The organism is Achromobacter sp. FW305-C-30-7 (genome assembly GCF_058783105.1).
In genome coordinates this window covers 358035-414273 of the sequence record NZ_JBYSYI010000004.1, presented here as the reverse complement: position 1 = coordinate 414273, position 56239 = coordinate 358035, and the positions used below count along the sequence as shown (strand labels likewise).

Genomic DNA, 56239 nt, shown 5'->3' with positions numbered 1-56239 from the left:
GCGTCCTGCACGTGACGCAGTCGGCCCTGAGTCACAGCATGAAGAAGCTGGAGCAGCAACTGGGCACCGACATCTGGCTGCGTGAAGGCCGCAGCCTGAGACTCACCCAAGCCGGTCAGTACCTGCTGGCGGTGGCCAATCGGGTGTTGCCGCAACTGGCCTTGGCCGAAGAACGCCTGCGCCAGTTCGCCCAGGGAGAGCGCGGATCGCTGCGGATCGGCATGGAATGCCATCCCTGCTACCAATGGCTGCTGAAGATCGTCTCCCCGTATCTGGCGGCCTGGCCGGATGTGGACGTGGATGTGAAGCAGAAATTCCAGTTCGGGGGCATCGGGGCGCTGTTCGGCTACGAAATCGACCTGCTGGTCACACCTGATCCGCTGAATAAGCCCGGGCTCGTGTTCGAGCCCGTGTTCGACTACGAACAGGTGCTGGTCGTCGCTGGCAACCATCCTCTTGCCAAGGAGGAGTATGTCACCCCCAAACAACTCTCCAACGAAGTGCTGGTGGCCTATCCGGTGCCGGTCGACCGGCTCGACATCTACAACATGTTCCTGACGCCCGCCGGCATCACGCCCAAGCGGCACAAGGCCATCGAGACCACCGACATCATGCTGCAGATGGTCGCCAGCGGCCGTGGAGTAGCGGCGTTGCCACGCTGGCTGGTGCTGGAGTATGCGGACACGATGAATGTGGTGCCGGTCCGGCTGGGCAAGAAAGGCATTGCCAAACACATCTATCTGGGCGCGCGCGAGGCAGATGTCGGTATCGACTACATGCGCGCATTCATTGAACAAGCGAAAAAGCCCGCCACGGCTTGATTCACGGCGGCGTCTGCTCGCCAGGCGGTCAGATCTGCGGGCAGATCGGCCGCTCGCCTATCCATGAGCCAATCTAATTGATCCATGAGATCAATTCACTTTTATTCATGGATAGCGCGACATAAACTACGCCCCCTGTACCGCCAAAGTCAAGACTGCTGAATAAAAAAGAAAACAAGCAGCGCTGAAAAAGCAGGACATAGACGCGGGATTTATCTCAGGATTCAGGGCAGCAGAGCACAATGAGCAACGAGTTTGAATTTGCCATCAAGAGCATTTGTTTCGATGAAGACTATCGTCCTTCAGACAATACGCGGATCACAACCAACTTCGCCAATCTTGCCCGGGGCACGAGTCGCCAGGAGAACCTGCGCAACACCCTCAGGATGATAGACAATCGCTTCAATGCCTTGGCGCATTGGGACAATCCCAAGGGCGACCGCTATGCCGTCAACCTTGAGATCATTTCCGTCGAGATGAGCATAGCCGGCGCGAGCAGCGGCAATGCCCTCCCCTTGATCGAAATACTGAAGACGAGCATCGTCGACAACAAAACCAACGAACGCATCGAAGGCATCGTAGGGAATAACTTCTCCTCGTACGTGCGGGATTATGACTTCAGCGTGCTGCTGCTGGAACACACCAAGAATCAGCCGGGATTCAGCACTCCGGAGAATTTTGGAGACCTGCATGGGAAGCTGTTCAAGTGCTTCGTGAATTCAAGCACTTACAAGGAGCACTTCAGCAAGCCGCCCGTCATATGCCTGAGCGTATCAAGCAGCAAGACCTATCACCGGACCGAGAACCAGCACCCTGTGCTGGGCGTTGAATACCAGCAGGACGAATATTCCCTGACTGACGAGTACTTCAAGAAGATGGGGATGAAGGTTCGCTACTTCATGCCGCCGAACAGTGCTGCGCCTTTGGCTTTTTATTTTTCCGGCGATTTGCTGAGCGACTACACCAATCTTGAGCTCATCAGCACCATCAGCACGATGGATACCTTCCAGAAGATCTACCGGCCGGAGATCTACAACGCGAATTCCGCAGCGGGAAAATCCTATCAGCCCAGCCTGAAGCACCAGGATTATTCACTGACCCGGATTGTCTACGATCGAGAGGAACGTAGCCAGTTGGCGATCGAGCAGGGACGGTTTGTCGAGGAACACTTCATCAAACCCTACCAGGCGATTCTTCAGCAGTGGTCCGCCAACTACCCTCTTTGACCCATCAAAAGCACCAAGGCATCTATTGTGAAAAAATTGCTACCCACTTCCACCGCCGGCAGCCTGCCCAAACCCTCCTGGCTGGCAGAGCCCGAAAAACTCTGGTCGCCCTGGAAATTGCAGGATGAAGGCCTGAGCGAGGGCAAGCAGGATGCGCTGCGTTTGTCTCTGCAAGAACAGCAGCACGCAGGCATCGATATCGTCAGCGATGGCGAACAAACGCGTCAGCATTTCGTGACGACGTTCATCGAACATCTGGAAGGCGTGGACTTCGAGAACCGCAAGACCGTCAGGATTCGTGATCGCTACGATGCGAGCGTGCCGACGGTCGTGGGCGCCGTGGCGCGCCGCAAGCCGGTATTTGTCGAAGATGCCAAGTTCTTGCGCCAGCAGACCAAGCAACCGATCAAATGGGCCTTGCCGGGCCCCATGACGATGATCGATACGCTGTATGACGGCCACTATCAAAGCCGCGAAAAACTGGCGTGGGAATTCGCCAAGATTCTCAATCAGGAAGCCAGGGAATTGGAGGCCGCGGGCGTCGATATCATCCAGTTTGACGAGCCCGCCTTCAACGTGTTCTTTGACGAAGTAAATGATTGGGGCGTAGCCACGCTGGAAAAAGCCATTGAAGGGCTCAAGTGTGAAACCGCCGTCCACATCTGCTATGGCTATGGCATCAAGGCCAATACGGATTGGAAGAAGACGCTGGGATCGGAGTGGCGGCAATACGAAGAGGCTTTTCCCAAGCTGCAAAAATCCAGCATCGACATCGTCTCGCTGGAATGCCACAACTCGCGCGTTCCCATGGACCTGATCGAACTCATCCGGGGCAAGAAAGTGATGGTAGGCGCCATTGACGTGGCAACCGACACCATTGAAACCCCCGAGGAAGTCGCCAACACGCTGCGCAAAGCGCTTCAGTTTGTGGATGCCGACAAGCTCTATCCTTGCACCAACTGCGGCATGGCTCCCTTGTCTCGCGCCGTCGCAAGAGGCAAGCTGAGCGCTTTGAGCGCCGGCGCGGAAATCGTCCGCAAGGAACTCTCGAACTGATCCCAAGGCGGAAAATGGTCGTCGCGAACGGCTCGCGACGACCCCGCATGAGCTGCACCCAGTATCCAACCCCCACCATGTCACTTTCCAGTACGGCGATCGAGCCCAGGCGCTTTCGCGAAGCGCTCGGGCACTACGCGTCCGGCATCACGGTAATTACATCGCATATCGAAGGCGAGCCGATAGGCTTCACCTGCCAGTCGTTCCATAGCGTTTCAATGAGTCCGCCGCTGGTGTCGTTCAGTGTGATGTGCAGTTCCGCCAGCTATCCAAAAATCCGCCGGGCGGGCCGATTCGTGGTCAATATCCTGTCGGATGAGCAGGTCAGGATATCCAACCAATTCGCTCAGCGAGGCACGGACAAGTGGCACGACGTGGACTGGCGGGAATCGCCTCTCGGCAATCCGATCATTGCCGGCAGCCTGCACTGGCTTGATTGCGAGATCCATGCCGAACACGCCGCGGGCGACCATCTGATCGTGATTGGCGAAGTGAAGGCGTTGGACCTGCAAGAAGCTGCTTCTACGCAGCCATTGCTGTATTTCAAGGGACAGTATCGCAACATCGCCGCGCATGGCGCGGTTTAAGGGTAGACCTCCGCTGCCCTCTTTGCCGCTTCGATAGATCAGGCACACGGCCGACCGGCGGCCGTCGATCCGCCGCTACACACCATCTGACGCATTCGCAGCGCGGCCGACCTTCCTGCTCGGCCGCGTCACGCTCCAGCCTGTGGCTCGCCACGCAACCCCATAGCCGCCAACGCAGGCATGACGCAAGGAACGACGATCCTATACAATTAGCAATCATTCCTATTAGCGTTTGGATGGAAGCCCCTTGCCCCCCGCCGACTTTGCATCCTCCGACGATTTCGTCAGCCTGTATCGCGAGCATCACGGCTGGCTCGTGCAGATGCTGCGCCGCCGGCTCAGCGGCAACACCGAAAACGCCGCGGATCTGGCGCACGACACCTTTGAACGCGTCATGCGCAGCGAGTCGCGCGCGGCCTTCGCCGAGCCGCGCGGTTTTCTCACCACCGTCGCCAAGCGCCTCCTGATCGACCAGTCGCGCCGCCGCGCCGTGGAACAGGCCTATCTGGAAACGCTGGCCTCGCGCAGCGACGCCTTGGAACCCAGCCCCGAAACGCACGCGCTGGTGGTGGAGGCGCTGAACGCCGTATGCCGCATGCTGGAGCAGTTGCCGCCGCGCGCGCGCCGGGTCTTCGTGCTGGCGCAGGTGGAAGGCATGCCCTATCGGGACATCGCCCGGCAGCTCGACATTTCGGTGGCGGCCGTGCAGCGGGACATCGTCAAGGCCTGGGAACATTGCTACGCGGTGCTCTACGCATGAACGCCGCCCAGGGCGAACGGCTGCATCCGGACATCATCAAACAGGCTGCGCGATGGATGATGCGGACCGGAGATGCACCCGACGCGGCCACTCAGGCCGCCTGTGCGGCATGGCGCCAGGCCGATGCGCGCCATGAGCTGGCGTGGCAACGTTTACGGGGCATCGGACGCGACGTCGACGCCGTCAGCGCGGGCAACGCGCCCGAGGCTGCCGCCAGCCAGACCATCCTGCGCTACTGCGAGCAGCGTTCGCGCCGCAACGTCATGAAATGGGCAGCCGGCGGCATCTGCCTGGGTACGCTGGCATGGGCAGGCGCGCGCGAAGGCTGGGGGGACGGCAGCACCGTCTATCGCACCGCCACCGGCGAACAGCGGACCATGACCCTGCCCGACGGCACCGTCCTGACGTTGAACACCGATACCGCGGTGGTGCTGCACTACGACACGCAGCAGCGCCGCATCAAGCTGCGCAGCGGAGAGATCCTGATCGCGACGGCGGCGGATGCCGCCGGACGCCCCTTCAGCGTGCAGACCCGGCACGGAGTCCTAAACCCGCTCGGAACGCGTTTTGCCGTGCGCCAGCTGGACGACGGCCTCGGCTCCGCGCAGCTCGCCGTCTTTGAAGGCGCCGTGCGCGTGGATCCCGCCGGGCGGGTGGTCCGTGCCGGCGAACAGGCAGAGTTCAACGACCGCGCGCTGTCGCCCTCGTCCCGGGTCGACGGCAAGGGACCGGCGTGGGCTGCCGGCATGCTGGTCGCAAACCGCATGCGGCTGGACCGCTTCCTGGCGGAACTGGGCCGCTACCGCGTCGGCATCCTGCGCTGCGACCCCAGCGTGGCAAACCTGGAAGTCACCGGGGCCTTCCGCATCGACGACACCGACAAGGCGCTGGAGGTGGCGGCCGGCGTGCTGGACCTCAGGCTGCGATACCGCACGCGTTACTGGGTCAGCGTCGATCGCGCCTGACGCCGCGCGGCCGCGGCCCCCGGTCCGCGCTGCCGCGCGGGAAATTTGTAACGACGGCGAAGATTTTCGGATGTGGTTCGTTAGACATAGAGACAGACCCGAGGCGCCCGCGGTCTGGCCCTACCCATCGACGAACCAGGAAGCTCTCATGGCAGCACGCCATACATCCTTTACTCTTGCCGCGCCCCAGACGCCCGGGGCAGGTCCGGCGCGCTTGCGCCTTGTCGTCCATCTTGCATTGGCAGCAATGGTCCCGCTTGCCGCGCCCGCCGTGTCCTGGGCCCAGCCCGCCGCGGTGCAGGGGATCGCCTTCGCCATCGCGCCCACCACGCTGGACGAGGCGCTGGGCCAGTTCGGAGTCGCCGCCAACGTCACCGTGGCCGCGTCGCCAACGCTGACCCGCGGCGTGACGACGCAAGGGCTTAGCGGCCGCTACACCGCCGAGCAAGGCCTCACACGCCTGCTGGCCGGCACGGGCCTGCAAGCCGTGGCCAACGCCAATGGAGAGGGTTACCACCTGCGCCGCATTCCCCAGGGAGATGCGACCACCCTCGCGCCGGTCACGGTAACGGGCATGGCCGACCCGGCCGTCACCGAAGGCACGGGCAGCTATACCAGCGGGATCGTGACCATAGGCAAGGGCGAGCAGACCCTGAAAGAGATTCCGCAGTCGGTCACGGTGGTAACGCGCCAGCGCATGGACGACCAGAACGCCAACACCCTGGACGACGTGCTGGCCAACAGCACCGGCATGACGCTCTACAAGAGCCCGATGGGCGGCAACTACGTGTTCTCGCGCGGCTTCCGTGTCGACAGCTACCAGTTCGACGGCGTCAACCGCGCCTTCTACTACCCCCAGGCCAACAGTTTCACCAGCAGCACCGTGATCCTGGACCGCGTGGAAATCATCCGCGGCGCCACCGGCCTGCTGCAAGGCGCCGGTTCGCCCAGCGCCGCGGTCAATCTGGTGCGCAAGCGCCCGCTGGCCGAAAACCAGGTGCAGCTCTTGGCCAGCGGCGGCTCCTGGAACAACTACCGGGCCGATATCGATGCGACCGGTCCCTTGAATGCATCGGGTTCCCTGCGCGGACGCGCCGTGGCCAGCTACAACGACCGGGACTACTTCTACGACAATGCCGACAGCCGCACCGGCGTGCTGTATGGCGTGCTGAGCTACGACCTGGGCCCCGCCACCACCCTGACCGGCGGCGTCAGCTACGAAGAACTGCGATCCACGCCGTTCTTCCATGGCCTGCCCCACTACACCAACGGCGACGACATCGGGCTGAAACGCTCGACCTCGCTCTCGCAAGACTGGAACCGCTGGAACGGCAAGCAGACCACCGTGTTCGCCGAACTCGCGCACCGCTTCAACCAGGACTGGTCGCTGAAACTCACCGGGACTTCCACCCAAGAGTCCAACGATTCCAAATACGCCTTCACCGAAGGCGCGGTCAACCCGGCCACCGGACTCGGGCCGACGATGTACGCCGGCATCTTCGATTTCTCCACGCACAACAAGGCGCTCAACCTGGACGTTGACGGCGCCTTCGAGGCCCTGGGCCGCAAACATTCGATCAGCGTGGGCGCCAGCATCAACGAACTGACCAGCAAGAACGATTTCGCGACCGCGCGCCTGAACCGCGCCGTGAACGTCTGGGACCCGGATCACCACGTGCCCGAACCCACGGATGAATGGCTGCGCGAAAACGCCTACCGCGGCGCGGCGACCATCATCAAGATGAAACAGACCGGCGTCTACGGCGTGGGCCGCTTCAAGCTGGCGGACCCCTTGACGCTGGTGGCAGGCGCCCGCGTCAGCTGGTACGAGAACACCGGCAACTACCGCGATGGCGGCCAGCAGTACACCGACCCCTACAAGGAAAATGGCGTCGTCACGCCCTACGGCGGTCTGATCTATGCCTTCAATCCCCAGTGGTCCGGCTACGTCAGCTTTGCGGAGATCTTCGAGCCGCAGAACGCCGTGGACGCGTCGGGCCAGATACTGGACCCCATCCTGGGGAAGAACTACGAAGCAGGCATCAAGGGCGAACTGCTCGACGGCCGCGTCAACGCCTCCGTCGCGCTCTTCCGCGTCGACCAGAAGAACCGCGCCCAGCAAGACCTGGTCAGCGCGTGCACCGTCGGCGACATCTGCTATCTGTCCAGCGGCAAGGTGCGCAGCCAGGGCGTGGACGCCGAAATCAGCGGCGAGGTCGCCCCGGGCTGGCAACTGTTTGCCGGCTACACCTTCAATACCCTGAAGTTCCTGGACGACACCGAGGTATCCAGCACCAACTTCGGCCGCACGGTAACGCCCAAGCACATCCTACGCCTGTGGTCCGACTACCGCCTGCCTGGGCAATGGTCGGCGTGGACCCTGGGCGGCGGCGTGAACTACCAGACCGGCAGCTACACCGAGACGCGGTCGGTGCGGGTATCGCAAGCGCCCTACGCCGTCTGGAATGCGCGCATCGGCTACAAGATCAACAAGAACTGGTCGGCGGCGTTGAACGTGAACAACCTGTTCGACAAGTCCTACTACCAGACGATAGGCGCGCCGGGCTGGGGCAGCTTCTACGGCGAGCCCCGCAACGCGACGCTGACGGTGCGCGGAACGTTCTGAGGACGCGGCATCCCTACCTGGCCGGATCGAAGGGGAGCCACACCGGCTCCTTGCGGTCCGGCCTCTTGTCGGCGCGTCGCGACTCACTTTAGAATGCGGATGATTCTCATTTTTCACGGGCGCCGGTTTCCTCCAGGCCCGCGACGAGCCGGAGGGCCGCATGTCCGCGACCGAGTTTGCAGTGCCGTCCCAGGGCATCGACGTCCTGTACGCGAATCACCACGGCTGGCTGAAGGGATGGCTGCGGCGTCGCTTGGGCAATTCCTCGGACGCGGCCGATCTCGCGCATGACACGTTCATGCGCCTGCTGGTCCGCGGCGAGACTGTCGCGGTGCGCGAACCGCGCGCGCTGCTGACCACGGTGGCGCAGGGCGTGGTGTCCAATTTCATGCGACGCCGCAGGATCGAAGAGGCTTATCTGGCCAGCCTGGCCGACCTGCCCGAACGCGAAGCGCCCGGCCCTGAAACACGCGCCATCCTGCTGGAAACACTGATCGAACTGGACCGGCGTCTGGATACGCTGACCGCTCCGGTGCGCCAGGCATTCTTGCTCTCCCAGCTAGAAGGCATGAAGCAAGCGGACATTGCCGCGACGCTGAAGGTCTCGCTCGCCACCGTGCAGCGCTATATCGCCAAGGCGGCGCACCTCTGCTTTTTCGGCGCCTGATGACCGCCCCCGTCCAGCCGCCGCGACCGACACCGCCATGCCCATCTCGCCCGCGGACCCGAGCCTGACGGCGTTCCCCCAACTGAACGGCGCGCCGCTGCCCGCAAGCGTCAGCCTGCGCGCCGTGGAGTGGCTGGTCGCCTTGCAAGCGGCCGATGCCAGCGACTCCACGCATGCAGCCTGCCAGCGCTGGCGGGCGGAACATCCCGACCATGAGCGCGCCTGGCGCCACATCGAGTCCTTCGGCCAGCAACTGCGCGGGCTGAACACGCCGCTGGTGCGCGGCACGCTGACACATGAAGACCGCAACGGCCGGACACGCCGCCGGGCCATCAAGACCCTGGCCCTGGCCTTGTTCGCCGGCGGTGGCGCCTGGCTGGCGCGCGACAGCCTGTGGCGCGGCTGGCAGGACTGGCAATCCGACCACCACACGGACGCCGGCCAGCGCCTGGGCGTCACGCTGGCCGACGCCAGCCGCATCGACCTGGACACGGGAAGCGCCATCGATGTGCGCTTCGACGGCGCGCAGCGCCTGGTCCGGCTGCTGCGCGGCCGGATCCTCGTCACCACCGCGCCCGACCCGGCCTCCCCGATCGGACGCCCTTTCCTGGTCGAAACGGCCCAAGGCCGCGTGCGCGCGCTGGGCACCCGCTACAGCGTGCGCCAGTTCCCAGACCGCAGCCACGTCGCGGTGTTCGAGGGTGCAACAGAAATCCGTCCCGATCTCCAGGCGGACGCGCCGCGGCTTATCCACGCGGGCGAACAGGCCTCGTTCACCCGCGACGCGGTTGATCAGCCCCGGCCCGCCGAGCCGGGCGATGCCTCATGGTCGGTGGGCATGCTGGTCGCGCAGGACATGCCGCTCTCCGACTTCATCGAGGAACTTGCGCGCTACGTGCCTGGCCGCCTGGCCTGCGCCCCCGATGCCAGCCACCTGAAGGTTTCTGGCATCTATCCATTGGACGACGCCGATCGGGTGCTGGACATGCTGCGCCGGACGCATCCGGTCGAAGTCGACCGGATGACGCGCTATTGGATCACCGTGCGCCTGCGCGGCGCCTAGCGCGACGGCGCGCACACCATCCGCCTGTTTTTTTCGGACAAACGTGAGGGGTTTCCGGTTTTCAAGTGGCAAACCTAATAGAAGCCACATTTTTCCACCGAAAACCGGACCCCTCATGGACTACCGCCTGCCTCGGCGCGCCACGCGCCTCATCACATGCAACACCCTGGCGCTGGCCGCAAGCCGCGCCTTCTGGCTCACGGCGACGGGCATAGCCTTGAGCGCCGGCGTGAACGCCGTCCAGGCCCAGGCCGCTGCCAGGACCTACGCCATCCCCGCCGGCATGCTGGAGAGCGCGCTGACCCGCTATGCGCTCGAAAGCGGACTGATGCTGTCCTATTCCGCCAGCGACGTCGCAGGCAAGCGCAGTGCCGGCCTGCAAGGCAGCTTCGAGGCGTCCGAAGCCCTGGCCAGGCTGCTGGCCGGCACGGGGCTGGCGGCCCGGCTGCAGCCCAACGGCGGCTACGTGCTGCGGCCGTTGCCCGGCGAACAGCCGGGCCAGGAGTCCGCGCAGACCTTGCCCGCGGTCACGGTCACGGGCCTCCATGAATCCGCCTCCGGCCCGGTGCAAGGCTTCGTCGCCCACCGCAGCGCAACCGCGACCAAGACCGACACGCCGCTGCACGAAACGCCCCAATCCGTCTCGGTGATTCCGCGCGACCAGGTGGTCGCGCAGGCGGCCGACTCGCTGGACCAGGCACTGGGCTACACCGCCAGCGTCATGTCGCTGGAAGGCGGGGCGCTCAGGCACATCGGCACCCGCTTCACGGTCCGCGGCTTCAACATCACGGGCGCGGCCCCGCTGTATCTGAACGGCACCAAGTTCCCCATCAACTCGCTCAGCGGCGCCATCGAGCCCTACAACTTCGAGCGCATCGAACTGCTCAAGGGGCCGGCCTCGATCCTGTACGGCCAGGCCGCGCCGGGCGGGATCATCAACCTGGTCAGCAAGCGCCCCACGGCGGAGCCTCTGCGCGAGCTCGAACTGCAGACAGGCAGCTGGAACAAGAAGCAGATCGCCATGGACCTGGGCGGCCCGGTGACGGAGGACGGGAATGTGCGCTACCGCCTCACCGGCCTGGCGCGCGACAGCGACACCATGATCGATTACATCAACAATGACCGCCAGTCGCTGGCCGGCGCGCTGGAGTGGCAGATCAGCGATGCCACCCTGATCACCCTGCTGGCCAGCTACAGCCGGACCGACAGTCCCTACGATTCAGGCAAACCCCTGGAGGGCACGCTGCTACCCAATCCCAATGGCCGCATATCGCGCTCCCGCTTCGTCGGCGAACCCGGCTTCGACCGTTATGTTGTAAAGGGCACCACCCTGGGCTACCTGCTCGAACACAGGCTGAACGACGATTGGCAGGTGAGGCAGAACCTGCTGGCATACGAGCACAAGGCCGACAACCAGTACGCCGCGGTGAATGCGCGCGTGAGCTCGTCGAACCCTGCCTTGGGCACGCGCTATGCCATCACCCGGTACGACACCGACAAGGGACTCGCCGTGGACAACCAGCTGCTGGGCAAGCTGCGCCATGGCGGGGTCGAACACACGCTGTTGTTCGGCATCGACTGGAGCAAGAGCGAATTCACGCGTTCCCAGGAATTCGGCAGCATTGCGCCGATAAATCTGTACAAGCCTGTCTATGGCGCCCGGCCCAATCTCGGCGCCCCCAACTATTCCGAAAACGCCGTGCGCCAGCTGGGCTTCTACGGGCAAGACCAGATCAAGTTCAACGACCGCTGGATCGTGCTGCTGGGCGGCCGCTACGATTCCGTCCGCACCGACTCGACGCCGGGCTCGGGAGGCCAGAACTCCCATGCCTTCACGCCGCGCGCCGGCCTGATGTACCTGTTCGACAACGGCCTTGCCCCCTACTACAGCTACAGCAAGTCCTTCCAGCCCACCCCTGGTTTGGACTTCAGCGCCAATCCCTTCAAGCCCACCACCGGCGTACAGCACGAGATCGGCTTGAAGTACGAACCCAAGGGCGTGGACGCGTCGATCACCGTGGCGCTCTACGAAATCACGCAACGCAATGTCCTCACCAGCGATCCCGCCCACGTGGGCTACCTGGTCCAGACCGGCGAAGTGCGCTCGAAAGGCGCCGAGATCGAGGCCCGGGCCAGCCTGAACCGGCAACTGGACCTGGTGGCCGCCCTGGCGACGACGGATGCGCGTGTCACCAAAAGCAATCTGGGCAATGAAGGCTCGCGGCCCGCATCGGTCCCGCGCAACATGGCTTCGCTCTGGATGGACTACCGGTTTTCGTCCGTGCCGGGCCTGAGCGCGGGCGTCGGCGTGCGCTACGTGGGGCGCCAGGAGATCTATGACCTGCCGGTGCCCTCGTACACCACGTACGACGCCGCGCTGCGCTATCAATGGGACAAGTGGCAATTCGCCCTGAACGTGAAGAACCTGGCCAACAAGACCTATGTGGCTGCGTGCCCGGGCACCTGCTTCTATGGCGACGAGCGCAATATCACGCTGACGGCGCGCATCAACTGGTAAGCAGCGATTCGTGAGCCGATGGCGCGACGGCAATCGCGATCTTGCCCTGGATGCCGTTGTTGGGGCTCTCCAGCCGCGCATGAGCGAGCGCAATATCGGCAAGCGCATAGACCGCGCCCACGTGCGGCCGCAACTGGCCGTGCTCCACCAACGCGCTCAGGTCATCGAGCTTGCCGCGGTTTTGCCGCGTGAACACGAAGTGGTAACTCGCGTTCTTGCCCCAGGCCTGGATCAGGTTTTGCGGCTGGGCGATATCCACGATCGAGACGACCCGCCCCAGCTGCGCAAGCGCATCGGGGCTGCGCGCCAGGGTGTTGCCGCCGATGGTGTCGAACACGACGTCGACACCGCGCCCGCCCGTCTCCCGCATGACGGCTTCGACGTAGTCTTCCTTTTCATAGTCGATGGTCACATCGGCGCCCATGCTGCGCGCGAATTCGGCGTTGGCTGCGCGCACGGTCGTGTACACCCGTGCTCCGATGGCCTTGGCCAACTGGATCGCCACATGGCCGACGCCGCCCGCGCCGCCGTGCACCAGGACGCTTTCCCCGACTCTCAGTCCCGCACGCACCACCAGCGCTTCCCACGCCGTTCCACCCACCAAGGTCAGGCTGGCCGCCTCGAGATGGCTCAGCGAGGGCGGCTTCCTCCCGATGATGCTCTCCGCCGCGACGTGATACTCCGCGTAGCTGCCCGGCCCGTCGAATATCTGCGGGGTGTACCAGACCTCGTCGCCAGGAGCGAAGGCCGTCACGCCCGGCCCCACGGCTTCCACCACGCCGGAGACATCATGTCCGGTAATGGCCGGCAGCGGCACCAGTTCGGGATAGTCGCCGCGCCGGACTTGATAGTCCAGGGGATTGATCGAGGTTGCATGTACCCGGACCAGGACTTGTCCCGCCTGCGGCACAGGCACGGGCAGGTCGCGGAGTTCGAACGATTCCGGGCCGCCAAATGATTTGAGTGTCATCGCCTTCATAGCTTTCTCTCGCTTCGAAAAATAGGGATATCGGGAAATACCGATATTTACCAGTAAAAAAATTACAGCTCTTTCCCGATGATCTTGGCAAGAGCACTGATGGTCGCTTCGTTCCGCTTGTAGTAGGTCCACTGACCGATGCGCCTGACTTCGACCAAGCCGGCCCGTTGCAGCGTTGCAAGGTAATCAGACACCGTGGACTGCGATAGCCCGACGCCTTCCTGGATGCTGCTGACGCAGACGCCCACCGTATGAACGTCGCCTTCGTCCTGCGGCGGAAAGTTCTTTGCGGGGTCCTTCAAGCCTTGCAAGATTTCAAGGCGGGTGCGGTTGGACAGGGCTTTGAAGATGTCGAGCAATTCCATGACCGCATTGTATCGGCATTTCCCGATATGTCAATGAATCACGCTCCCGCCCTACTTGTCGACCGACCGCATATCGCAAGTCGTCTCCGAAGACGAGCAGACGCCGCGAAACCACGCCCGCCCTCGCGTGCGATCCTTGGGCGCCAGTGGCTCGAACGTCTCGGTGTTGCGCATCTCGTAGTCCAGCAACAGCCATTCGCCCTCGCAGGCGACGATGCCGCGCAGCGAGGCTCTCTCGGTCAGCCAGTCGCCTCCCAGATCCAGCAGCCGTTCGCTGCTGGCGTCCGGACGGGCGTAGCCCCGCGCCGACTGGATGCCGACCTGCGCATCGCTGGCCTCGATCCAGCCCTCGCCCCGATACACGGGCCGCGGCTTGCTCTGTTCGTCGCCGGTCTTGTCGTCGCTGGCGTTCCTGATCTTGAGCCAGCCGTCGCGTGCCTCGATCACGTCGAAGGTGACGCTGTAGTAGTCGATATTGGGATCGGCGCCTTCGCCGCGAGTGGTCGGCAGGCTGCCCGCCACCGCTGCCTGGGCGGTGGCCGCCGCGCGCACCTGGATGGCTGGCTTCTCGTCGGTCGTCCATCCCGAGAAGCTGCACGTCGTCGGGCCCGCCGGGGTCCAGGCGGCGAGCTTGGACGCAGCCTCGGCATGGAGCGCGGGCGATAAGGTCAGCGCGGTTAGCAGCAAGAGAATCCGTCGAACAGTCATGGAGTTGATCGCTTCGTCGATTGCGGGCCGGCAAAGCGTAGCATGGCGAGCCACGTCGATCAGCCCCCCATCAATTGCTGTTGATCCATTCCTGTGTATCCCGGACGAACCAGGGCAGATTCAGGCGTTCCCCTTCGCCGGACTGTATGGTCAAGCGCTGATCCGAGGAGCCTGGGGTCGTGTTCTTGCCCTGCCCCGTGGAAGGAGACCGGCTGCGATAGTCCAGTTCGGTTTGCTGAGGAGGCTTGTCCGCGCAGGCGGCGATCAACACACATACGAGCGCAGCGAGGACAGGCCGCAGTGCCAGACGAAAGGTCTTCATGATGTTCTGGTTCCTGCTGAAGGCACAGGCCAAAGTGCCGGAAAATCGAGGCCTACAGCCCATACCTTACTCGCAATGCAAGGCCTGCGTGGCCTGTCACAGCGGCATATTGAAATAGACGACCCGCTGAGTCTCTTTGAACCCCAGGCGCGAGTGGACGGCCTGGCTTACCACGTTGTCCAGGCCGGTATCCGAGGCCAGCTCCTTGCATCCCCTTTCCAGCGCCCACTCCCGCACGGCGGCGACCAGGGCCCTGGCCGCACCCCGCTGCCTGGCTTCGGGAATGACGTACAACCCTTCCAGGAACGCCACGGGGCTGGAGTCCGTACCATTGACGTAGTCCGTTCTGATGGAAGCTTCGGCAAGACCCAAGGCCTGCCCGCCATCGGAACTCACCAGAAACTGGGCGTACCTGTCCGGCGAAGACACCTGGTCGTCCATGTCTTGCTGGTGCTCGGCGGCCGACGCATCGGGCCAGAGCGCCATGCGCAATTGGAGCCAGGCGGCATTCCGGGAAGAAGTGATTGCGGTGGTTTTCATGGGCAGGATTGGTTCTCCAGGTGACGCGAAAAATTTATCACCTTGCCCTGCCCGCTGTCGAAGCGCATCCGCGCTGCGGCATGCGCCGCCCTACTCCTGCACTGGCACCGTATAGTTCAGCGCCAGCCGGCCGCCGTCCGCATACACCGTCTGCCCGGTCACGTAGCTGGCGTCGTCGCTGGCCAGGAACAACGCCACCTTGGCGACTTCATCCGTCGATCCCAGCCGCTGCATGGGAATGCGCGACAACACGGTCCTGCGGGCTTCGGGATTGCTGGTGATCGTGGCCAGGATCTCGGTATCGATGCTGCCGGGGCCGATGGCGTTGACGCGTATGCCATGCGGCGCCAGGGACAGCGCCATCGATTTGGTCATCTGCCGCACCGCTCCCTTGCTGGCGCCGTAGGCCAGCTGGTCCGGCATGGCCAGCTCCGCCGTCATCGAGGACAGGGTCACGATGGCGCCGTTGCCGCGTCCGCCCGCCACCATGGCGCGCGCGGCGGCCTGCGCCACCAGGAAGGTGCCGCGCACGTTGACGTTCATGACCGCGTCCAGGTCTTCCAGCTTCAGGTCCAGGAAATCCGCGGCGCGGATCACGCCGGCGTTGCAGACGCAGATATCCAGGCCGCCCCAGCGCCGCACGCACTCGTCGGCCAGCCGCTGGGCGTCGGCTGGATCGGTCACGTCCGCCAGCGCCGCGGCGGCGCGTGCTCCCAGCGAGCGGGCCGCCGCCATCAGTTCGGCCTCCTTGCGGTCGGCCAGCAGCACGTATGCGCCCTCGGCCACGAAGCGACGCGCGATCGCCAGTCCGATGCCCCCGGCCGCGCCGGTGACCAGCGCCACTTTGTCCTGCAATCTCATGTCAGACTCCCACGTAGGCGGCCACCAGGTCGGGCCGCTCGGACAATTCCGCCGAGCTGCCGCGCCACACCGTCACCCCCTTGTCGAGGATGACGTTGCGGTCCGACAGGCGCAGCAAGGCCGTGGTGTTCTTGTCCACCACGATCATCGACAAACCTTCGGCCTTCAATTGGGCCAGCACGCGCCAGATTTCGGCGCGCACCACCGGCGCCAGCCCTTCGGTCGCTTCGTCCAGCACCAGCAGGCTGGGATTGGTCATCAGCGCGCGGCCCAGCGCCAGCATCTGCTGCTCGCCGCCGGACAGCTGGGTGCCCAGGTTGGCGCGCCGTTCGCGCAGGCGCGGAAACAGTTCATACACGCGTTCCAGCGTCCAGCTGCGGGCGCCGCCGCGGACGATGGCCGTGGCAACCAGGTTCTCTTCCACCGTCAGGGTCGGGAAAATCTGGCGCCCCTCGGGCACCAGCGACAGCCCCATCCGGCCGATGCGGTAAGGCGCCAGCCCGCGCAGGGAACGTTCGCCATAGCGGATGCTGCCCTGGCTGGCCGGCAGCAGGCCGAACAGGCACTTGATGACGGTGCTGCGGCCCATGCCGTTGCGCCCGATCAGGCCGAGAACCTCGCCCTGGCCCACGTCCAGGTCTACGCCGAACAGCGCCTGGCAATGCCCATAGGCCGCCGTCAATCCGTTGATGCTCAACATGGCGGCTCCTTATGCGTCGGCGTCGTCGCCCAGATAGGCGCGGCGCACGTCGGGATGGTTGCGTATCTGGTCCGCGCTGCCGGTGGCAATGATCTTGCCGTAGACCAGCACGCTGATGCGGTCGGCCAGCGCGAACACGGCGTTCATGTCGTGTTCGACCAGCACGATGGTGTAGCGGCCCTTCAGGCTTTGCAGCAAGGCGATCACGCCCGCGCTTTCGGCCGCGCTCATGCCGGCCATGGGTTCGTCCAGCAGCAGCACCGACGGCTCGCCCGCCAGCGCCATGGCGATCTCCAGCTGGCGCCGCTGGCCGTAGGCCAGGCTGTCCACCTGCGCCTCGGCCACGTCCTCCAGCTTGCAGGCCCGCAGGGCTTGCCTGGCGGCGTCCACCACGTCGGCGCAATCGCGCAAGGCGGTCCAGGCCGACAGGCGCCGGCGGCGTTTGCGCAAGGCGGCCAGGCAGGCGTTGTCCAGCACCGTGTAGCTGTCGAATACCGAAGTCACCTGATAGGAGCGCAGCATGCCCTGGGCCACGCGTTCCTGCACCGTGGCGCGGGACACGTCGGCGGCGCCCAGGCGCACCGCGCCGCCATCGGGGCGCAATTCGCCGGACAGCAGGTTGATCAGGGTGGTCTTGCCCGCGCCGTTGGGGCCGATCAGCGCGTGCAGTTCGCCCGGGGCCACGTCCAGCGACACGCCGTCGGTCGCCTTCAGGCCGCCGAAGCGGCGCACCAGGTCCTGCGTGCACAGCCCCACGGGCGCGGCAGCGGTTTGCAGGTTCATGCCGAGGCCTCCTTGGCGATCGCGTCCGGCGGACGACGGTCCTTTTGTTCGCCAGCGGCTGGCGGCTGGGCCGTCGGCGCGGCGGGTGGCGGACGGCGCAGCCAGGCCAGGGAATTGGCATAGCCGCCCTTGGCCACCATGGCGATGATCACCACCGCGGGTCCCATCAGCAGCATCCAGTGCTGCGTCATGCTCTTGAAGGCTTCCTCCATCAGCAGATAGGCGACGGCGCCGACGATCGGACCCAGCACATTGCCCAGGCCGCCTATCACCACCATGACGATGAGCTCGCCCGACACCGGCCAGGACATGTAGCTGGGCGAGGCGAAAGCGGTCAGGTTGGCCAGCAGCAGCCCGGCCACGCCGGTCAGCACGCCGGAGGCCACATAGGCCGTCAGGCGCACGCCGAACACCGAATAGCCCAGTGCGTCCACGCGCCGCGGGTTGGCGTGGGTGGCGCGCAGGATCATGCCGAAGGGCGAACGGCGCAGGCGCACCATCGCCAGGCTGGAGACGAGCAGCACGGCCCAGGCCGCCCAGTAGACAGGCTGGCTGCCATCCAGGTCGAACAGGCCGAAGGAACTGGCTTCATAGATGTTCAGGCCGTCGTCGCCGCCGTATTCGCGCAGGCTGACCGCCAGGAAATAGAACATCTGCGCGAAGGCCAGCGTGATCATGATGAAGCCTATGCCCGAGGTGCGCAGGCAGACCGTGCCGACGATCAGCGCCACCAGCGCGCACACAGCGATGCAAACGGCCAGCTGCAGCCAGCCGTTGCCGAAGCCGTAGTAGCTGAGTATGCCCACGGCATAGCAGCCCAGGCCCAGGAACATGGCGTGGCCGAAGCTCACCAGCCCGGCAAAGCCCAGTACCAGGTTCAGCGCCAGCGCGGCCAGCGCGTAGATCAGGATACGCGCGCCCAGCGTCACGTAGAACGGTTCGCCCAGCCATTGCGCCACGAAGGGCACGGCGGCCAGGACCAGGAACAGCAAGGGCAGCGCCCAGCGCCGGTGTTTGTGTTCTTGCATGATGATCGAATCCCAGGACAGGCGCGCGTCAACGCCGCGCCGAGAAGACCAGGCCTTGCGGCCGGAACGCCAGCACCACGGCCATCAGCACGTAGATGAGCATGGAGGCCAGCGCGGGCCCGACCGCGTTGGCGACGGACGCGTCGAACACGGCGCGCAGCATGTCGGGCAGGAAGGCGCGGCCCAGCGTGTCTATCATGGCGATCAGCAGCGCCGCGGCCAGTGTGCCGCGCACCGAGCCTATGCCGCCCACCACGATCACCACCAGCGCCAGGATCAGCACGGGCTCGCCCATGCCGGACTGCACCGAGAGGATCGGCCCCGCCAGCGCGCCGGCCACGCCGGCCAGCACCGCCCCCAACAGGAACAGCAGGGTCTTCTGCAGGTCCACGTTGGCGCCCAGCACGCTGGCCATGGGCGCATTGCTGGCGCCGGCGCGGATCAGCATGCCGAAGCGGGTGCGCTGGATCAGGAACCAGGCGCCCAGCGCCACCAGCGCGCCCACGCCGATGATCATCAGCCGGTACACCGGATAGTCATTGCCGAACAAGCTGACTGCGCCCTCCAGCCCCTGCGGCACGGCGGCGTAATACGGCCGGCTGCCCCAGATGACGGAGGCCAGTTCGTTGAAGAACATCATCAGCCCGAAGGTGGCCAGTACCTGATAGAGGTGGTCGTGCTTGTACAGGGGCCGGGCGATCAGGCGTTCCAGCGCCACGCCCACCAGGCCGCTGCCCGCCACCGCCGCCAGGATGGCGAAGGCGAACGAGCCGCTGGCGTTGTAGGCGGTGGCGCCCAGGAAGGCGCCGATCATGTACAGCGACCCGTGCGCCAGATTGATGAAGTTCATGATGCCGAAGATCAGGGTCAGCCCCGAGGACAACAGGAACAGCAAGGCGCCGAGCTGCAGGCCATTGAGCATCTGCGACAACAGCAAGGATCCGTTCATGGGGCGTCTCCCGGGACGGTTACTTCAGCGGGCAGTCCGCCACGTAGGCGTCCTGGTGGTCGGTGAACACCTTGGCCAGCTGCTTCAGGCCCACGCCGTCGCCTTCCTTCACGACCTGGTAGGCATACAGGTCCTGCACCGGCATGTTGTTGCTGTTGAAGCGGAACTTGCCGCGCACCGTGGGAAAGTTGGCGCCGGCCGCCTTGACCGCCGCGGCCAGAGCCTTGCTGTCGCCGACCTTGCCGCCCTGCTGCTTGATGGCGGTATCCAGCAGAAAGGCCGCGTCGTAGCCGCCCACCGCGTACTCGGACGGCAGGCGCCCGTACTTGGCCTTGAAGGCTTCGACGAATTTGCGGTTCGGCGGGTTGTCCAGCGTGGTGGCCCAGGGCGTGCCGTAGATCGCGCCCACCGCCTGCTCCTTCAGCGCCGTCAGCGTGTTGGAGTCGATCAGGCTTTCCGAGAAGAACGGCAGCTTTTCCATCAAGCCGGCCTGGCGCAATTGGCGTACGAAGTTCACGCCCACCCCGCCGGTGTAGAACACGAACAGCGCGTCGGGCGAGGCCGACTGCATGCGCGAGATCTCGGCCGAGTAGTCCAGCTGTCCCAGCTGGGTATAGATTTCGTCGGACGGCGCTGCGCCATAGAAGCGCTTGAAGCCCGCCAGCTTGTCCTTGCCGGCCTGGTAGTTGGACGACATCAGGTAGGCGCGCTTGTAGCCCTGGTCCTTGACGTACTTGCCCATGGCTTCCGACATGCTGTCGTTCTGCCAGCCCAGCACGAACAGATTGGGCAGGCACATGCGGCCGGCAATCGGCGCGGGCCCGGCGTTGGTGGACAGCGCCACCACGCCGGATTCCTTGATGCGCCGCAGTTCCGCCATCAGCACATTGGAGAAGCCCAGGCCGACGATCACGTCAACCTTGTCCTTCTCGATGAACTTTTGCACGATCTGCGCGCCCACGTCGGGCTTGAGCTGGTCGTCGTCGCGGATCACCACGGCCTTCTGGCCGCCCAGGCTGCCGCCCAGTTGCTCGATGCCCAGCATCAGGCCGTCGTACTGGTCCTGGCCCAATGCCGCCTGGGGTCCGGACAGCACCCCGGTAAAGCCGATGCGGATGTCCGCCATTGCGGCGTTGGCCGCGGTCAGGGCCGCGACCGCGGCCAGCGCGGACAGCCCGCGTGCGTATGCTTGCATGCTTAGTCTCCTTGGGGGATGGGCGGCGGCGCCGTTCTGTGCGGCGCCTGCCGTATTGACGTCAGAGCTTTACGCAGACATTGCGCAGCTCCGTGTAGAACTCGAGCGAATGCACGCCGCCTTCGCGGCCGATGCCGGACTGCTTGGATCCGCCGAAAGCCGTGCGCAGATCGCGCAGGAACCAGGAATTGATCCAGCAGATGCCCACTTCCAGGGCCTGCCCCATGCGATGGGCCGTGCCCACGTTGCTGGTCCAGACCGAAGCCGCCAGGCCGTAGGGGGTGGCGTTGGCCAGGGCCACGGCTTCTTCTTCCGTATCGAAGGGCGCGATATGGCAGCAGGGACCGAAGATCTCCTGCTGGATCACGGCCGAGCTTTCCGGCAGGCCGGTCCATACCGTGGGCTGGATCCACGCGCCGCCGGCCAGATCGTCCGGCATGTCCGGCACGCCGCCGCCCGCCACCACCGTGGCGCCCTCTTCGCGGGCGCGGGCGTAGTAGCCCAGCACCTTGTCGCGGTGGCGCTGCGAGATCAGCGGCCCCAGGTTGACGCCGGGATCCTTCGGGCGGCCCAGCTTGAAGCCACGGGCGCGCTCGCCCAGCGCCGCCACGAAGCGGTCGAAGATCGGCCGCTGCACGTAAACGCGTTCGGTGCCCAGGCAGACCTGCCCGGTGTTGTCGAAGGCGGCGCGGGCGATGCCGGCCACCGCCTTGTCGAAATCCGCATCGGCGAACACGATGCCAGCGTTCTTGCCGCCCAGTTCGAAGGACACCGGCCGCACGCCCACCGCCGCCGCCTGCATGATGGCTTCGCCGGTGCGGGTCTCGCCGGTGAACGTGATACCGTCGACCAGCGGATGGCGCGTGAGTTTTTCGCCGGCCGAACCGGGGCCGCGGCCATGCACCACGTTGTAGACGCCGGGCGGCACGCCGACCTCGTTCATGACCTCGCCCAGCAGCGTGGCCGTGGCCGGGGTGTCTTCGGAAGGTTTGACCACCACCGTATTGCCGCAGGCCAGGGCCGGCCCCACCTTCCAGGTCATCAGCAGCAGCGGCAGGTTCCAGGGGCAGATCACGCCGATCACGCCGCGCGGCACGCGCACGCCGTAGTTCAGGGCATGGCCGCCGTCAGGCGTTTCCAGGTCGAAGGTCTCGTTGGGGATATTGCGCACCAGGTCGGCGAAGATCTTGAAGTTCGCCGCACCGCGCGGAATGTCCAGATGGCTGGCCAGGTCATAAGGCTTGCCGGTGTCCGCGATCTCGGCGTCGACGAAGTCGTCGAAGCGCCGGATGATGCCGTCGGCCACCGCGTGCAGCAGTTCCACGCGCTGCTGCGTCTTGAGCTTGGCCCAGGGGCCGCGCAACGCCGCCTTGGCGGCCCGCACCGCGGCGTCGACCTCGGCGTCGCCGGCCTCGTGGATGCGCCCGATCAGGCGGTTGTCGACGGGATCGCGGTTGTCGAACGTCTTGCCCGTGGCAACCCATTCGCCGTTGATGAAATTGCGGAAATCGGTCATTGCGTCCTCGGTAGTGACAGGTCTGCCAGCGCCGCTTCAGGGTCGCCGGCGGTCAGGTATTCCCACATGCGCTCGTAGATGCGGCCCGTGCCCACGGCGCGGGTCGCCGCCTCGTCGGGCGAGAGCGTGGGCGCGCCTTCGGCCAGGCCGGCCGAACGCAGTTGCCATTCGATGCGCGCGGCGTCTTCCAGATACCAGGTCAGCACCACGGCATGCATCAGGGACTCGGCGGCCACCACCGCGCCGTTGCCGCGCATGGCCACCGCGCGCGCAGCGCCCAGGGCCTGCGCCACGCCGCGCGCCTGGGCGTCGCTGCGCACCAGCTGCGGATCGTCCCAAAGCGGCACCACCGGAGAAAAATACGAGCCCATGCCATGGCGCGGCTGCGGCGTCACGCGGGCCGAGGACAGCGTCATGACCGTAGGCGGCATGGACCGCACCACCCCGCCCACTTCGGGACGCATGCGGTAGATGTGCTGGTGGATGCGGACTTCGCCCAACACGCCTTCCGGCAGTTCGCCGTGCACCGGCACCACCGTGCCCGCTTCGCCCGGCTCGATCAGGCCCATGGGCCGCGCCGCGCACACCAGGAAGTGGTCGGCGTCGAGCCGGCTGCTGCAATGGCCGTAGGCGTGGACCAGTCCGGCGCGGGCCAGGCCGCGCGCCGCCACCCGCACCAGGGCTTCCTGGCCGGCGTCAACCTTCATCGGCGCGGCGCTCACGTCTTGAACTCCGGGATGTCAGGCTTGGCGCCCCACATGCAGAACGAGGATGGCACCGCGGGGAAGCTGCGCGGGCGATAGTTTTTTTCGTCTTCGGCGGTGATCAGGCGCACGCCGGTGGAGTATTCGTAGATCATTCCGTCGGGTCCGTCGAAGTACAGGAACATCGCCCCCGAGGTCGGATGCCGCCCCGGGCCGAAGCGGATCGGCACGTTCCATTCCTTCAGCTGATACCAGGCGCGCATGATGTCGTCGATGCTTTCGACCTGGTGGTTGATGTGCTGCACGCCCGGATAGCTGGACGGGAACAGCGCGATCTTGTGGTGCACTTCGTCGATGCGCAGCAGCGGCGCTTCGCCGATGCGGTCGCTGACCCGGGCCGACAGCAAGCCGGTCCAGAAAGCCTCGTCGCGACGCGCGTCCAGCGTGCGCAGGCCAATGTGCGAAAAACCCGTCACGCCGGCGTCGCGGCTGGGAAAATAGCGGCGGCCGCTGTGGTGCGGCGCGTGCACCAGTTCGATGCGGTTGCCGGACGGGTCGATGAAGCTGAGGAAATCGCGCACGTAGCGCTGCTCGGCGTCCTCGCGCTTGCCCGCGGCGACCTGATAGCCGCTACGCTCCAACACCGCGCCGGCATGTTCCAGTTCCTCGGGCGTGTCCACCTCGAACGCCGTGGTGTGGTCGCGCGGATCGCCTTCGAAGTAGCACAGGGTGTGGTCGCGGGAGTCGGACTTGAAATAGACCGCGCCGTGCTCCTTGCGCGCCACTTCCAGCCCCAGCACCGCGGTCGCGTAGCGGACCGCGGATTCCAGGTCGCGGGTACCCAGCCGGACGTACCGGATGTCGTGTAGCCGTATCACTGCTTGTCTCCAGGTTGCGCCTGCCGCCAGCTGCATGCCGGTCGTAATCGCGACGCTTTTTTCTACGATAAGCAGCATAAATCTCGGCGTCAATAATTTTTATCGAGATTTTTTGAGCGCGGTGATAAAGTAGCTTCCATGTCAGACGGCGCCACCCTCCCCCCGCTCGCCCATTCCGCCTCGGCCAATACCCTGGTCGGCGCGGCCTACGTCAATCTGCGTCGCGACATCATCCAGGGCGTGCACCCGCCAGGCTCGCGGCTTCGGGTCGAACACCTGAAGGACGATTACGGCGTGGGCGCGGGCACGCTGCGCGAAGCGCTGGCGCTGCTGGTGTCGGATGCTTTGGTCATCGCGCAGGGACAGCGCGGCTTCCACGTCACGCCGATTTCGCTGGAAGACTTCCGCGACATCACCGAAAACCGCGTGCTGCTGGAAACCCAGGCCTTGCGCCAGTCCATTGCCCTGGGCGACGACGACTGGGAAAGCGCCGTGCTCGCCGCCTTCCACCGCTTGAGCAAGGCCGAACAGCGCCTGGCCGCCGACCCCGACACCCGCTTTGAAGAGTGGGAACAGCGCAACCGCGAGTTCCACCGCGAACTGATCCGCGCCTGTCCCTCGCGCTGGCTGCATCATTTTCTGGGCATCCTGTACCAGCAGGCCGAGCGCTACCGCCGCCTGACCGTCACGCGCAAACCCATCGAACGCGACCTGGACGACGAACACAAGAGCATTCTGGACGCCACGCTGGCGCGCGATGCGGACCGCGCCTGTGAGCTGCTGGCCTCCCACATCCGGCTGACCTACGACGCCGTGGCCCGCCTGCCGCCGAACCTGTTCACGCCGGATTGAAAGCCACGTCAGTTGAAAAAAACCCACACTGGCGCGCGCTTACCCGTTGATTCGCCTACACCACTTCTATAGAATCTTCAATTCGGGCCTCTGCCCATTCCTTTTTCCCCACATCTCACACCACTGGGAGGCGCAAGATGATGAATCCGCATACCGCCATCCCGCGCGTGTCTCCGCGACGCCATTAAGTCGTCGCCCGCGCGGACCCATCGCTGGATGCCTATCTAGCGACTGGTCCTCCGTGCCCGCCCCAAAAACCTAAACGCAATCGCCCGCGCCTACCTGCGCAGGCCGTTCCTTCCTCTTTCCACACAAGGACACCCGGCGTCCTGGTGCCGCCGGGCCATTGCAATGGCCAGAAAAAAAATCGATCTACGAGGACAGACCTTCAAGGAAGTCCTGGGCTTTACCTTCCGCCATTGGCGCGCGCAACCCTGGCGCACCACCGGCATCATCGTGCTCGCCCTGCTGTCGGCGGTGACCGACGTGCTGACGCCGCTGTACGCCGGCAAACTGGTTGACGCAGTGGCCTCGGGCGCCGCCGGCGACGAAATCGTCTGGAGCGCGGCCCTCACCGCCTTCTGGCTGCTGCTCGCGCTGGGCATCGGCGGCACGCTGCTGCGCCAGGCCGTGTTCCAGAACATCATCACCTTCACGCTGAAGATGATGAACGGCATCGTGTCCAGCGCGTTCTACCGCGTTCAGCGTTTCTCCACGGACTGGCACGCCAACAGCTTTGCCGGCTCCACGGTGCGCAAGATCACGCGCGGCATGTGGGCGGTGGACATCCTGAACGACACGCTGCTGATCGCGCTGCTGCCCTCGGTCGTGATGCTGGTGGGCGCTACCGCCCTGTTGGGCGTGCACTGGCCCATCATGGGCCTGGTGGTGGGCCTGGGCTCGGTGTTGTACATCGCCGTGACCGCGGCGCTGTCGCTGGGCTATGTGGCGCCGGCGGCGCGGCTGGGCAACGCCTGGGACACCCGCATGGGCGGCGCCCTGGCCGACGCCGTCAGCTGCAATGCGGTCGTCAAGGCCTTCGGCGCCGAAGAACGCGAAGAAGTCAGGCTGGACCGCGTCGTCGACAAATGGCGCCGCCGCACCCGCCGCACCTGGATCCGCGGCACCATCAACGGCGGTATCCAGGGCGCCATGCTGGTCGCCATGCAGGCGGGCATCCTGGGCGCGTCGCTGCTGCTGTGGTCGCGCGGACAGGCCAGCGTGGGCGACATCACTTTCGCCCTGACGATGTTCTTCATGCTGCAGGGCTACCTGCGCGACGTGGGCATGCACATCCGCAACCTGCAACGCTCGGTCAACGACATGGAAGAACTGGTCGCGCTGGAAAAGCAGCCGCTGGGCGTGGACGACCGACCCGGCGCCGGCGAGCTGCGCGTCACGGCCGGCGAGATCCGTTTCGAGGACGTGACGTTCCGCTATGGCGCGCACGACAAGGCGCTGTATGACCAGTTCTCGGTGCGTATCGCGCCGGGCGAGCGGGTCGGCCTGGTCGGCCATTCGGGCTCGGGCAAGACCACGTTCATCAAGCTGATCCAGCGCCTGTATGACGTGAACGACGGCCGCATCACAATCGACGGGCAGGACATCGCCCAGGCGCGGCAGGCGTCCTTGCGCAGCCAGATCGCCATCGTGCAGCAGGAACCCGTACTGTTCCACCGCACCCTGGCGGAAAATATCGCCTATGCCCGTCCCGGCGCCACGCAGGCCGAGATCGAGCAGGCGGCGCGGCTGGCCAGCGCCCATGACTTCATCATGGCGCTGCCCAAGGGCTACGACACGCTGGTCGGCGAACGCGGCGTCAAGCTGTCGGGTGGCGAGCGCCAGCGCGTGGCCCTGGCGCGCGCCTTCCTGGCCGATGCGCCCATCCTGATCCTGGACGAGGCCACGTCCAGCCTGGACAGCGAAAGCGAGGTGCTGATCCAGCAGGCCATGGACCGCCTGATGGTGGGCCGCACCACGCTGGTGGTGGCGCACCGCCTGTCCACGGTGCGGGCGCTGGACCGCCTGCTGGTGATGGACCGCGGCCGCGTCATCGAGGAAGGCAGCCACGACACGCTGATCCGCCTGAAGGGCGGCCTGTACCGGCGCCTGTTCGAACGCCAGGCCCTGGAACTGACCAAGGGCCTGACGCAGTCGGAGCTGCTGGAGGACGGCGCCGTCCCGCCGCGGCCGAAGGACGAGGAGACCGACGAGTCCTCGTACGCCTACGCCAAGTAAGCGTGACCACCGGCCTCGCGGCGCAAGCCGCGGAGGCCGGCGCTTCAGGCCGGACGCTGGGCGACGGTCAGGCGCAGGCCGAAACCGATCAGCGTCAGGCCGAACACCCGGCTCTGGATCTTCTGCGCCCGGGGGCTGGCCGACATCCAGCGCCCCACCACCCCGCCCACCAGCGCGCACAGCACGTCCAGGACGAGGCCCAGGCTGACCAGGATCACGCCCAGCACGGCGAATTGCTGGCCTATCGGACCCTGGGCGGGTGACACGAACTGGGGCAGCAGCACCGAGCAGAACAACAAGGCCTTGGGATTGAGCACATTGGTCAGCACGCCGCTCAGGAGCGCCGGCCCCAACCCTGTCCGGCCCGCCACCGGCTGCCCGGCGGCGTCGTAGGTAACGGGTCCCGCCCGCAGCAGCTTCACACCGAGCCAGACCAGATAGCAGCCGCCTACCGTGCGCGCCACATCGAACGCCCAGGGATGTGTCTTGAACAGCGCCGCCAATCCCAGCGCGGCCAATGTCACGTGCGCCGCCCGCGCGATGGCCAGCCCCACGGCCACCGCCAGCGCCTGCCCCCTGCCGCGCAGCACGCCAGTCTCCAACAGCAGAATCATGTCGGGTCCTGGCACCACATAGACAATCAGCAAAGCCCCTAGAAACATCGCCATATCCGCCATCATTCCACCTGATTTGCTCGATCACAGGCGATCATTCTAGGAAAACCGGGCTGGCATGTGCATCCTATTCATGCCAGTAGATTTATGATGATTGGCATATTCCGCCAATCCATAAATCCTGAATTCAATTCCATGCCAAAACGCGAACTGGACGCCTACGACCGCCGGATCCTGGAGGCCTTGCAGCAGAACGGCCGGCTGACCAATGTCGAACTCGCCGAGCAGATCGGCCTGTCCCCTTCGCCCTGCCTGCGGCGGGTGCGGCTGCTGGAAGAGGCCGGCGTCATCCAGGGATACGAAGCCCGCCTGGCGCCGGACGAGGTCGGCCTGGGCCTGACCGTCTTCGTCGGCATCAAGGTGGAACGGCACCACGAAAAGGACTCGGCTTTGTTCCGTAAGGAAGTCAGCACCTTGCCGGAAGTCATCGCCGCCCACTTGGTGTCCGGCGAATCCGACTTCCTGCTGCAGGTCGTTGTGCCGGACCTGCGCGCCTACGAGCGCTTCCTATTGGGCACGCTGTTGAAGCTGCCCGGCGTGAAGGACATCCGCAGCAATTTCGCCATCCAGACCGTCAAGCCGCAAAGCCCGCTGCCGCTGGATCATCTGGCGAAATAACCACGCGGCGCGGCCAGGCGCGATGGCAGGTTCAAGCCATTGCCGCCGCGGCCCGGTCCACCGCCTGCGAGCGGCGCTCGAAGCGAGTCTGCGACATCTCCAGGTAACGCTGCACCACGGCCGGCTCCGAGGTCTTCGGCGTGCCCCCGGGAAACGGCGGCTGGGGGTCGTATTCGATCTGCAGCTGGATCAGTTTGGCCACGTCCTCGCCACACAGCAACGCCACCACCTTCAGCCCCATGTCGATGCCCGAGGTCACGCCGCCGGCGGTGAACAGATTGCCGTCCACGCACATGCGCTCGTCGCTGGGGATGGCGCCGAAGCGCGATAGCAATTCACGCGCGCGCCAATGGCTGGAGGCGCGCTTGCCGCGCAGCAGCCCCGCCGCGCCCAGCAGCAGCGAACCGGTGCAGATGCCGAACACATAGCGCGCCGCCAGCCCCTGCGCGCGTGTGAACGCTACCCAGTCGGCGTCGACAATGGCATCATCCGTGCCCGGCCCGCCCGGCACCACCAGCAGATCGCAGGGCGGCGCGGATGCGATGGTTTGCGTGGGCACGAAACACAGGCCGCGATCGCTACGCACCGGGTCGCGCGTTTTTGCGACAAAATCCACGGTGAAGCCCGGCGCGCCCGCCAGCACTTCGTACGGCCCGGTCATATCCAACTGGGTCAGCCCCTCGAACAAGAGAAAATTCACATGCATGACGATGCTCCGTTAGAAACGATGACTTCCAGCATAGGCGGACGCGCCAGGACGCGCGCGCCAAATTCAACGCCGGATGCGCCATTGCGCGTACTGTTCGTCCTGTACGACGGTTTCCAGCCGCTGGACCTGGCCGGTCCCTGGCAAGCCTTCAGTTCGGCCAACGAAGAGGCCGGCCGCAAGCTCTACCGCCTGGGCACCATCGCCGCCACGCCGCTGGTCGCCACCTGGGAACAGGGCCTGCGCATGCAGGTGGACGGCACCTTTGCCGACGATGGCGACGAGCGCCTGGACATGCTGTTCGTGCCCGGCGGCCCCGGCGCGGATTTCGCGGGCGCCCATGGCGAAACGCGGGCCTGGCTGCGCCGCCGCGACGCGGATGCCAAGCGCACTTGCAGCGTCTGCACCGGCGCCTTCGTGCTGGCCGCGGCCGGCCTGCTGGACGGCCGCGCCGTCACCACCCACTGGCGCTCCGCCGACCGGCTGCGCCAGCTCCACCCCGCCCTGCGCGTCGAGGACGACCGCATCTATATCGAAAGCGGCAAGTACTGGACTTCGGCCGGCGTCACCGCCGGCATCGACCTGGCGCTGGCGCTGATCGAACGCGACTTCGGCGCGGACTTGTCGCAGCGGGTCGCGCGCCGGCTGGTCGTTTTCATGCGCCGCAACGGCGACCAGCGCCAATACAGCCAGGCGCTGCGCTTGCAGGACCGCGTCGCCGCGCCGTTCCGGGAGCTGGTGGAAAGAATCGAGGCGCAACTGTCGGCGCGCTGGTCGGTCGACGATATGGCCGACGCCTGCCAGATGTCGCGCCGCACCTTCCAGCGCAAGTTCGCCGCGCATTTCGGCGTGGCGCCCACGGAAGTGCTCAAGCGCCTGCGCCTGGAACGGGCGCAGGCGCTGGCGGCGTCCGGCAAGCTGTCCAGGAAGGAAATGGCGCGCGAGTTCGCGATACACGCGACGCCACCAGGGGCGGTGCCGGAAGCCTGAGCCACTTCACAAAACAGTGAGCGGCTAGCCGGCAAGCCCCACCGACACGCCCCCGCACACATACAGCATCTGCCCCGTCATGAAACCCGCGCGCGGGTCCATGAACATGGAAACCGCATGCGCGACCTCTTCGGGCCGGCCCACACGCCCCACCGGAATGGCAGCCTCCAGCGCCAAGGTCTGCGGCGCTCTGGGCGGATTGGACTGGTTGAACAGCTCCGTCGCGATGGGTCCGGGCGCCACGGTGTTCACTGTGATGCCGCTGCCCGCCAGCTCCAGCGCCCAGGTCCGGGTCATGCCCGCAAGCGCCGCCTTGGACGCGCCGTAGACGGTGCGCCCGTCCTTACCCAGGGCGGCGCGGCTGCCGATGTTCACCACCCGCCCATGGCCCGCCGCCCGCATGCCGGGCAGCAAGGCCTGCAGCAGCAGGACCGGCGCCGTGACGTTAAGCGCCATGATCCGCGCCATCTGCTCCTGGGTCACGTCGCCGATGCGCGCAACCTGGATCATGCCGGCGTTGTTGACCAGGTGCAGGACCTGGCGCTGCGCCGCCAGCTCCTGCGCGGCTGCGATGGTGGCCGACGCGTCGCCCAGGTCGACCGACTGGAACGTCTCACCGCGCAGCAGCGTCTCCGGCGCGCCGCGGCTGAAATTGACGACTTCAAAGCCGTCCTCGATCAGGCGCGCGATGATGGCGCGGCCTATGCCCCGGCTGCCGCCGGTGACCAATGCGGTGGGTGTGTTCATTGCGCGGTGATTCCCTTGTCCTTGATGAGTCCGCCCCACTTCTTGCGCTCGCCGGCCTCGAAGGCCGCCAGGTCCGCGCCGAAGAGCGTCCCCGGCTTGGCGCCCATGCCAGCGAAGTTGGCCGCGACGGCCGGACTCTTCAGGCCGCTGCGCGCCGCTTCGATCAATTGCTGGACCACCGGCTCAGGCGTGTTGCGCGGGGCGTAGAGCGCAAACCAGGCGGTGACGTCGAAGCCCGGCAGTCCCGATTCGGCCACGGTAGGCAGGTTGGGCACCGAGGCGTCGCGCGCGGCTGACGTGACCGCGACGCCCCGCACCAGATTGCCGTCCTTGATCTGCGCCAGCGCGCCAGGCAGGTTGTCGAACAGCAGGTCGACCTGCCCGCCCGCCACCGCCGGCAACGATGCCGACGTGCCCTTGAACGGCACGTGCAGCATGGTCACGCCGGCCATGGCTTCGAAGTAGGCGCCGGTCAGGTGCACCGAGGAACCGATGCCGGGCGACGCATAGGTCAGCTTCTTGTCCTTGGACTGCTGGGCCGCCTTGATCACGTCGGCCACCGTCTTGTAGAGCGATTTGGCGCTGACGGCAATGACGTTGGGCGTGGTGGAAACCAGCGCGATGGGCACCAGATCGCGCTCGGGGTCGAACGCCATGTTGCTGTAGAGGAACTGGTTGATGGTCTGGGTGCCGATGGTGCCCAGGCCCAGCGTGTAGCCGTCGGGCTTGGCGCGCGCCACGTAGGCCATGCCGATATTGCCGCCCGCGCCCGGCTTGTTCTCGACCAGCACGGTCTGCTTCAGGCCCGGCTCCAGCGCGTGGGCGATGGCGCGGCCGAAGATGTCCGCGCCGCCGCCTGGCGGGTAAGGCACGACGACGGTGACGGGATGGTCGGGGTAGCCGGCGGCGTGCGCCGCAGGATACGTCAGGAAGGCCAGCGCGGCCAGGGCCGGCGCAGTGAGCGCCAACCTGCGATGCAGGAATTGCGTCATGGGCTTGTCTCCTCTCGAACCCGCTGATTGCGGATTTCTTTTTAAAGTACGTAAATACGTACTATATTCATAAGAACATAGAAAACCGCCAGGAGACAAGCAGATGAAACGCTGGACCCAACGCCCCGAAGGCTCCACCTGGGGCGACTTCGGCCCGGATGACGAAATCGGCCGCCTGAACCTGCTGACCGAGGAAAAAGTGCTGCAGGCGGTGCGGGAAGTGCGCGCGGGCAAGGTGTTCTGCCTGTCCTTGCCGCTGGACCTGCCGGGCGGCAATGTGCTGAATCCGCGCCGCCACGCGCCCGTGCTCAAGCCCACCTTCCGCGAAGGCACGCCCTACCTGAACTTCCAGATGTCCCAGGTCCAACCCGAAGCCGTGGACGTGCTGTCCGACGACCAGGTCACGCTGTCCATGCAGTACTCCACCCAATGGGACGGCCTCTGCCATGTGGGCGCAATGTTCGACATCCAGGGCGATGGCGAGGCGCGCCGCGTCTACTACAACGGCTACGCGGCCGGCGTGGACGTGTTTGGCGGCGCGGATCCAGACAACTCGGACCACGCCTGCTGCCCGCCCGGCGGCTCTTACGCGCGCAAGCTCGGCATCAGCCGCTACGCCGAGAAAGGCATGCAGGGCCGCGGCGTGCTGGTGGACCTGGCACGAGCCTTCGGCCCCGGCCGCACCGTCGTGGACCTGGCCGGCCTGCAAAACGCCATGCAGGCGCAGAACGTCACGGTCGAAAGCGGCGACATGCTGGTGCTGCGCACCGGCTTCGCCGAAGAGATCGTGGCCATGAACGGCCAGCCCGACCCGCACAAGCTGGAGCAGACCGGCGCCGTGCTGGACGGCTCCGACCCGGCGCTGCTGGAATGGATCACGCAGTCCGGCATCGCCGCGATCTGCGCCGACAACTACGCGGTCGAAACCTACCCGGCGCGCACGTCCGGCCCCGGCCACTCGATCCTGCCGCTGCACCACCATTGCCTCTTCAAGCTGGGCCTGCCGCTGGCCGAACTCTGGTATCTGAAGGACCTGGCCGACTGGCTGCACGCGCAAGGCCGCAACCGCTTCCTGCTGACCGCCCCGCCCTTGCGCATGCCCGGCGCGGTCGGATCTCCCGTGACCCCCATCGCCACGGTGTAAGCCATGAACCTGCCGTACTCGACTTTCTCCGAACACCTGGACGCGCTGGCCACCCGCCAACCGGGCGCGCCGCTGCTGATCGACCAGGACCAGCCCATCAGCGCCGCGCAACTGCGGGCACAGAGCCGCGCGCTGGCCGCCGGTCTCGCGCGCCTGGGCGTGCGCCCCGGCCAGCGCGTAGCGGTCTGGCTGCCCAATTGCGCCGCCTGGGTGCAATCCTTCCTGGCCTGCGCGCACCTGGGCGCGCTGGTGCTGGCCGTCAACACGCGCTTCCGGGCGCTGGAGCTGGCCGACATCCTGGGCCGCGGCAAGGCGGATTGGCTGGTGTTCTGGCCGGGGTTCAAGGGCATAGACTTCCAGGGCATCCTGGGCGAGGTCGCGCCGCAGCATCTGTCGCGCCTGCAAGGCGTGGTCGCGCTGGCCGACGCCGATGAAGCGCTGCCCGCCCCCCTGCATGGCAAACCGGCGCACCGCTACCAGGATCTGCTGGCCTGCGCCGAGCCCGGGCCCGCGGCCCAGCCCAATGCGGGCGTGCTGTGCTTCACCACGTCCGGCACCACCTCCCAGCCCAAGTTCGTGCTGCATGACCAGCGCACCTTGCTGCACCACGGCGCGGCCGTGGCCCGGGCCTATGGCTATGACGACCAGAGCTGCGTGCTGGCCAGCGCGCCGTTCTGCGGCGCCTTCGGTTTCGCGACCCTGGCCGGCGGCCTGGCGCAAGGCGCGCCCGTGGTCTGCGCGCCCGTGTTCGACGCGGCGCAATCCGCCGCCGCGGTGCGCCGCCACGCGGTGACGCACACCTACGCCAACAACGAGGCCCTGGTCGGCATGATGCGGGCCGCGGCCCCGGGCGACTTCGCCTCGGCGCGGCTGTTCGGCTTCGCCAGCTTCACGCCGGCGCTGGACAATATGCTCGATCTGGCCATCGAGGCGGGCGTGCCGCTGACCGGCTTGTATGGCTCCAGCGAACTGGTGGCGCTGGTCGCCGGCCAGCCGCGCGATCCGGCCGAAGGCGACCTGTCCGTGCGCCACCAGCCGGGCGGCACGCTGATCTATCCCGAAGCCCGCGTGCGCGCCCGCGATCCCGCCACGGGCGAAGTCCTGCCGCAAGGCCAGTCCGGCGAACTCGAAATCCTCTCGCCCAGCCTGATGCAAGGCTATCTGGACAATCCGGAGGCCACCCGCAACGCCTTGACCGACGACGGCTACTTCAAGACCGGCGATCTCGGCTACGCGCTGAACCCGCGCCAATTCGTGTTCCAGACCCGCATGGGCGATTCGCTGCGCCTGTCCGGCTTCCTGGTCAATCCGGTGGAAATCGAACAGGTAGTCGAAACCCTGCCTGGCGTGCGCGCCTGCCAGGTGGTGGGCGCCACCCACCAGGGCAAGACCGTACCCTACGCCTTCGTGCTGCTGCACGCGGGCGCGGCGACGGACCCGGCGGGCTGGACCGCCGCGTGCAAGGCGGCGATGGCGGGTTTCAAGGCGCCGGCGGGCTTTAGCGTGCTGGACGAATTCCCCTCGGTGGAAAGCGCCAACTCGGTCAAGATCCAGAAGCACCGGCTGCGCGAGATGGCCGATGCCATACTCGCGGCTCCGCCCCTGACGCCCTCTGCCTGAACATGCCCGACCCCAAGCTCTTCTCGCGCAGCCCCCAGCCGCTGTATTTGCAGGCGGCGGCGCTGTTTCGCAGCAATATCCAGAACCGTACCTGGCGGCCCGGCCAGCAGATCCCGCCGCTGGAATCGCTGATGGCCACCTATGGCATTTCGCGCGCCACCATCCGGCAGGCGTTCGGCCTGCTGGAAGACGATGGCCTGATCCGGCGCTCGCGCGGATCGGGCACCTTCGTCAACGCCGAACTGCCCGAAACGCCCACCCTGCTGATCCCCAAGACCTGGGCCGAAACCGTGGAGCTGAGCAACCAGCTGGGTACGGTATCGCTGGTGGAATCCAGCGCCGATTCGCCCCTGCCCGACACGCTGGGCATGCCTTGCAGCGCGGAGCGCGGCGGCAGCTTCCAATACTTGCGGCGGATACACACCACCGATGGCGATCCCTTCTGCTATAGCGAGGTCTTCCTGGACAGCGTGCTGTTCCGCAAGCACCGCGCCCGCATCCGCAAGAGCACCGTGGCGCCGGTGCTGGACCAGTTCTACGGCGCGCGCATCAGCGAAGCGCGCCAGGTGCTGAACGTGATCGAGGCCGGCCAGAAATCCGCCGAATCCCTGCAGATCCCCGTGTCCTCTCCGGTTGCGGAGTTGCGCCGCTATGCCTGCATCGACGGCCGCGTGGTGTATTTCGCGCGGCTGGAATTCCCGTTCCGCAAGGTGCGGATGGAATTCGACCTGCTCACCCACCGCTAGACCGCCTTCACCACAAGGAGCCTCCCCACCGCGACCCGCCAGCGTAAGGCCAGAACAGAGCGCCGCAGCAGATCCCCAAGCGCCAGCAGTATCCGAACAAGACCGGCATAAAGGAGACTAACCATGAAATGCCGTAGAACCCCCCGGATTTCCCTGAAGTTGCGCAGCACGCTAGCCCTGCTTTCCGCCTTCGCCGCCGCGCCCTGCGCCATGGCGCAGGCGATCTCCGATGACGTGGTCCGCCTGGGCCTGATCCTGGACATGAGCGGCGTGTATGCCGACGTCACGGGCAAAGGCAGCGCGACCGCCGCCGAAATGGCCATCGCCGACTTCGGCGGCACGGTGCTGGGCAAGAAGGTCGACCTGATGGTGGTGGATCACCAGAACAAGGCCGACATCGCCGCCGCAAAAGCACGCGAGTGGTACGACACCCAGAAGGTCGACGCCATCATGGACGTGGCGGGCTCCGCCCCCGCGCTGGCCGTGCTGGAAGTGGCCCGCGAGAAAAAGAAGATCGTGGTGTTCAGCGGACCCGGCACCGAACGCATCACCAACGACCTGTGCTCGCCCTATTCCGTGCACTACACCTACGACACCTGGTCGCTGGCCAACACCACGGCGCGCGCCACGGTCGAGCAAGGCGGCAAGAGCTGGTACTTCCTGACGGCCGACTACGCCTTCGGCCACACCTTGCAAGCCTCCGCCACCGAAGTCGTCAAGGCCAACGGCGGCACCGTGCTGGGCGCATCGCGCCACCCGCTGGGCTCCAGCGATTTCGCCTCCTACCTGCTGCAAGCCCAGGCCAGCCGGGCGCAGATCGTGGGGCTGGCCAACGCTGGCGGCGACACGGTCAACGCCATCAAGGCGGCCAGCGAATTCGGGCTGACCAAGGGCGGGCAGAAGATGGCCGGACTGCTGCTGTACATCAACGACATCCACGCCATCGGCCTGGACGCCGCTGCCGGACTGACGCTGACGGAAGCCTTCTACTGGGACATGAACGACCAGACCCGGGCCTGGTCGCAGCGCTACTACGACAAGCTGAAGAAAATGCCCAACATGAGCCAGGCCGGCACGTATTCGTCGGTGATGCACTACCTGAAGTCGGTGCAGGCAGCCGGTACCGACGAGCCCACGGCGGTGATGAAGCAGATGAAGTCCATGCCCATCAACGACTTCTTCGCCACCAACGGCCGCATCCGCGAGGATGGCCGCATGGTGCACGACATGTACCTGTTCGAGGTCAAGAAGCCATCCGAGTCCAAGCGGCCTTGGGACTACTACAAGCTGGTGGCCACCCTGCCCGGCGACCAGGCCTTCATGCCGCTGTCGCGCTCGTCCTGCCCGCTGGTGAAGAAGTAGCGGCAGCGGGTACGGCGGGCGCCTTTTAGGGCGCCCGCTCCGCTATGCCCGCAACTTCCGGTCCAGTTCCAGTACGGACTGGTACAGCACGCGGGTGCCGTCCAGCAGCTGAGAGGGCTCGATCCACTCTTCCGGGCAGTGGCTGCGGCCGTTCAGGCAGGGGATGAAGATCATGCCGATGGGGCCGGTGGGCGCCATGTACACCGCGTCGTGGCCCGCGCCGCTGGGCAGGCGCATCGAGGCATAGCCCAACTGATCGGCGGCGGCCTGCACCGCGTCCATCACCAGCGGCGTGCAGTCGGTGGGACGGGCGCGGCTCAGCTGCGTGAAGCTGGCGGTCAGGCGCAGCGCCTTGAGATCGCCTGCCACGCCGGCCATCAAGGTTTCCGGAAACGCATCCAGCACGGCATCGCTGTCGCTGCGCATTTCCAGCGTCAGTTCGACGCGCCCCGGCACCGCGTTGGCGGCGTTGGGCGTCATCGACAGGCGGCCCACGGTGGCGACCACGTAATGCGGATTGCCGCTGGCGGCGCTGGCCTGGCGGTTGGCCGCGTCGATGATGCGGGCCGCGCCCACCAGGGCGTCGCGGCGGATGTCCATGGGCGTGGTGCCGGCATGGTCGGGCTGGCCTTCCACCGTGATCTGCACGCGGCGGATGCCGACGATGTTGGTGACCACGCCGATGGGCAGGCCGCGGCTTTCCAGCACCGGGCCTTGTTCGATATGCAGTTCGACGAAGGCGGCAGTGCCGCCTGGGCCACGCAGCGGTGCGCCCAGCGCCGAGGGGTCGCCGCCGATGCGGGCAATGCCGGCCGCCAGCGTTTCGCCATCGGGGTTGCGGGCCTGCAGCATGTCGGGCGTCAACTGGCCGCAGAGAGCGCGGCTGCCGACGCAGGAAATGCCGTAGTCGCTGGGCTCTTCGGACAGGAAGTCGATGACCTCGAAGGGGTGCTCCAGTTGCACGCCTTGCTCGCGCAGGGTGTGAGCCACCTCGATACCCGCCAGCACGCCGATGATGCCGTCGAAACGGCCGCCGGCCATGACGGTGTCGCAGTGCGAGCCGGTGGCGATAGGCTTGCGCGCCGGATCGCGTCCGGCCAACGTGCCGACCAGGTTGCCGCCGGCGTCCAGGCGGGTCGAGAGGCCCGCGGCTTCGAATTCGCCGCGCAGCCAGGCGCGGGCTTCATCGAACAGCGGCGAGAACGCGCGGCGCGTCCAGGGAACGTCCGGCAGCGTGTATCGGGAGAGAGTTTCGACGCGGGCCCAGAGGCGCTCGGCGTTCAGGGGGGGAAACTGCATAGACATTGCCATGTCCCTCAAGCCTGGCGCGGGCGCAGGAAGCTGCCGTCGCCTTTCTGGTTGACGATGCGCTCTCCGTCATAGACCTGCTGGCCGCGGCACCAGGTGCCCGCGACGCGCACGGTGAACTCGCGGCCTTCGAACGAACTCCACTGCACCGCCGACAGGCTGGTCGACGGATCGAAGGCATAGCGTTCCGGCTTGAGGATGACGATGTCGGCGTCCTTGCCCACGTCCAGCGTGCCCTTGCGGTCATCCAGCAGGAAATGCTGCGCGGGATTACGGCTCAGTTGGCGCACCACCATGGACGGCGCGATGCCATGCTCTTCGCAACCCGTCCAGAAAGCAGGCAGCAGCGTCTCCAGGCCGGGGCCGCCGGACGAGTTCTTGAACACGTTCGGATTCTGCTTGCGCTCCAGGCCCCAGCTGACATGGTCCGACGACACGAAGGTGCATTCGTCGTTGGCGATATGGGTCCAGAGCAGGTCGACCTCGGCCTTGGGCCGGATCGGCGGATAGTGCTTGGTCTTCGCGCCGAAGCGGCGGGTGTGCTCTTCGTGGTTCAGCATCAGATACTGGATGCAGGTTTCAATACTGGCGCGATGACCGTTGCGGCGATACATATTGCAGATCTCGAAGCCGCGCGAGGTCGACACATGCACCGCGTGGGCGCGGGCGCCGGTTTCGGCGCCGATCTCATAGATCAGCGCCGTGGCCAGGTTTTCGATCAGCGGCGTGTGCGCGCGCATGAAGGCGTCCCAGCCCGTGTCGTCCGCTTCGATCAGGCGCGCGATGTTCTTGCGGGTCATTTCCTGCATCTGGTTATGCACGCCGCAAACCAGTCCGGAAGGCGCGATCAGGCGGAAGGCTTCATACAGGTCGTCTTCCTCGATGCGGGGAAACCGGCCCGGCGTGGCTTCGAAGGTGGAGAACTTGAACGCGCAGACCCCGCCTTCGATCAGGCCGGCCGCGGCCGCCAGGCCGTGCTGGGTGTTCAGGGTGCCGAACAGCGCCACGTCGACGTGGCAGTCGCGCTCGACTTCGGCGATCTTGGCCTCCAGCTGCGGGCGCGAAGCCACGGGTTCCGGATCGTCGTAAGGCATGTCGACCATGACCGTCACCCCGCCGGCGGCAGCGGCGCGCGACGCCCAGCCCAGCCCTTCCTGATTCAGTTGGCTGCCCGAGTGCACCTGGCCGTCAACCACGCCGGGCACGATCCACTGGCCGCGCGCATCCACGCTGTCGCGGGCTGCGGGAGGCTGACCAACGCCGCGCGCCGCGATCTTGCCGTCCCTCACCGCCAGCCAGCCGTCCATCGTCACGCCATCCGGGTCGACGATATTGCCACGCACCACCAAATCGAAATCGCTCATGACCGCTTCCATCCTGGGTTGAATGCAGGCAGTGTAGGAGCCCCCTCCCAAAACGTCTTATGCTTATATGTGCGTGAGAATTAACATCAGGTTAAGCATATGAAATTGAATCTACGGCAGATCGAGGTCTTCCGGGCCATCATGCTCAGCGGTTCCATCAGTGGCGCGTCCAAGCTGCTTTTTGTCTCGCAGCCCGCGGTCAGCCGGCTGATCTCCTATACGGAGCAACGCCTGGGCCTGATGCTGTTCCAGCGCATCAAGGGCCGGCTGTACCCCACGCCGGAAGCCCATCGGCTGTTCGTGGAGGTCACGGCGCTTTACCAGAACGTGCAGCGCGTGAACGAAGTGGCGGACAACCTGGCGGAAAACCGCGAAGGCCAGTTGCGGTTGTCCTGCAGCCCCAGCCTCGGCCAATCCCTGCTGCCGCGCGCGATCGCGCAGTTCCGGCGCCAATTCCCGGAAGTGCGCATCGTGCTGCAGACCCTGATCCCCGCGGTGATGCAGCAATCGCTGCTGACGCAGCAGGTGGAGCTGGGCGTGGCCTACATGCCGGTGGACCACCCTAGCCTGGCATGGCAGCCGCTGTACGAAAACCAGATCGTGGCGGTACTGCCCAAAGGCCATCCGCTGGCGGCGCGCGGCCGCGTCACGGTGCACGATCTGGCCGAAGAGCCTTTGATCGGCTATAGCGCGGACATCCCCTTCGGCATGTTGATCAACAAGCTGTTCGGCGGCGAGAACGAGCAACCCGAACCGCGCATCGAGGTTCAGCAAGCCCACGTCGCCTGCGCGCTGGTGCAAGCCGGCGCCGGGGTGGCGCTGGTGGACGAGATCACGGTCGCCGGGCCGATCTGGTCGGAAGTGGTGACCTTGCCCATCATCGGCACCGTGAATGCGCCGGTCAATGTGTTCCACGTCCAGCTCCAGCCGCTGTCACGGCTGGCCTTGGCCTTTATCGACGTGCTGCACAAGCTCGACCAGCGCGCCTAGCGCGGCTGCGCACCTTGCCCCGCGCCTAGGGGATATCCCTCAGGCCATGCGGCGGGCGCCCTATCGCTCCGCTATGAGCGCGCCCGGCAATTAACATGATGTTATGTACAAAGCATAAAAGGTAATGCGACATTATCAAGCTTGCTTCCTATGATCCCCCCGTCCATCCCGCACAAGCGCTGCGGGATCGTTGAAAACAGCAATCGGGAGGAATGGGGTCATGGGAAGAATCTTGACGATGCAGGACGTCGAAGCCGCGGTTCGGGGCGGCTCGGTATTCGCCTGCGGCGGCGGCGGCTGGGCCGAGCATGGGCGCGAACTGGGCTCGCTGGCCGTAACCATCGGCCGCCCTGAACTGGTCACCATGGACGAGGTGCCGGACGACGCGTGGATCGCCACCGCGGCCGCCATCGGCGCGCCGGGCGGACTCACCGACTGGCAAATGCTGGGCATCGACTACGTCAAGGCCGCGCAGCGGCTGCAGGACGCGCTCGGAGAACGGGTCTACGGACTGATCATCGGCCAGAACGGCATGTCCAGCACCTTGAACGGCTGGCTGCCTTCGGCGGTGCTGGGCACCAAGGTGGTCGACGCCGTGGGCGACATCCGCGCCCACCCCACCGGCGACATGGGTTCGCTCGGATTGGCGGGCAGCCCCGAACCGATGATCCAGTGCGCGGTGGGCGGCAACCGCGCCAGCAATTCCTATATGGAGCTGACGGTCCACGGCGCCACCGGCAAGGTCTCGCCGGTGCTGCGCAAGGCGGCTGACATGGCGGGCGGCTTCATCGCCAGCTGCCGCAACCCCATACGCGCATCCTACGTGCGCCGCCACGCCGCGCTGGGCGGCATCAGCAAGGCGCTGGCGCTGGGCGAAGCCATCATCGCGGCGCAGCCGCGCGGCGGCAGCGCGGTCATCGATGCGATCTGCAAGGCCACGCAGGGCGAGATCATCGCTTCCGGCAAGGTCGTGCGCAACACGCTGCGCTACACCGAAGAAGCCTTCGACATCGGCACCGTCGAAATCGGTGAAGGCGCCGCCAAGCGCGTCATCCATGTGATGAACGAGCACATGGCGGTGACCGACAGCCACGGAGAACGGGTCGCCTGCTACCCGGACGTGATCACCACGCTGGACAGCGATGGCAACCCGGTCAGCGCGGGCAAGCTGCGCGAGGGCCTGCAGGTCAGCGTCCTGCACGTGCGCAAGCAACACATCCCCCTCTCCTCCAGCGTGACCGACCCGTCGGTCTACCCCATCGTGGAAAAGGCGCTGGGCATGAACTTCACCGACTACGCATTGGCATCCTGAGGTAAACGGCGTGAAACGAGAATTCAATATCCCCGGCGGCAACACACTGCGCTGCAAAGGCTGGCGCCAGGAAGCGCTGCTGCGCCTGCTGGAAAACGTGCTGGCCGTGGGCGAAGACCCGGCCAACCTGGTGGTCTATGCGGCACTGGGCCGCGCCGCGCGCGACTGGCCCGCGCATGACGCCATGGTCAAAGCCCTGATGGAACTGGAGGAAGACCAGACCCTCATCGTGCAATCGGGCAAGCCCATCGGCGTGCTGCGCACGCATCCGCAAGCGCCGATCGTGATCATGGCGAACTGCAACATGGTCGGCCAGTGGGCACACGCCGAGAACTTCTACCAGATGGAACGCGACAACCTGATCTGCTGGGGCGGGCTGACGGCGGGCGACTGGCAGTACATCGGTTCGCAAGGCGTGATCCAGGGCACCTACGAGATCTTCTCGCGCATCGCCGAACGCCATTTCGACAACGATCTGCGCGGACGCTTCATCCTGACGGCGGGCATGGGCGGCATGGGCGGCGCGCAGCCGCTGGCCGGCCGCATGGCGAATGCCGCCATCCTCACGGTGGAGATCAACCCCGAGCGCATCGAAAAGCGCATCAAGGCGGGCTTCCTCGAACGGCGCGCCGACTCCCTGGACGAGGCCCTGGACCTGATCCGCCAGGCACAGGCCCGCCGCGAACCCATTTCGGTCGGCCTGCTGGGCAACGCCGCGGACGTCTACCCCGAAATCCTGGCTCGCGGCATCGTGCCCGACATCGTCACCGACCAGACCTCGGCGCACGACCTGGTCTATGGCTACATCCCCGCTGGCCATACGCTGGAACAAGTGGCGGAAATGCGCCGCAGCGATGTGTCCGGACTGATGGACGCCAGCCGCGCCTCGATCGTCCGGCATGTCACCGCCATGCTCGGGTTCCAGGACCGCGGCTCGGTTGTGTTCGACAACGGCAACCTCATCCGCACCCACGCCAAACAGGGCGGCGTCGAACGCGCCTTCGAGATCCCGGTGTTCACCGAAGCCTTCCTGCGGCCCCTGTTCGCCCGCGCCATCGGTCCATTCCGCTGGATCGCGCTGTCGAACGACGCCGACGACATCCGCAAGATCGACGACTTCCTGCTGCAACGTTTTCCGGACAACTTCATCGTGTCCAACTGGATCCGCCTGGCACGCAAGGAAGTGCCGTTCGAGGGCTTGCCCGCGCGCATCGCCTGGCTTGGGCACGGCGAGCGCACCGAGCTGGCGCTGGAAGTCAACCGGATGGTGCGCGAAGGCGTGCTCAGCGCGCCCGTGGCCTTCACGCGCGACCACCTGGACGCCGGCGCCATGGCCCATCCGAACATCATGACGGAAAACATGCGCGACGGCTCCGACGCCATCGCCGACTGGCCGTTGCTCAATGCCATGATCAATTGCTCGTCCAGCGCCGATCTGGTGGCGATCCATTCCGGCGGCGGCGGATACAGCGGCTATATGACCAGCGCCGGCGTCACGGTGGTGGCTGACGGCACCGCAGCCGCCGACCAGCGGCTGCGCCTGTCGATGACCAACGACACCGCCAGCGGCGTGCTGCGCTATGCCGACGCCGGCTACGAAGAGGCGCTGGACGAAGTGCGGAAGAAAGGCATCGCCCGCATCGACACCGCACGACAAGGGCATGAAAGCCCTGGACGTAATCTCAGGGGAAAGCAATGAAAGACATCACGATCAATCCAGGAGCCGGCGCTCCACCCGGCCGTCCGGCACATCAGGCTGCGGCGCATGAGCGCAGCGGCCGCAAGGCGGTGATTGCGGCATCGGCGGGCAATGCCCTCGAATGGTACGACTTCACCGTCTATGCCTTGTTCGCCGTCTATATCGGGCAGAACTTTTTCCATAACGCCGACCCCACCGTGCAATTGATGGCCTCGTTCCTGGCCTTCGGCCTGGGCTTCGTGGTGCGGCCGCTGGGCGCGCTGGTGCTGGGATCCTATGGCGACCGCGCCGGGCGCAAGGCGGCGCTGACCCTGACCATCATGCTGATGGCCGTGGGCACGCTGCTGATCGCGGCGGCGCCGCCTTATGCCGCGATCGGCGTGGGCGCCCCCCTGCTGATCGTCTGCGGCCGCGTGCTGCAGGGTTTCTCCGCCGGCGGCGAGGTCGGCGGCGCCACCGCTTTCCTGGTCGAGCATGCGCCGGAAGGCAAGCGCGGCCAGTACGCCTCCTGGCTGCAGGCCAGCATGGGGATTTCCAACCTGTTGGGCGCGCTGGTGGCGACCTTGGTCACTACTCTGCTGACCGAACAGCAGGTGGGCGAATGGGGCTGGCGCGTGCCGTTCATCATCGGCCTCGCAATCGCCCCGGTGGGCCTGTGGATGCGCCGGGCGCTGGACGAAACGCCGCATTTCCGCGAGGAACAGGCGCGCCAGGCGCGCCAGGGCGACCACGTCAAGGCGCCGCTGCTGGCGGTCATTCGGGATTATCCGAAAGAACTGCTGACCGGCCTGTGCATGTCGGTGCTGTGGGCCGTCGGCCCCTATGCGCTCATCATTTTCATGCCCATCTATGTGCAGAAATCGCTGGGCTTCACCAGTTCCCAGGCCTTCCTGGCCGCGCTGGTGGGCAATCTGTTCCTGATCGGCGGCTGCGTGTTCTCCGGCACCCTGTCGGACCGCTACGGCCGCCGCACCGTGCTGCGCGCGGCGGCGCTGATCCTGCTGATCGCCGTCTACCCGCTGATGATGTGGCTGAAGGCAACGCATACCCAGGGCGCGCTCATCGTGGTGCAGTCGCTGTTCTGCCTGATGGTGGCCATGTACGTGGGCGTCGCCCCCGCGGCGCTGTCGGAAGTGTTTCCCACCAGCGTGCGCTCTTCGGGCATGTCCCTGTCGTACAACACGGCGGTCACCATCCTGGGCGGATTCGCGCCGGCGATTCTTACCTGGATCACCTACACCACCGGGGTGGCGTTCGCGCCCGCGCTGTACGTGATGGGCGCCTGCGTGGTCGCGCTGGTGGCGCTGACGCTGCTGCCGCAGGGCCGCCATGTTTGACGCGCGCAAGACATTGATCGCAGCCGCGGCGCTGGCCCTGGCCGGCCTCTGCTCCGCGCCGCTCGCGGCCGAACCGCCTGGCGCGGCCGAGCTGGTGCTGCTGGGCGTGGCCGGCGGCCCGACCTGGTACGGAGACGACTCGCCGCACGGAATTTCCTCGGCGGTGCTGGTGGATGGCAAAGCCTACGTCGTAGACCTGGGCTCGGGCGCCTATCGCCAGTTGCGCCGCGCCGGCGTCAAGCCCGGCACGGAACAGGCCGTGTTCCTGACGCACCTGCATACCGATCACATCATCGATCTGGCCAACTTGCTGATGTATGACCCGAGCGCCCGGCGCCGCGCCAAGGCATCGATGCAGATTTACGGACCCGGCCGGCGCGGCGCGCTGCCGCCGCTGGCGCCAGGCATGAAGGACGACCCCGTGATCCACGCGGAGAATCCTTCCGCGGGTACGCGCGACCTGGTCGAATCGGTCATCGCCGGCATGTCGGCCGATCTGAACATACGGGTGCGTAGCGAAGGCGTGCCGGATATCCGGCAGTTCTTCCAGGCTCACGACATCGAGGTTCCAACCGGCGTGGTCAAGGATCCCAACACCGAACCGGCCCCGCCGATGGAGCCGTTCCCGGTCTGGCAGGACGAACGCGTCAAGGTCAGCGCCATCCTGGTGCCGCACGGACTGGTGTATCCCAACTTCGCCTACCGTTTCGACACCAAGGCAGGCTCCGTGGTGTTCTCCGGCGATACGGCGGTCAGCGAAAACCTGATCAAGCTGGCACGCGGCGCGGACATCCTGGTGCATGAGGCGATCGACCCCGCCTGGGTCGACCACATCGTCGGCGCCAAGCCCTGGGACGCGCGCCAGCAGGCGCTGGCCAAGCAACTGCTGGAGGCCCACACCACGCCGCAGCAGGTGGGCGAGGTAGCCACCCGCGCCGGCGTCAAGACGCTGGTGCTGTCGCACCTGGTGCCGGGCGACGCCCCCGCGGAGCATTGGCTGCAGGCGCGGCAGACCTTCCAGGGACCAGTAGTGCTCGGGCAGGACCTGCTGCGCCTGCCGCTCGCCCCCCAGCGCCAACCCTGACCCGCAACCGCGCTTTTCCTCCGCGGACCGCCAGGCGGTCCGCGGAGCCGCCGCATCCGTTACTTCCGTCAAGCCAGGAGTTGCAATGCTCATGCAGAACTCGCCGTTCTCCCCTGCCCGTCCACACAGTCCCACCATCCGCCTGGCCATAAGCGCCGTCGCGCTGCTCGGCGCAATGTTCGCCCCTCTGGCCGCCATCGCCGCCTGCACCCCTGTCAAGCTGGACGGGCGTACGCTCAGTCTGGCGCAGATCGAATCCGTGGCCAGGCAGGGCTGCGGCGTAGCGCTGGCCGACGAGGCGATGCAGCGGGCAGAACGTTCCTATGGGTTGCTGCTGGCCTATGCGCAGCTGGATCGTCCCGTGTACGGACTGAACCGGGGCGTCGGGCTGAACAAGGACCAGACCATTTTCAAGGGCGGAGAGATTTCGCCCGAAGTCCGCAAATTGTCGGAGCAGTTCAACCGCAACCTGCTGCGTTCGCACAGCGCCGCCTATGGCAGCGAAGCGCCTCAGGAGGTCACCCGGGCAGCGATGCTCATCCGGCTGAACACGGCGTTGTCCGGCGGCGCCGGATTGCAGCCGGCGGTGCTGCGCCAGTACGCCGAATTCCTCAACCGCGGCATCACCCCGGTGATGTTCGGCGAAGGCTCGGTCGGGCAGGCCGACATCACCATTCTGCCGCAGATCGGGCTGGCGATGATGGGTGAAGGCCAGGCCTACTACCGCGGCCAGCGCCTGCCTGCGGCGCAGGCATTGCGCCAGGCGGAGCTCGAGCCGGTGCAGCCTTTCGGCAAGGACGCCCTGGCCATCGTCAGCTCCAACGCCTATGGCGCCGCCATCGCATCGCTGGCGGCGCTGGACGCAGCCAGGCTGCTATCCCAGGCCGATGCGGTCGCTGCGCTGTCGCTCGAAGGCCTGGACGGCAACCTCGCGCCGCTGCTGTCCGTGTCGCAAACCCAGCGCCCCTACGACGGCCAGGTAAGCACGGCCGAACACATACTTGCGCTGTTGCGCGGCAGCTCCCTGTGGCAGCGAGACCCGCAGCGGGCGCTGCAAGACCCGCTGAGCTTTCGCACGGTGAGCCAGGTCCATGGCGCGGCGCGGGACATGCTGCAGCTGCTGCAGCGGCAGCTGCAACTGCAAATCAACAGTTCCGACGACAACCCCACCGTGGCGCTGGATGCCAGGCCCGCCGAGCATGCCCAGCCCTACGAATTGCAGTTCTACGTCACGGAAGGCCCGGTCCGCGGCGCCGTGATGCCCAACGCCGGATTCGACCCCAGCGCCTGGGCGCTGCCCTTGCAGGGCATAGGAGTCGCCCTGTCCCAGGTGGCCCAGTTGTCGGCGCAGCGCACGCTTCGGTTGACCGATACCGCATTCACGGGGCTCCCGCGGTTTCTCAGTCCGGGCAATGGCGCGATCGGATATGGCCCGATCCAAAAGACCGTGTCGTCGCTCGCGGCGGAGATACGGGTACTGGCGCCGCCGATGACGACCGACGTGCAACCCCAGGCTGGCAATATCGAAGACGTGGGAACCAACGCGCCAGCCACGGGCCGCAGGGTAGCCGGCCAGATCGACCGGCTGACCACCCTGCTGGCGGTAGAACTGATGCACGCCGCACAGGCCGTGGATTTGCGCGTGGCCAAACGCCCCGACTTCGCGCTCGGGGCAGGCACCGGCGCGCTGCGGCGTGACTTCCGGCAGCAGGTTCCCTATATGGCGGAAGATCGCCGCAATGATGCAGACATCGTCACCGCAACCGATTTCCTGGTCCGGTCCCGCCAGCAGCAGCCGGCGGGTGCAGGGACGGCGCCCTGATCCAGGCCCATGCCGCGCGGGCCGGCCGCACTCCCCTAGGCGGCCACGGCCTCTTCCAGCATCTCCAGCCGGTCCTGGCCCCAGAACAGCTCGCCCCGGTACACGTAGGCGGGCGAGCCGAACACCCCTGCCGCGACCGCGTCGTCAGTGTTGCGGCGGTAGATGGCCTCAATACCGGGTTCGGCCGCCGCGGCCAGCAGCGCCGCGGCATCCAGCCCCTGGCGCTCCAGGAGGGCGCGCAAGGTGGCTTCATCCGAGATGTCCTGTTCGTCGCACCACTCGGCTTTCAGGATGGCTTTGTACAGCGCCGCCACCGGCAGGCCGGCCTGGTCCGCCGCGATGACAAGACGCGAAGCCAGGCCGGCATCCGGACACATATATGCCGGCTGCGCGTTGACGTGGATATCCAGCTTGCGGCACCAGCGCGCCAACTCCGTCACCCGGTAGGCCTGGCGCTCGGGTGAGCGCAGGCCCAGCAGGATGCCGCCGGTGCGGCCGTAGACCTCGGGCAGGTCCACCGGCAGGTAGCGGATCCTGGCCTGCTGGCGCGCGGCCAGCGCCTCCAGCCTGTCGGCGCCCAGGTAGGCCCAGTCGGAGTTCATCCAGAAGTAATAGTCGATGGTCTTCATGGCGTCCTCAAGTCGGCGCGAGCAGGCACCCGCAGGGCGGCCACCGCAGGAGCCTCGCTGCGCATCAGCCAGGCGCTGAACAAGGCGATCACCCCCAGGATGCTCAGGTACCACACCACATACCGGGGATCGCCCCCGCCCTTGGCCAGCAGCCAGGTCGCCACGATCGGCGCCAAGCCGCCGCCGATGGCGCCGGATACCTGTACCGCGAGCGAAATGCCGGTGTAGCGCACCTCGGCCGGGAACTGGCTGGAGAACAAGGTGCCTTCCGGCCCATACAGGCAAGCGTAGACCAGGCCGACCGCCAGGCATACCGCCAGGATGATCCACGAGGTGTCGCGGGTGCCCAGCAAATGGAAGAAGACCGGCGCGCAAGCCAGGATGCCCAGAGTCCCGACCATGAACACCCACTTATGGCCGATCTTGTCGCCCAGCATGCCGAACAGCGGCATGGTGAACAGCGCGACCGCCGCGCCCCAGATCGTGGCGTCCAGCATCACCGAGCGCGCAATGCCCAGGGTGCCCGTGGCGTAGGCCAGCGAAAAGGTCACCACGGTGTAAAACCAGGTCACTTCCGCCAGCCTGGCGCCCACCACCACCAGCAGGGCGCGGCGATGGTGCTTCAGTACCTCGGCCACCGGCACCTCGACCTTGGCGCCCTTCTCTTTCATCTGCTCGAAGTCGGGCGATTCGGCCACCTTGACCCGGATGAACCAACCTACCAGCAGCAGTATCACGCTGGCCAGGAACGGCAGCCGCCAACCCCAGGCCAGCATGTCGGCTTCGGGCAAGCTGGCGACCGCGCCCATCGCCAGCGACGACAGGATCAGACCCGGCGCGACCCCGGCCTGCGGCAGGCTGCCAAAGAATCCCTTCTTGCCGTCCGGCGCATGTTCCACCGCCATCAGCACCGCTCCGCCCCATTCGCCGCCCACCGCAATGCCTTGCAGGAAGCGCATCAGCACCAGCAGCACCGCGGCCCAGTAGCCGATCTGTTCATACGACGGAATCAACCCGATCAGGATGGTGGGCACGCCCATCAGCAGCAAGGTGATCAGCAGCATGGATTTGCGGCCGATCTTGTCGCCGTAATGGCCGAAGATCACGCCGCCCAAGGGCCGCGCGAAAAAGCCCACGGAATAGGTGGCGAACGCGGCCAGCGTGCCGGTCAGCGGGTCGAAGGAAGGAAAGAAGATCTTGTTGAAGATCAGCGCGGCAGCGGTGCCGTACAGGAAAAAGTCGTACCACTCGATGGTGGTGCCCATCATGCTGGCCAGTCCGGCCGTCACGTAATCGCGGCGCGAGCGCGCAGCCGCAGGCTTGGTCGTCATCATCATGACTCCCCAAAAAAAGTTCTGGAAGAATGTGGCTGCGCGGTGTCAGGCGGCAGGCAGCGGCAAAGGCGCGATGCCGTGCGTCTGGCGGGCCCAGTAGTTGAACGTCGCGTTGACGATCGAGGGCTTGAGCAGATAGTCGTGCGCCTCGCGCGCCAGCGCGTCGTCCACCGGCGTCAGCGGTCCGAACGCCTGCGCGCGGATCTGCATGCGCGCCGCGCGCTCCAGGTAGACCGACAGATAGGTCGCCTCTTCGCACGAAACGCCGGCCGTCAGATAACCGTGATGCGCCAGGATGATGGCGCGCTTCTTGCCCAGCGCGCCGGAAATGATCACGCCTTCCTGGTCGGCGATCGGCACGCCTGGCCATTCGCCCAGGAACGCGCAATCGTCGTGCAGCGGCGTCATGTCCATCTGCGAGATCACCAGCGGCTGGCGCGCCGCGGCCAGCGCCGAGGCCCAGGGCGAATGCGTGTGGATGATGGACTGCACGTCGGGCCGCGCCTCGTACACCCACAGGTGAAAGCGGGTGGCCGGATTGGCCATGCCCTCGCCCGTCAGCGTGTGCAGGTCGCGGTCCACCTCGATGAAGTCGGCCGGCGTGGCTTCGTCGAAGCCCAGCCCGAAGCGCAGGGTCCAGTAGGCCCCCGGCCGCTGCGAACGCACGCTGATCTGGCCCGCCAGCCCCGCTTCCTGCTCGGTCATGGCCAGGATGCGACAGGCATAGGCCATGGTTTCCTGGATGCTGCGCGGCACGGCGTGCAGGTGGCGCGCCATTTCCTGCGTGGCGCGGGTGTCGAAATAGGATTTCTCTCGTAATGCGGTGTTCATGTCTTCCCCTGTGTATTGCCCGCGTCATCAGCGCCACCGGACGCCGCGCGAGGTATGCACAGTATGGAAAACCAGCCGCGATACAGCCATGCAGCCAGGGTCATAGCTGCTATTCGAGTCCGCCAGGACGGTTAGCGCGCCGCGATGCGGTGCGCGACGGCCAGCAAATCGCGCACCAGCGGCAGGGGTTGCCGGTTGGCCAGGGTGATCGCGACCACGCGGCGCCGCAAGATGGGGCTACGGACCCGGACCTTGCGCAGCCCGTACTCGGTCAGCAGCTTGTCGGGAATGCGGGACGGGAGAATACAGGCGCCCACGCCCGAGGACACCAGCTTGAGCATGGCGTCTATGGTTTCGGCCTCGGCCGCGAACTCGGGCTCCAGTCCCGCGCTGTGGATCATCTTGCGCAGCGCGTAGTGCGGCGGGAAGCCCACCAGCCGCAGATCCATGCCGGCCAGGTCGACGTCGTCCGGCAGTGGCACGTCGCCGCGCACGATCAGGCACATGTCGTCATCGAACAGCGTGGCCGACGCCAGGTTGTCCGACGCCACCGCCGCGTCATAGACGAAGCCCACGTCCGCCTTGCCGCTTTCCACCAGCGCCACCACCTCGGGCGAACTGCGGCCCATCACGGACAGGTTCACGTGTTCATGGCTGCTGACGAAACTGGCCACCACCTCGGCCATGAAGTAGTAGCTGAGCGTATGCACGGTGGCGAGCCGCACCGTTCCCTGCGTCACGCCCTCGCGCTGACGCACGGCCTCCAGCACCCGGTCTATGTTGCGGTAGGCCGGCTGGATGCCATCCAACAGGCGCGCGCCCGCCTCGGTCAGCTCCACGCCGCGTCCGGTGCGGGTGAACAGCGGCTTGCCCACGTGGGCCTCCAGCGCCGCCAGCTGCCGGCTCAGCCCGGACTGGGTCTGGTCCAGGTCCTCCGCCGCGCGCGATAGCGATTTGAGTTCCGCGATGCGCAGGAAATAACGCAACTGCCGGTCCGGTGTATCCATGCTGCCCTCCCGCCCCCTATTCGATGCGCTCATGCCGGCGCGGCTGACAGTGTGCACCAGGGACCCGCCCGGCACTACGGGGATTTGCGCTAAGACCCGCTTGGCGTACCCTGACATACCCAGGCCGTCGCCATAGAAAGGAAGCACGCATGACCGCGCCCTCCCCCCAGCGCCCCATCGCCGCCACCATCGCCGCCGTCGTCCGCGACGGCCGCGTGCTGCTGGTGCGCCGCGCCAACCCGCCGGACCAGGGCCGATGGGCCTTTCCCGGCGGCAAGATCGATGCAGGCGAAAGCCTCCATGCCGCCGCCGCACGCGAGCTGCTGGAAGAAACCGGCGTGCGCGCCGAGCCGCTGCATGTGTTCGACGCCGTCGACGTCTACGACCGCGACGACGCGGGCGCGCTGCGCCGCCACTTCATCCTGATCGCCGTGCTGTGCCGCTGGCAAGCGGGCGAACCGGTAGCGGGCGACGACGCCGCCGACGCCCGCTGGGTATCGCTGGAAGAACTGGACGAGCACTCGCTCGCGACCAGCTTCGGCGTGGCGGAACTGGCGCGCAAGGCGGCGGCGCTGTCGGCCGCGCTCTAAGGTCGCCGCATGCCGGTGGCGGATCCGGCTTTCCTCAAACCGCCACGCTTTCCAGCAGCCAGTCGCGGAACACCTGCGCCTTGCCAGGCATGGCGCCCCGACCCGGCCACACCAGGTAATAGCCGAATTCTTCCAGCCAGGCGTCGCCGGCCAGCCTGACCAGGCGTCCCGCCGCCAATTCGTCCCGCACCATCGCCAGCGGCAGCAGGCCCGCGCCCTGACCCGCGGCCACCGCCTGCAGCAGCAGGCTGCCATCGTCGAACGCGGGCCCCCTTGGCATGCCCACATCTTCCAGGCCCTGCGCCGCGAACCACAGTTGCCAGCCGCTGCGAGCCTCGTCATGCACCCGCGGCCAGCGCAGCAAATCCTGCGCGTCTGCCGGCATGCCCAATTTCGCCACCAGACCGGCCGACGCGACTGGCACGACCTCGACAGTCAGCAGATGCTCGCTTTGCAGCCCCGCGTAGCGGCCCAGTCCGTGGCGGATGGCAATGTCCGCGCCGTCCCGGCCGAATGCGGCCAGCGCGTTGCTGGTGACGATCTGCAGATCGATCTGCGGATGGCGGGCGTGGAAGTCATGCAGCCGGGGAACCAGCCAGGCCGACGCGAAGAACGCAGTGGTGCTGACCGTGAGTACGCGGCTCTCTGACGGCAAGGCAATGCGGGCGGACGCGGCCAGGATCTGGCGGAAGGCGTTGCGCACCGGCGGCAGAAAGCCGTGGCCAGCATCCGTCAGCTGAATGCCGCGGTTCACGCGCAGGAACAGGGCCACGCCCAGATGCTGCTCCAGCGACTTGATCATCTGGCTGACTGCGCCGGGCGTCACGCACAGTTCCTGTGCCGCATCCTTCACGGACAGATGGCGGGCCGCGGCCTCGAAGGCGCGCAGCGCGTTAAGCGGAGGGAGTCGCGGAGCGGTCATGGCGCTTGCAATAAATTATTTAGTTTTTCTAATCCATTCAGGATAGAAATCGTGGTTTGTCTTGCAGAATTATAGGAATTAACTTGAACACTTCCTATTGAATCCAAGACAGATAAAGAATAGATGAACTATACGGAAATTATCAAGGAAACAGCCGGCCCGCACCACCTGGGCCTGCTCGCGCTCGCCGCCCTGATCCGGTCGGGGGAGGTCTCGCCGGTGGAGATCACGCTCGCCCAGTTGCGGCGCATCGACGCCTTGGACGGCGACCTGCGCAGCTATGCCTGCGTGACGGCGGCGTCCGCGCTGCAAGAGGCGCAGGTGGCGGAAACCGAGATACGGCAGGGACACTATCGCGGTCCCCTGCATGGCGTGCCCGTCGGACTGAAAGACCTGTTCCGCCGCAAAGGCGTACCGACCGCCGCCGGCACCGCCATCCACCGCGACACGCCCGCGGATCACGACGCCACGGTGGTCCGCCGCCTGCGCGACGCGGGCGCGGTGCTGCTGGGGCAGTTGCAGATGACCGAAGGCGCGTACTCCGATCACCACCCGAGCGTCGCGCCGCCGCGCAACCCATGGAATGCGGACTACTGGACCGGTATTTCATCCAGCGGATCGGCGGTGGCGACGGCTGCGGGCCTGTGCTTTGGCGCGACCGCGTCGGACACCGGCGGCTCCATACGCTGGCCCTGCGCCGCCACCGGGCTGACCGGCATCAAGCCCACCTGGGGCCGCGTCAGCCGCCACGGCGTATTCGAACTTGCTGCTTCGCTGGATCATGCCGGCGTCATCGCGCGCAGCGCGCAGGACGCCGCGGTACTGCTGGAGGCGATCGCCGGCCCCGACCCGGCGGATCCGACGGCGCTGCAAGCGCCCGTCCCGCGCTACGCGCAGGAAGCCGAAGCGCCGATTGACGGCTTGCGGATCGGCGTGGATCCAGACTGGAACGCCAGCGAGGTCGATCCGCAGACTCAGCGCATGATGGCGGCGGCCATGCAGGTTTTCGAACAGCTGGGCGCGACCCTGGTGCCGTTGCGCTTCCCCTCTGATGACGCCGCGCAGGCCGTGCGCGATTGGGCGCCGCTCTGCGCGGTGGAAGCGGCCCTTGCACACGCCGCCACCTATCCCTCGCGCAAGACGGAATACGGATCGGTGCTGGCCGGCGTGATCGAGGCGGGCCACGCGCTGCCGGGCCTGACCTACCAGCGCATTCTCTTGCGCCGCATGGCCATGCGCGGCCAGGTCGACGCCCTGTTCGCCAAGGTCGACGCGCTGCTGACGCCGGTACAGCCCATGCCGCCGCTGACCCTGAATGCTGTAAGCGTGCTGGGCCAGCAGCCCGCACTGGTCGAAGCCCTGCAGCGCTATACCTGCGTGTTCGACATAACGGGCCATCCCTGCCTGACGCTGCCCGCCGGCCAGTGCCAGGCAGGGATGCCGATGGGGCTGCAACTGGTGGGGGCGCATCTGGGCGAGTCTGTGCTGTTCCGGCTGGGCGCGGCATTCCAGGCGTCCACGGACTGGCACCTGCGCCGGCCAGCGACGTGAGGCCGACGATGAACATGCATGCGCAACACAGCGCCGCCCCAGCCTCCGCCGGCCGGATCTTCCACGGCTGGCGGGTAGTGGCCGCGGCCTTCGCCATTACTTTGCTGGGCTTCGGCAGCGCCTATTCCTTCAGCGCCTTTGTCGAAGCCTTGCAGCGCGACTTCGCCGCCACGCGCGGCGCGGTGTCGCTGGTGTTCTCGCTGGCGGGCTTCCTCTACTTCGGTTTCGGCGTGGTCAGCGGCCCTCTGGCGGACCGCTACGGCTCGCGCCGCATGGCATGGATAGGCATGCTGCTGGTGGCGCTGGGACTGGCGCTAGCCAGCGCCGCGCAGAACATGATGCAGATCTACCTCGCCTACGGTCTGGGCGTCGGGCTGGGCGTGGGCTGCGCCTATGTGCCGGTGATAGGCGCGGTGCAGCGCTGGTTCCTGCGCCGGCGCGGGCTGGCCTCGGGGCTGGCCGTCAGCGGCATAGGCGTGGGCACGCTGCTGGTGCCGCCGCTGGCTTCCGCGCTGATAGCGCTGTGGGGCTGGCGCGCCGCCTATCTGGCGCTGGCGGCCGTGGTGGCGGTCCTGGGCTGCGCGGCGGCGTTCTGGGTGGAGAACTCGCCGCAGGACCGCGGCCTGCGGCCCGAGGGCGACGCCGCGCCTGCTTGCGCAACGGCGGCATCCGCGCCGGCCGGCGTCCCGGTGCGCGCCGCCATCCGCAGCAAGGCCTTCGTCCTGCTGTACCTGGCAAGCATGGCTGGCGCCTTCGGCGTCTTCGTGCCCTTCGTGCATCTCATTCCCTACGCGCTGGATCATGGCATCGCGCCAGGACTGGCCGTGCTGCTGCTGGGCATGGTGGGCGTGGGCAGCACGGCGGGCCGGTTCCTGTTGGGCACGTTGGCCGACCGTATGGGCCGGCGCGCCTCGCTCGCCGCGATGTATGCCGGCATGGCCGCAACGCTGGCGCTGTGGGGCGCTTGCGGCCAGTTCTGGACGCTGGCGCTGTTCGCCCTGGTATTCGGCGCGTTCTACGGCGGCTGGGTCGCGTTGATGCCGGCAGTGGTCATGGATTATTTCGGCGGCCGCCATGTCAGCGGCATCATCGGCGCGCTTTACACCAGCGTGGCGTTCGGCACCTTGATCGGGCCGGTGGCGGCTGGCTATGCCTATGACCTCAGCGGTTCCTACCTGCTGCCCATTATCGCCAGCGCGGCGGGCAATGCGGTAGCGGCGGCGGTCACCGGCCTGCTGCCGCACCAAGGCGCTACGCAGGCCAGGCCGGCGGAGGACGCGCGCCGCGCACTACTATAGAAGCCTCCAAAGCGCTTCACGCCCCCATGTTCGAGACCTACCTCTCCCGCTGGCAACTGCTGCCCGACGGCGCCCCCATCGTCACCCGCGCGGCCCAATTGCTGCCAGTGCGGCATCGCGGCCAGCCCGCCATGCTCAAGGTCTCGCACGAAGAAGACGAGAAACAAGGCGGCGTGCTGATGCGCTGGTGGGACGGCCAGGGCGCCGCGCGGGTGCTGGCCCATGACGGCGAGGCCATCCTGCTGGAGCGGGCCACGGGCACGCGCTCGCTGGCCGAATACGCCCGCAACGGGCGCGACGACGAGGCCACCCGCATCATCTGCGGCGTGCTGAAGGATCTGCATGCGCCGCGCGCCCGGCCTCTGCCCGCGCTGCGCCCGCTGGAGCAATGGTTCGAGGAACTATGGCCCATGGCCCAGGCGCAAGGCGGCATCCTGGCGCACAGTGCCCGCCACGCCCGCGCCTTGCTCGACAGTCCGCGCGACCTGACGGTGCTGCACGGCGACGTGCACCATGACAACATCCTGGACTTCGGCGAGCGCGGCTGGCTGGTCATCGACCCCAAGCGCCTGCATGGCGAGCGCGCCTTCGACTACGCCAACATTTTCTGCAACCCGGATCTGGCGGATCCCGTGCCGCCAGTGGCCATCGTGCC

General features: G+C 66.4%; 53 protein-coding genes (2 of these 53 only partly in view). 28 read left to right on the top strand and 25 right to left on the bottom strand.

Features of this window, described 5'->3' with window-relative positions:
• The 10 genes from AC3WOB_RS15795 to AC3WOB_RS15750 all read left to right on the top strand — a co-directional run.
• Window positions 1-821 carry the 3' portion of a LysR family transcriptional regulator gene (locus AC3WOB_RS15795; RefSeq protein WP_013393189.1) on the top strand. The gene continues 70 nt to the left of window position 1, outside the view, so only the last 821 of its 891 coding nucleotides appear in the window; the start codon falls outside the window, past its left edge; the stop codon is at window positions 819-821.
• Between the two features lie 242 nt (window positions 822-1063).
• On the top strand, window positions 1064-2047 hold the full coding sequence (locus tag AC3WOB_RS15790; protein WP_013393188.1) for a DUF1852 domain-containing protein: 984 nt from the start codon (window positions 1064-1066) through the stop codon (window positions 2045-2047).
• A gap of 27 nt (window positions 2048-2074) precedes the next feature.
• The gene (locus tag AC3WOB_RS15785) at window positions 2075-3103 is read left to right on the top strand and encodes a methionine synthase (RefSeq protein ID WP_492275543.1); all 1029 of its coding nucleotides are present in this window, start codon (window positions 2075-2077) and stop codon (window positions 3101-3103) included.
• Between the two features lie 47 nt (window positions 3104-3150).
• Window positions 3151-3690, top strand: coding sequence for a flavin reductase family protein (locus tag AC3WOB_RS15780; protein WP_492275542.1), 540 nt, complete (start codon window positions 3151-3153; stop codon window positions 3688-3690).
• 247 nt (window positions 3691-3937) lie between these two features.
• Window positions 3938-4450, top strand: a complete 513-nt coding sequence (locus AC3WOB_RS15775) for a sigma-70 family RNA polymerase sigma factor (RefSeq protein WP_492275541.1) — start codon at window positions 3938-3940, stop codon at window positions 4448-4450.
• Complete coding sequence (locus tag AC3WOB_RS15770; RefSeq protein WP_492275540.1) at window positions 4447-5415, top strand: FecR domain-containing protein; 969 nt, start codon at window positions 4447-4449, stop codon at window positions 5413-5415. Before AC3WOB_RS15775 ends, AC3WOB_RS15770 begins: the two co-directional genes overlap by 4 nt.
• Before the next feature lie 247 nt (window positions 5416-5662).
• The gene (locus tag AC3WOB_RS15765) at window positions 5663-8041 is read left to right on the top strand and encodes a TonB-dependent siderophore receptor (protein ID WP_492275539.1); all 2379 of its coding nucleotides are present in this window, start codon (window positions 5663-5665) and stop codon (window positions 8039-8041) included.
• A gap of 160 nt (window positions 8042-8201) precedes the next feature.
• Window positions 8202-8708, top strand: a complete 507-nt coding sequence (locus AC3WOB_RS15760; RefSeq protein WP_013393182.1) for a sigma-70 family RNA polymerase sigma factor — start codon at window positions 8202-8204, stop codon at window positions 8706-8708.
• Between the two features lie 37 nt (window positions 8709-8745).
• Window positions 8746-9771: a FecR domain-containing protein gene (locus AC3WOB_RS15755; RefSeq protein ID WP_492275538.1), complete on the top strand. Its 1026-nt coding sequence runs from the start codon at window positions 8746-8748 to the stop codon at window positions 9769-9771.
• Between the two features lie 115 nt (window positions 9772-9886).
• A complete protein-coding gene (locus AC3WOB_RS15750; protein ID WP_492275537.1) occupies window positions 9887-12289 on the top strand; it encodes a TonB-dependent siderophore receptor in 2403 nt (800 codons plus the stop codon).
• Here the strand turns inward: AC3WOB_RS15750 and AC3WOB_RS15745 are convergent.
• The 14 genes from AC3WOB_RS15745 to AC3WOB_RS15680 all read right to left on the bottom strand — a co-directional run bounded on the left by AC3WOB_RS15745 (window position 12279) and on the right by AC3WOB_RS15680 (window position 23817).
• A complete protein-coding gene (locus AC3WOB_RS15745) occupies window positions 12279-13268 on the bottom strand; it encodes a zinc-dependent alcohol dehydrogenase family protein (protein WP_492275536.1) in 990 nt (329 codons plus the stop codon). The two genes, AC3WOB_RS15750 and AC3WOB_RS15745, sit on opposite strands and share 11 nt — an antisense overlap.
• 62 nt (window positions 13269-13330) lie before the next feature.
• Entirely contained in the window at window positions 13331-13633 is a 303-nt protein-coding gene (locus AC3WOB_RS15740) for an ArsR/SmtB family transcription factor (protein WP_013393178.1), read from the bottom strand.
• A 51-nt stretch (window positions 13634-13684) separates the two neighbouring features.
• Complete coding sequence (locus AC3WOB_RS15735) at window positions 13685-14341, bottom strand: hypothetical protein (protein WP_492275535.1); 657 nt, start codon at window positions 14339-14341, stop codon at window positions 13685-13687.
• Between the two features lie 70 nt (window positions 14342-14411).
• On the bottom strand, window positions 14412-14663 hold the full coding sequence (locus tag AC3WOB_RS15730; protein ID WP_492275534.1) for a hypothetical protein: 252 nt from the start codon (window positions 14661-14663) through the stop codon (window positions 14412-14414).
• A 96-nt stretch (window positions 14664-14759) separates the two neighbouring features.
• A complete protein-coding gene (gene aac(6') / locus AC3WOB_RS15725) occupies window positions 14760-15203 on the bottom strand; it encodes an aminoglycoside 6'-N-acetyltransferase (protein ID WP_492275533.1) in 444 nt (147 codons plus the stop codon).
• A 90-nt stretch (window positions 15204-15293) separates the two neighbouring features.
• Window positions 15294-16064, bottom strand: coding sequence for an SDR family NAD(P)-dependent oxidoreductase (locus AC3WOB_RS15720; protein WP_013393174.1), 771 nt, complete (start codon window positions 16062-16064; stop codon window positions 15294-15296).
• 1 nt (window position 16065) lies between these two features.
• Window positions 16066-16764: an ABC transporter ATP-binding protein gene (locus AC3WOB_RS15715; RefSeq protein WP_013393173.1), complete on the bottom strand. Its 699-nt coding sequence runs from the start codon at window positions 16762-16764 to the stop codon at window positions 16066-16068.
• 9 nt (window positions 16765-16773) lie between these two features.
• Window positions 16774-17547 (bottom strand): ABC transporter ATP-binding protein, encoded by a 774-nt coding sequence (locus AC3WOB_RS15710; RefSeq protein ID WP_492275532.1) that lies wholly within the window; start codon window positions 17545-17547, stop codon window positions 16774-16776.
• Window positions 17544-18575 carry a branched-chain amino acid ABC transporter permease gene (locus AC3WOB_RS15705; RefSeq protein WP_492275531.1) on the bottom strand — a complete coding sequence of 344 codons (1032 nt, stop codon included), beginning with the start codon at window positions 18573-18575 and terminating at the stop codon, window positions 17544-17546. The genes AC3WOB_RS15710 and AC3WOB_RS15705 overlap by 4 nt, the downstream gene beginning before the upstream one ends.
• Before the next feature lie 28 nt (window positions 18576-18603).
• On the bottom strand, window positions 18604-19524 hold the full coding sequence (locus tag AC3WOB_RS15700) for a branched-chain amino acid ABC transporter permease (RefSeq protein WP_492275530.1): 921 nt from the start codon (window positions 19522-19524) through the stop codon (window positions 18604-18606).
• 19 nt (window positions 19525-19543) lie between these two features.
• A complete protein-coding gene (locus AC3WOB_RS15695) occupies window positions 19544-20719 on the bottom strand; it encodes an ABC transporter substrate-binding protein (RefSeq protein WP_013393169.1) in 1176 nt (391 codons plus the stop codon).
• Between the two features lie 61 nt (window positions 20720-20780).
• Complete coding sequence (locus tag AC3WOB_RS15690) at window positions 20781-22235, bottom strand: 2-hydroxymuconic semialdehyde dehydrogenase (RefSeq protein WP_492275529.1); 1455 nt, start codon at window positions 22233-22235, stop codon at window positions 20781-20783.
• Window positions 22232-22942, bottom strand: coding sequence for a class II aldolase/adducin family protein (locus AC3WOB_RS15685; RefSeq protein ID WP_492275670.1), 711 nt, complete (start codon window positions 22940-22942; stop codon window positions 22232-22234). The genes AC3WOB_RS15690 and AC3WOB_RS15685 overlap by 4 nt, the downstream gene beginning before the upstream one ends.
• Before the next feature lie 11 nt (window positions 22943-22953).
• Window positions 22954-23817 carry a VOC family protein gene (locus AC3WOB_RS15680; protein WP_041653384.1) on the bottom strand — a complete coding sequence of 288 codons (864 nt, stop codon included), beginning with the start codon at window positions 23815-23817 and terminating at the stop codon, window positions 22954-22956.
• 138 nt (window positions 23818-23955) lie between these two features.
• Between AC3WOB_RS15680 and AC3WOB_RS15675 the strand changes: the two genes are divergently transcribed.
• Window positions 23956-24669, top strand: coding sequence for a GntR family transcriptional regulator (locus AC3WOB_RS15675; RefSeq protein ID WP_492275528.1), 714 nt, complete (start codon window positions 23956-23958; stop codon window positions 24667-24669).
• Between the two features lie 351 nt (window positions 24670-25020).
• Entirely contained in the window at window positions 25021-26907 is a 1887-nt protein-coding gene (locus tag AC3WOB_RS15670) for an ABC transporter ATP-binding protein (RefSeq protein ID WP_492275527.1), read from the top strand.
• A gap of 44 nt (window positions 26908-26951) precedes the next feature.
• On the opposite strand, the gene AC3WOB_RS15665 is transcribed toward AC3WOB_RS15670, so the two are convergent.
• On the bottom strand, window positions 26952-27569 hold the full coding sequence (locus AC3WOB_RS15665) for a LysE family translocator (protein ID WP_492275669.1): 618 nt from the start codon (window positions 27567-27569) through the stop codon (window positions 26952-26954).
• A gap of 147 nt (window positions 27570-27716) precedes the next feature.
• Here AC3WOB_RS15665 and AC3WOB_RS15660 point away from each other — a divergent pair, with 147 nt between their 5' ends.
• Window positions 27717-28199, top strand: a complete 483-nt coding sequence (locus AC3WOB_RS15660) for an Lrp/AsnC family transcriptional regulator (RefSeq protein ID WP_454694255.1) — start codon at window positions 27717-27719, stop codon at window positions 28197-28199.
• Window positions 28200-28230: 31 nt separating this feature from the next.
• Here the strand turns inward: AC3WOB_RS15660 and AC3WOB_RS15655 are convergent, their stop codons facing one another.
• Window positions 28231-28905 carry a DJ-1/PfpI family protein gene (locus AC3WOB_RS15655; protein ID WP_013393161.1) on the bottom strand — a complete coding sequence of 225 codons (675 nt, stop codon included), beginning with the start codon at window positions 28903-28905 and terminating at the stop codon, window positions 28231-28233.
• Window positions 28906-28989: 84 nt separating this feature from the next.
• Between AC3WOB_RS15655 and AC3WOB_RS15650 the strand changes: the two genes are divergently transcribed.
• Entirely contained in the window at window positions 28990-29895 is a 906-nt protein-coding gene (locus AC3WOB_RS15650; protein ID WP_492275526.1) for a GlxA family transcriptional regulator, read from the top strand.
• A gap of 24 nt (window positions 29896-29919) precedes the next feature.
• On the opposite strand, the gene AC3WOB_RS15645 is transcribed toward AC3WOB_RS15650, so the two are convergent.
• Window positions 29920-30642, bottom strand: a complete 723-nt coding sequence (locus AC3WOB_RS15645; protein WP_492275525.1) for an SDR family oxidoreductase — start codon at window positions 30640-30642, stop codon at window positions 29920-29922.
• Window positions 30639-31634, bottom strand: a complete 996-nt coding sequence (locus tag AC3WOB_RS15640; protein WP_492275524.1) for a Bug family tripartite tricarboxylate transporter substrate binding protein — start codon at window positions 31632-31634, stop codon at window positions 30639-30641. The genes AC3WOB_RS15645 and AC3WOB_RS15640 overlap by 4 nt, the downstream gene beginning before the upstream one ends.
• A gap of 103 nt (window positions 31635-31737) precedes the next feature.
• Here AC3WOB_RS15640 and AC3WOB_RS15635 point away from each other — a divergent pair, with 103 nt between their 5' ends.
• The 4 genes from AC3WOB_RS15635 to AC3WOB_RS15620 all read left to right on the top strand — a co-directional run bounded on the left by AC3WOB_RS15635 (window position 31738) and on the right by AC3WOB_RS15620 (window position 36506).
• The gene (locus AC3WOB_RS15635) at window positions 31738-32778 is read left to right on the top strand and encodes a cyclase family protein (RefSeq protein ID WP_492275523.1); all 1041 of its coding nucleotides are present in this window, start codon (window positions 31738-31740) and stop codon (window positions 32776-32778) included.
• 3 nt (window positions 32779-32781) lie between these two features.
• The gene (locus AC3WOB_RS15630; protein ID WP_492275522.1) at window positions 32782-34398 is read left to right on the top strand and encodes an AMP-binding protein; all 1617 of its coding nucleotides are present in this window, start codon (window positions 32782-32784) and stop codon (window positions 34396-34398) included.
• Window positions 34399-34400: 2 nt separating this feature from the next.
• On the top strand, window positions 34401-35144 hold the full coding sequence (locus AC3WOB_RS15625) for a GntR family transcriptional regulator (RefSeq protein ID WP_492275521.1): 744 nt from the start codon (window positions 34401-34403) through the stop codon (window positions 35142-35144).
• Between the two features lie 123 nt (window positions 35145-35267).
• Window positions 35268-36506: an ABC transporter substrate-binding protein gene (locus tag AC3WOB_RS15620; RefSeq protein ID WP_492275520.1), complete on the top strand. Its 1239-nt coding sequence runs from the start codon at window positions 35268-35270 to the stop codon at window positions 36504-36506.
• Window positions 36507-36548: 42 nt separating this feature from the next.
• Here AC3WOB_RS15620 and ertE read toward each other — a convergent pair whose 3' ends face one another.
• Window positions 36549-37811: an N-carbamyl-l-glutamate amidohydrolase ErtE gene (gene ertE / locus AC3WOB_RS15615; RefSeq protein WP_492275519.1), complete on the bottom strand. Its 1263-nt coding sequence runs from the start codon at window positions 37809-37811 to the stop codon at window positions 36549-36551.
• Between the two features lie 11 nt (window positions 37812-37822).
• Window positions 37823-39178, bottom strand: coding sequence for a hydantoin-5-propionate amidohydrolase (gene ertD, locus AC3WOB_RS15610; RefSeq protein WP_492275518.1), 1356 nt, complete (start codon window positions 39176-39178; stop codon window positions 37823-37825).
• 99 nt (window positions 39179-39277) lie between these two features.
• On the opposite strand from ertD, the gene AC3WOB_RS15605 reads away from it, so the two are divergent.
• From AC3WOB_RS15605 to AC3WOB_RS15580, 6 genes are all read left to right on the top strand, one after another.
• Window positions 39278-40168 carry a LysR family transcriptional regulator gene (locus tag AC3WOB_RS15605; protein WP_013393151.1) on the top strand — a complete coding sequence of 297 codons (891 nt, stop codon included), beginning with the start codon at window positions 39278-39280 and terminating at the stop codon, window positions 40166-40168.
• Between the two features lie 220 nt (window positions 40169-40388).
• Window positions 40389-41480 (top strand): thiohydantoin desulfurase, encoded by a 1092-nt coding sequence (ertC, locus tag AC3WOB_RS15600; RefSeq protein ID WP_013393150.1) that lies wholly within the window; start codon window positions 40389-40391, stop codon window positions 41478-41480.
• Window positions 41481-41490: 10 nt separating this feature from the next.
• The gene (gene ertB, locus AC3WOB_RS15595) at window positions 41491-43179 is read left to right on the top strand and encodes a thiourocanate hydratase (protein WP_492275517.1); all 1689 of its coding nucleotides are present in this window, start codon (window positions 41491-41493) and stop codon (window positions 43177-43179) included.
• The gene (locus AC3WOB_RS15590; RefSeq protein WP_492275516.1) at window positions 43176-44516 is read left to right on the top strand and encodes an MFS transporter; all 1341 of its coding nucleotides are present in this window, start codon (window positions 43176-43178) and stop codon (window positions 44514-44516) included. Before ertB ends, AC3WOB_RS15590 begins: the two co-directional genes overlap by 4 nt.
• Entirely contained in the window at window positions 44509-45600 is a 1092-nt protein-coding gene (locus tag AC3WOB_RS15585; protein ID WP_492275515.1) for an MBL fold metallo-hydrolase, read from the top strand. The genes AC3WOB_RS15590 and AC3WOB_RS15585 overlap by 8 nt, the downstream gene beginning before the upstream one ends.
• An 85-nt stretch (window positions 45601-45685) precedes the next feature.
• A complete protein-coding gene (locus AC3WOB_RS15580) occupies window positions 45686-47422 on the top strand; it encodes an HAL/PAL/TAL family ammonia-lyase (RefSeq protein ID WP_492275514.1) in 1737 nt (578 codons plus the stop codon).
• A 35-nt stretch (window positions 47423-47457) separates the two neighbouring features.
• Here the strand turns inward: AC3WOB_RS15580 and AC3WOB_RS15575 are convergent, their stop codons facing one another.
• The 4 genes from AC3WOB_RS15575 to AC3WOB_RS15560 all read right to left on the bottom strand — a co-directional run bounded on the left by AC3WOB_RS15575 (window position 47458) and on the right by AC3WOB_RS15560 (window position 51223).
• Window positions 47458-48051 carry a 2-hydroxychromene-2-carboxylate isomerase gene (locus AC3WOB_RS15575; protein ID WP_013393142.1) on the bottom strand — a complete coding sequence of 198 codons (594 nt, stop codon included), beginning with the start codon at window positions 48049-48051 and terminating at the stop codon, window positions 47458-47460.
• The gene (locus AC3WOB_RS15570; protein ID WP_013393141.1) at window positions 48048-49385 is read right to left on the bottom strand and encodes an MFS transporter; all 1338 of its coding nucleotides are present in this window, start codon (window positions 49383-49385) and stop codon (window positions 48048-48050) included. Before AC3WOB_RS15570 ends, AC3WOB_RS15575 begins: the two co-directional genes overlap by 4 nt.
• A 45-nt stretch (window positions 49386-49430) precedes the next feature.
• Window positions 49431-50216: an aldolase gene (locus AC3WOB_RS15565; RefSeq protein ID WP_492275513.1), complete on the bottom strand. Its 786-nt coding sequence runs from the start codon at window positions 50214-50216 to the stop codon at window positions 49431-49433.
• A gap of 131 nt (window positions 50217-50347) precedes the next feature.
• Window positions 50348-51223, bottom strand: coding sequence for a LysR family transcriptional regulator (locus AC3WOB_RS15560; RefSeq protein ID WP_013393139.1), 876 nt, complete (start codon window positions 51221-51223; stop codon window positions 50348-50350).
• Window positions 51224-51372: 149 nt separating this feature from the next.
• On the opposite strand from AC3WOB_RS15560, the gene AC3WOB_RS15555 reads away from it, so the two are divergent.
• On the top strand, window positions 51373-51813 hold the full coding sequence (locus AC3WOB_RS15555; protein WP_013393138.1) for an NUDIX hydrolase: 441 nt from the start codon (window positions 51373-51375) through the stop codon (window positions 51811-51813).
• Window positions 51814-51847: 34 nt separating this feature from the next.
• Here AC3WOB_RS15555 and gcvA read toward each other — a convergent pair whose 3' ends face one another.
• Window positions 51848-52735 (bottom strand): transcriptional regulator GcvA, encoded by an 888-nt coding sequence (gene gcvA / locus AC3WOB_RS15550; protein ID WP_492275512.1) that lies wholly within the window; start codon window positions 52733-52735, stop codon window positions 51848-51850.
• A gap of 123 nt (window positions 52736-52858) precedes the next feature.
• On the opposite strand from gcvA, the gene AC3WOB_RS15545 reads away from it, so the two are divergent.
• The 3 genes in view from AC3WOB_RS15545 to AC3WOB_RS15535 are tightly spaced (at most 26 nt apart) and all read left to right on the top strand, a layout consistent with a single transcriptional unit that may run on beyond the window.
• Window positions 52859-54286, top strand: a complete 1428-nt coding sequence (locus AC3WOB_RS15545; RefSeq protein WP_492275511.1) for an amidase — start codon at window positions 52859-52861, stop codon at window positions 54284-54286.
• Window positions 54287-54294: 8 nt separating this feature from the next.
• On the top strand, window positions 54295-55584 hold the full coding sequence (locus AC3WOB_RS15540) for an MFS transporter (protein WP_492275510.1): 1290 nt from the start codon (window positions 54295-54297) through the stop codon (window positions 55582-55584).
• A gap of 26 nt (window positions 55585-55610) precedes the next feature.
• Window positions 55611-56239, top strand: the 5' portion of a protein-coding gene (locus AC3WOB_RS15535; protein WP_492275509.1) for an aminoglycoside phosphotransferase family protein. It continues 181 nt past the right edge of the window; the window shows 629 of its 810 coding nt (coding positions 1-629); its start codon is at window positions 55611-55613; the stop codon falls past the right edge of the window.

What these genes read in the sequence shown, in the direction of transcription:
- AC3WOB_RS15560 (WP_013393139.1), bottom strand. Translation starts at nt 51,223, where the DNA reads ATGGATACACCGGACCGGCAGTTGCGTTATTTCCTGCGCATCGCGGAA.
- AC3WOB_RS15605 (WP_013393151.1), top strand. Translation starts at nt 39,278, where the DNA reads ATGAAATTGAATCTACGGCAGATCGAGGTCTTCCGGGCCATCATGCTC.
- AC3WOB_RS15750 (WP_492275537.1), top strand. Translation starts at nt 9,887, where the DNA reads ATGGACTACCGCCTGCCTCGGCGCGCCACGCGCCTCATCACATGCAAC.
- AC3WOB_RS15630 (WP_492275522.1), top strand. Translation starts at nt 32,782, where the DNA reads ATGAACCTGCCGTACTCGACTTTCTCCGAACACCTGGACGCGCTGGCC.
- AC3WOB_RS15670 (WP_492275527.1), top strand. Translation starts at nt 25,021, where the DNA reads ATGGCCAGAAAAAAAATCGATCTACGAGGACAGACCTTCAAGGAAGTC.
- AC3WOB_RS15745 (WP_492275536.1), bottom strand. Translation starts at nt 13,268, where the DNA reads ATGAAGGCGATGACACTCAAATCATTTGGCGGCCCGGAATCGTTCGAA.
- AC3WOB_RS15570 (WP_013393141.1), bottom strand. Translation starts at nt 49,385, where the DNA reads ATGATGACGACCAAGCCTGCGGCTGCGCGCTCGCGCCGCGATTACGTG.
- AC3WOB_RS15640 (WP_492275524.1), bottom strand. Translation starts at nt 31,634, where the DNA reads ATGACGCAATTCCTGCATCGCAGGTTGGCGCTCACTGCGCCGGCCCTG.
- AC3WOB_RS15740 (WP_013393178.1), bottom strand. Translation starts at nt 13,633, where the DNA reads ATGGAATTGCTCGACATCTTCAAAGCCCTGTCCAACCGCACCCGCCTT.
- AC3WOB_RS15585 (WP_492275515.1), top strand. Translation starts at nt 44,509, where the DNA reads ATGTTTGACGCGCGCAAGACATTGATCGCAGCCGCGGCGCTGGCCCTG.
- AC3WOB_RS15580 (WP_492275514.1), top strand. Translation starts at nt 45,686, where the DNA reads ATGCTCATGCAGAACTCGCCGTTCTCCCCTGCCCGTCCACACAGTCCC.
- AC3WOB_RS15715 (WP_013393173.1), bottom strand. Translation starts at nt 16,764, where the DNA reads ATGTTGAGCATCAACGGATTGACGGCGGCCTATGGGCATTGCCAGGCG.
- AC3WOB_RS15730 (WP_492275534.1), bottom strand. Translation starts at nt 14,663, where the DNA reads ATGAAGACCTTTCGTCTGGCACTGCGGCCTGTCCTCGCTGCGCTCGTA.
- AC3WOB_RS15755 (WP_492275538.1), top strand. Translation starts at nt 8,746, where the DNA reads ATGCCCATCTCGCCCGCGGACCCGAGCCTGACGGCGTTCCCCCAACTG.
- AC3WOB_RS15620 (WP_492275520.1), top strand. Translation starts at nt 35,268, where the DNA reads ATGAAATGCCGTAGAACCCCCCGGATTTCCCTGAAGTTGCGCAGCACG.
- AC3WOB_RS15540 (WP_492275510.1), top strand. Translation starts at nt 54,295, where the DNA reads ATGAACATGCATGCGCAACACAGCGCCGCCCCAGCCTCCGCCGGCCGG.
- AC3WOB_RS15660 (WP_454694255.1), top strand. Translation starts at nt 27,717, where the DNA reads ATGCCAAAACGCGAACTGGACGCCTACGACCGCCGGATCCTGGAGGCC.
- AC3WOB_RS15770 (WP_492275540.1), top strand. Translation starts at nt 4,447, where the DNA reads ATGAACGCCGCCCAGGGCGAACGGCTGCATCCGGACATCATCAAACAG.
- ertC (WP_013393150.1), top strand. Translation starts at nt 40,389, where the DNA reads ATGGGAAGAATCTTGACGATGCAGGACGTCGAAGCCGCGGTTCGGGGC.
- AC3WOB_RS15665 (WP_492275669.1), bottom strand. Translation starts at nt 27,569, where the DNA reads ATGTTTCTAGGGGCTTTGCTGATTGTCTATGTGGTGCCAGGACCCGAC.
- ertE (WP_492275519.1), bottom strand. Translation starts at nt 37,811, where the DNA reads ATGTCTATGCAGTTTCCCCCCCTGAACGCCGAGCGCCTCTGGGCCCGC.
- AC3WOB_RS15685 (WP_492275670.1), bottom strand. Translation starts at nt 22,942, where the DNA reads ATGAAGGTTGACGCCGGCCAGGAAGCCCTGGTGCGGGTGGCGGCGCGC.
- AC3WOB_RS15700 (WP_492275530.1), bottom strand. Translation starts at nt 19,524, where the DNA reads ATGAACGGATCCTTGCTGTTGTCGCAGATGCTCAATGGCCTGCAGCTC.
- AC3WOB_RS15645 (WP_492275525.1), bottom strand. Translation starts at nt 30,642, where the DNA reads ATGAACACACCCACCGCATTGGTCACCGGCGGCAGCCGGGGCATAGGC.
- AC3WOB_RS15705 (WP_492275531.1), bottom strand. Translation starts at nt 18,575, where the DNA reads ATGCAAGAACACAAACACCGGCGCTGGGCGCTGCCCTTGCTGTTCCTG.
- AC3WOB_RS15780 (WP_492275542.1), top strand. Translation starts at nt 3,151, where the DNA reads ATGAGCTGCACCCAGTATCCAACCCCCACCATGTCACTTTCCAGTACG.
- AC3WOB_RS15720 (WP_013393174.1), bottom strand. Translation starts at nt 16,064, where the DNA reads ATGAGATTGCAGGACAAAGTGGCGCTGGTCACCGGCGCGGCCGGGGGC.
- AC3WOB_RS15555 (WP_013393138.1), top strand. Translation starts at nt 51,373, where the DNA reads ATGACCGCGCCCTCCCCCCAGCGCCCCATCGCCGCCACCATCGCCGCC.
- ertD (WP_492275518.1), bottom strand. Translation starts at nt 39,178, where the DNA reads ATGAGCGATTTCGATTTGGTGGTGCGTGGCAATATCGTCGACCCGGAT.
- AC3WOB_RS15690 (WP_492275529.1), bottom strand. Translation starts at nt 22,235, where the DNA reads ATGACCGATTTCCGCAATTTCATCAACGGCGAATGGGTTGCCACGGGC.
- AC3WOB_RS15790 (WP_013393188.1), top strand. Translation starts at nt 1,064, where the DNA reads ATGAGCAACGAGTTTGAATTTGCCATCAAGAGCATTTGTTTCGATGAA.
- AC3WOB_RS15735 (WP_492275535.1), bottom strand. Translation starts at nt 14,341, where the DNA reads ATGACTGTTCGACGGATTCTCTTGCTGCTAACCGCGCTGACCTTATCG.
- AC3WOB_RS15545 (WP_492275511.1), top strand. Translation starts at nt 52,859, where the DNA reads ATGAACTATACGGAAATTATCAAGGAAACAGCCGGCCCGCACCACCTG.
- AC3WOB_RS15575 (WP_013393142.1), bottom strand. Translation starts at nt 48,051, where the DNA reads ATGAAGACCATCGACTATTACTTCTGGATGAACTCCGACTGGGCCTAC.
- AC3WOB_RS15590 (WP_492275516.1), top strand. Translation starts at nt 43,176, where the DNA reads ATGAAAGACATCACGATCAATCCAGGAGCCGGCGCTCCACCCGGCCGT.
- AC3WOB_RS15760 (WP_013393182.1), top strand. Translation starts at nt 8,202, where the DNA reads ATGTCCGCGACCGAGTTTGCAGTGCCGTCCCAGGGCATCGACGTCCTG.
- AC3WOB_RS15675 (WP_492275528.1), top strand. Translation starts at nt 23,956, where the DNA reads ATGTCAGACGGCGCCACCCTCCCCCCGCTCGCCCATTCCGCCTCGGCC.
- AC3WOB_RS15625 (WP_492275521.1), top strand. Translation starts at nt 34,401, where the DNA reads ATGCCCGACCCCAAGCTCTTCTCGCGCAGCCCCCAGCCGCTGTATTTG.
- AC3WOB_RS15710 (WP_492275532.1), bottom strand. Translation starts at nt 17,547, where the DNA reads ATGAACCTGCAAACCGCTGCCGCGCCCGTGGGGCTGTGCACGCAGGAC.
- AC3WOB_RS15695 (WP_013393169.1), bottom strand. Translation starts at nt 20,719, where the DNA reads ATGCAAGCATACGCACGCGGGCTGTCCGCGCTGGCCGCGGTCGCGGCC.
- gcvA (WP_492275512.1), bottom strand. Translation starts at nt 52,735, where the DNA reads ATGACCGCTCCGCGACTCCCTCCGCTTAACGCGCTGCGCGCCTTCGAG.
- AC3WOB_RS15765 (WP_492275539.1), top strand. Translation starts at nt 5,663, where the DNA reads ATGGTCCCGCTTGCCGCGCCCGCCGTGTCCTGGGCCCAGCCCGCCGCG.
- AC3WOB_RS15635 (WP_492275523.1), top strand. Translation starts at nt 31,738, where the DNA reads ATGAAACGCTGGACCCAACGCCCCGAAGGCTCCACCTGGGGCGACTTC.
- AC3WOB_RS15655 (WP_013393161.1), bottom strand. Translation starts at nt 28,905, where the DNA reads ATGCATGTGAATTTTCTCTTGTTCGAGGGGCTGACCCAGTTGGATATG.
- AC3WOB_RS15565 (WP_492275513.1), bottom strand. Translation starts at nt 50,216, where the DNA reads ATGAACACCGCATTACGAGAGAAATCCTATTTCGACACCCGCGCCACG.